The 56,346-nt window shown below is 59.9% G+C and carries 53 protein-coding genes (2 of these 53 only partly in view); 30 read left to right on the top strand and 23 right to left on the bottom strand.

Features of this window, described 5'->3' with window-relative positions; genetic code table 11:
* On the bottom strand, positions 1 to 1,565 hold the 5' portion of the coding sequence (gene paaZ, locus AB1E37_RS13715) for a phenylacetic acid degradation bifunctional protein PaaZ (protein ID WP_020802307.1). The gene continues 481 nt to the left of window position 1, outside the view; the window shows 1,565 of its 2,046 coding nt (coding positions 1-1,565); its start codon is at positions 1,563 to 1,565; its stop codon lies off the left edge, out of view.
* Positions 1,566 to 1,851: 286 nt separating this feature from the next.
* On the opposite strand from paaZ, the gene paaA reads away from it, so the two are divergent.
* From paaA to AB1E37_RS13645, 14 genes are all read left to right on the top strand, one after another.
* Positions 1,852 to 2,781 carry a 1,2-phenylacetyl-CoA epoxidase subunit PaaA gene (gene paaA, locus AB1E37_RS13710; RefSeq protein ID WP_004176377.1) on the top strand — a complete coding sequence of 310 codons (930 nt, stop codon included), beginning with the start codon at positions 1,852 to 1,854 and terminating at the stop codon, positions 2,779 to 2,781.
* 11 nt (positions 2,782 to 2,792) lie between these two features.
* Positions 2,793 to 3,080, top strand: coding sequence for a 1,2-phenylacetyl-CoA epoxidase subunit PaaB (gene paaB, locus AB1E37_RS13705; protein WP_025368181.1), 288 nt, complete (start codon positions 2,793 to 2,795; stop codon positions 3,078 to 3,080).
* 7 nt (positions 3,081 to 3,087) lie between these two features.
* Positions 3,088 to 3,843 (top strand): 1,2-phenylacetyl-CoA epoxidase subunit PaaC, encoded by a 756-nt coding sequence (gene paaC / locus AB1E37_RS13700; protein WP_004212293.1) that lies wholly within the window; start codon positions 3,088 to 3,090, stop codon positions 3,841 to 3,843.
* A gap of 11 nt (positions 3,844 to 3,854) precedes the next feature.
* Complete coding sequence (paaD, locus tag AB1E37_RS13695) at positions 3,855 to 4,352, top strand: 1,2-phenylacetyl-CoA epoxidase subunit PaaD (protein WP_029602614.1); 498 nt, start codon at positions 3,855 to 3,857, stop codon at positions 4,350 to 4,352.
* A 7-nt stretch (positions 4,353 to 4,359) separates the two neighbouring features.
* Entirely contained in the window at positions 4,360 to 5,430 is a 1,071-nt protein-coding gene (gene paaE, locus AB1E37_RS13690) for a 1,2-phenylacetyl-CoA epoxidase subunit PaaE (RefSeq protein WP_367776808.1), read from the top strand.
* Positions 5,427 to 6,194 (top strand): 2,3-dehydroadipyl-CoA hydratase PaaF, encoded by a 768-nt coding sequence (paaF, locus tag AB1E37_RS13685; RefSeq protein ID WP_004190392.1) that lies wholly within the window; start codon positions 5,427 to 5,429, stop codon positions 6,192 to 6,194. The genes paaE and paaF overlap by 4 nt, the downstream gene beginning before the upstream one ends.
* A 2-nt stretch (positions 6,195 to 6,196) precedes the next feature.
* Complete coding sequence (gene paaG / locus AB1E37_RS13680) at positions 6,197 to 6,985, top strand: 2-(1,2-epoxy-1,2-dihydrophenyl)acetyl-CoA isomerase PaaG (protein ID WP_004140117.1); 789 nt, start codon at positions 6,197 to 6,199, stop codon at positions 6,983 to 6,985.
* Entirely contained in the window at positions 6,986 to 8,410 is a 1,425-nt protein-coding gene (locus tag AB1E37_RS13675) for a 3-hydroxyacyl-CoA dehydrogenase (RefSeq protein WP_162881887.1), read from the top strand.
* Positions 8,400 to 8,822, top strand: a complete 423-nt coding sequence (paaI, locus tag AB1E37_RS13670) for a hydroxyphenylacetyl-CoA thioesterase PaaI (RefSeq protein WP_002902876.1) — start codon at positions 8,400 to 8,402, stop codon at positions 8,820 to 8,822. The genes AB1E37_RS13675 and paaI overlap by 11 nt, the downstream gene beginning before the upstream one ends.
* Positions 8,822 to 10,027, top strand: coding sequence for a 3-oxoadipyl-CoA thiolase (gene pcaF / locus AB1E37_RS13665; protein WP_016529910.1), 1,206 nt, complete (start codon positions 8,822 to 8,824; stop codon positions 10,025 to 10,027). The genes paaI and pcaF overlap by 1 nt, the downstream gene beginning before the upstream one ends.
* Positions 10,028 to 10,053: 26 nt before the next feature.
* Positions 10,054 to 11,370 (top strand): phenylacetate--CoA ligase PaaK, encoded by a 1,317-nt coding sequence (gene paaK / locus AB1E37_RS13660; protein WP_004148224.1) that lies wholly within the window; start codon positions 10,054 to 10,056, stop codon positions 11,368 to 11,370.
* Positions 11,371 to 11,481: 111 nt separating this feature from the next.
* Positions 11,482 to 12,408: a phenylacetic acid degradation operon negative regulatory protein PaaX gene (gene paaX, locus AB1E37_RS13655; protein ID WP_029505572.1), complete on the top strand. Its 927-nt coding sequence runs from the start codon at positions 11,482 to 11,484 to the stop codon at positions 12,406 to 12,408.
* A 9-nt stretch (positions 12,409 to 12,417) separates the two neighbouring features.
* Positions 12,418 to 13,014 (top strand): phenylacetic acid degradation protein PaaY, encoded by a 597-nt coding sequence (gene paaY / locus AB1E37_RS13650; RefSeq protein WP_032447524.1) that lies wholly within the window; start codon positions 12,418 to 12,420, stop codon positions 13,012 to 13,014.
* A gap of 8 nt (positions 13,015 to 13,022) precedes the next feature.
* Positions 13,023 to 13,433 (top strand): GFA family protein, encoded by a 411-nt coding sequence (locus tag AB1E37_RS13645; protein WP_087661572.1) that lies wholly within the window; start codon positions 13,023 to 13,025, stop codon positions 13,431 to 13,433.
* Between the two features lie 36 nt (positions 13,434 to 13,469).
* Here AB1E37_RS13645 and azoR read toward each other — a convergent pair whose 3' ends face one another.
* Complete coding sequence (azoR, locus tag AB1E37_RS13640; protein WP_002902889.1) at positions 13,470 to 14,075, bottom strand: FMN-dependent NADH-azoreductase; 606 nt, start codon at positions 14,073 to 14,075, stop codon at positions 13,470 to 13,472.
* A gap of 261 nt (positions 14,076 to 14,336) precedes the next feature.
* Here azoR and hrpA point away from each other — a divergent pair, with 261 nt between their 5' ends.
* Complete coding sequence (gene hrpA, locus AB1E37_RS13635) at positions 14,337 to 18,182, top strand: ATP-dependent RNA helicase HrpA (RefSeq protein ID WP_076750574.1); 3,846 nt, start codon at positions 14,337 to 14,339, stop codon at positions 18,180 to 18,182.
* A 60-nt stretch (positions 18,183 to 18,242) separates the two neighbouring features.
* Here the strand turns inward: hrpA and AB1E37_RS13630 are convergent, their stop codons facing one another.
* The 6 genes from AB1E37_RS13630 to AB1E37_RS13605 all read right to left on the bottom strand — a co-directional run bounded on the left by AB1E37_RS13630 (position 18,243) and on the right by AB1E37_RS13605 (position 24,546).
* Positions 18,243 to 18,917 (bottom strand): O-methyltransferase, encoded by a 675-nt coding sequence (locus AB1E37_RS13630; RefSeq protein ID WP_004151576.1) that lies wholly within the window; start codon positions 18,915 to 18,917, stop codon positions 18,243 to 18,245.
* The gene (locus tag AB1E37_RS13625) at positions 18,918 to 20,297 is read right to left on the bottom strand and encodes an efflux transporter outer membrane subunit (protein WP_032447526.1); all 1,380 of its coding nucleotides are present in this window, start codon (positions 20,295 to 20,297) and stop codon (positions 18,918 to 18,920) included.
* Positions 20,294 to 21,379, bottom strand: a complete 1,086-nt coding sequence (locus AB1E37_RS13620) for an HlyD family secretion protein (protein ID WP_002902965.1) — start codon at positions 21,377 to 21,379, stop codon at positions 20,294 to 20,296. Before AB1E37_RS13620 ends, AB1E37_RS13625 begins: the two co-directional genes overlap by 4 nt.
* A 28-nt stretch (positions 21,380 to 21,407) precedes the next feature.
* The gene (locus tag AB1E37_RS13615) at positions 21,408 to 23,060 is read right to left on the bottom strand and encodes an MFS transporter (RefSeq protein WP_002902967.1); all 1,653 of its coding nucleotides are present in this window, start codon (positions 23,058 to 23,060) and stop codon (positions 21,408 to 21,410) included.
* A complete protein-coding gene (locus AB1E37_RS13610) occupies positions 23,060 to 23,491 on the bottom strand; it encodes a MarR family winged helix-turn-helix transcriptional regulator (RefSeq protein ID WP_002902969.1) in 432 nt (143 codons plus the stop codon). The genes AB1E37_RS13615 and AB1E37_RS13610 overlap by 1 nt, the downstream gene beginning before the upstream one ends.
* Before the next feature lie 107 nt (positions 23,492 to 23,598).
* A complete protein-coding gene (locus AB1E37_RS13605; RefSeq protein WP_004183866.1) occupies positions 23,599 to 24,546 on the bottom strand; it encodes a LysR family transcriptional regulator in 948 nt (315 codons plus the stop codon).
* Between the two features lie 100 nt (positions 24,547 to 24,646).
* Between AB1E37_RS13605 and AB1E37_RS13600 the strand changes: the two genes are divergently transcribed.
* Positions 24,647 to 25,645, top strand: a complete 999-nt coding sequence (locus tag AB1E37_RS13600; protein WP_002902972.1) for an aldo/keto reductase — start codon at positions 24,647 to 24,649, stop codon at positions 25,643 to 25,645.
* 155 nt (positions 25,646 to 25,800) lie between these two features.
* Here the strand turns inward: AB1E37_RS13600 and AB1E37_RS13595 are convergent, their stop codons facing one another.
* On the bottom strand, positions 25,801 to 27,075 hold the full coding sequence (locus AB1E37_RS13595; RefSeq protein WP_032421294.1) for a Glu/Leu/Phe/Val dehydrogenase: 1,275 nt from the start codon (positions 27,073 to 27,075) through the stop codon (positions 25,801 to 25,803).
* 212 nt (positions 27,076 to 27,287) lie between these two features.
* Positions 27,288 to 27,434, bottom strand: a complete 147-nt coding sequence (locus AB1E37_RS13590) for a hypothetical protein (protein WP_004892379.1) — start codon at positions 27,432 to 27,434, stop codon at positions 27,288 to 27,290.
* A gap of 169 nt (positions 27,435 to 27,603) precedes the next feature.
* Here AB1E37_RS13590 and AB1E37_RS13585 point away from each other — a divergent pair, with 169 nt between their 5' ends.
* The 6 genes from AB1E37_RS13585 to AB1E37_RS13560 are packed head-to-tail and all read left to right on the top strand — an operon-like array spanning position 27,604 to position 35,115.
* Positions 27,604 to 28,809 (top strand): aspartate aminotransferase family protein, encoded by a 1,206-nt coding sequence (locus AB1E37_RS13585; protein WP_004176366.1) that lies wholly within the window; start codon positions 27,604 to 27,606, stop codon positions 28,807 to 28,809.
* Between the two features lie 18 nt (positions 28,810 to 28,827).
* The gene (gene astA / locus AB1E37_RS13580; RefSeq protein ID WP_004140076.1) at positions 28,828 to 29,850 is read left to right on the top strand and encodes an arginine N-succinyltransferase; all 1,023 of its coding nucleotides are present in this window, start codon (positions 28,828 to 28,830) and stop codon (positions 29,848 to 29,850) included.
* Positions 29,841 to 31,307, top strand: a complete 1,467-nt coding sequence (astD, locus tag AB1E37_RS13575) for a succinylglutamate-semialdehyde dehydrogenase (protein WP_032447527.1) — start codon at positions 29,841 to 29,843, stop codon at positions 31,305 to 31,307. The genes astA and astD overlap by 10 nt, the downstream gene beginning before the upstream one ends.
* Before the next feature lie 21 nt (positions 31,308 to 31,328).
* A complete protein-coding gene (gene astB / locus AB1E37_RS13570) occupies positions 31,329 to 32,669 on the top strand; it encodes an N-succinylarginine dihydrolase (protein WP_004176363.1) in 1,341 nt (446 codons plus the stop codon).
* Between the two features lie 10 nt (positions 32,670 to 32,679).
* Entirely contained in the window at positions 32,680 to 33,675 is a 996-nt protein-coding gene (gene astE / locus AB1E37_RS13565; RefSeq protein WP_004176358.1) for a succinylglutamate desuccinylase, read from the top strand.
* Between the two features lie 9 nt (positions 33,676 to 33,684).
* Entirely contained in the window at positions 33,685 to 35,115 is a 1,431-nt protein-coding gene (locus AB1E37_RS13560) for an amino acid permease (protein WP_032447528.1), read from the top strand.
* 208 nt (positions 35,116 to 35,323) lie between these two features.
* On the opposite strand, the gene AB1E37_RS13555 is transcribed toward AB1E37_RS13560, so the two are convergent.
* Positions 35,324 to 36,649, bottom strand: coding sequence for an MFS transporter (locus tag AB1E37_RS13555; RefSeq protein WP_004183871.1), 1,326 nt, complete (start codon positions 36,647 to 36,649; stop codon positions 35,324 to 35,326).
* Positions 36,650 to 37,029: 380 nt separating this feature from the next.
* Here AB1E37_RS13555 and AB1E37_RS13550 point away from each other — a divergent pair, with 380 nt between their 5' ends.
* Positions 37,030 to 37,830, top strand: a complete 801-nt coding sequence (locus tag AB1E37_RS13550; protein ID WP_020316474.1) for a YdcF family protein — start codon at positions 37,030 to 37,032, stop codon at positions 37,828 to 37,830.
* Positions 37,831 to 37,891: 61 nt separating this feature from the next.
* Here AB1E37_RS13550 and AB1E37_RS13545 read toward each other — a convergent pair whose 3' ends face one another.
* Positions 37,892 to 38,029: a hypothetical protein gene (locus tag AB1E37_RS13545; protein WP_004140057.1), complete on the bottom strand. Its 138-nt coding sequence runs from the start codon at positions 38,027 to 38,029 to the stop codon at positions 37,892 to 37,894.
* Here AB1E37_RS13545 and aldA point away from each other — a divergent pair.
* The gene (gene aldA, locus AB1E37_RS13540; RefSeq protein WP_117116800.1) at positions 38,028 to 39,467 is read left to right on the top strand and encodes an aldehyde dehydrogenase; all 1,440 of its coding nucleotides are present in this window, start codon (positions 38,028 to 38,030) and stop codon (positions 39,465 to 39,467) included. The genes AB1E37_RS13545 and aldA overlap by 2 nt on opposite strands.
* 48 nt (positions 39,468 to 39,515) lie before the next feature.
* Here aldA and gap read toward each other — a convergent pair whose 3' ends face one another.
* Entirely contained in the window at positions 39,516 to 40,514 is a 999-nt protein-coding gene (gene gap, locus AB1E37_RS13535; RefSeq protein WP_002903227.1) for a type I glyceraldehyde-3-phosphate dehydrogenase, read from the bottom strand.
* Positions 40,515 to 40,796: 282 nt separating this feature from the next.
* On the opposite strand from gap, the gene AB1E37_RS13530 reads away from it, so the two are divergent.
* The gene (locus AB1E37_RS13530) at positions 40,797 to 40,955 is read left to right on the top strand and encodes a YqaE/Pmp3 family membrane protein (RefSeq protein ID WP_002903230.1); all 159 of its coding nucleotides are present in this window, start codon (positions 40,797 to 40,799) and stop codon (positions 40,953 to 40,955) included.
* A gap of 34 nt (positions 40,956 to 40,989) precedes the next feature.
* Here the strand turns inward: AB1E37_RS13530 and AB1E37_RS13525 are convergent, their stop codons facing one another.
* From AB1E37_RS13525 to AB1E37_RS13510, 4 genes are all read right to left on the bottom strand, one after another.
* The gene (locus tag AB1E37_RS13525; RefSeq protein ID WP_004224558.1) at positions 40,990 to 41,382 is read right to left on the bottom strand and encodes a DUF1398 domain-containing protein; all 393 of its coding nucleotides are present in this window, start codon (positions 41,380 to 41,382) and stop codon (positions 40,990 to 40,992) included.
* Positions 41,383 to 41,632: 250 nt separating this feature from the next.
* Positions 41,633 to 41,866, bottom strand: coding sequence for a sulfurtransferase-like selenium metabolism protein YedF (gene yedF, locus AB1E37_RS13520; RefSeq protein WP_016947262.1), 234 nt, complete (start codon positions 41,864 to 41,866; stop codon positions 41,633 to 41,635).
* Positions 41,863 to 43,071 carry a selenium metabolism membrane protein YedE/FdhT gene (gene yedE, locus AB1E37_RS13515; RefSeq protein ID WP_016947263.1) on the bottom strand — a complete coding sequence of 403 codons (1,209 nt, stop codon included), beginning with the start codon at positions 43,069 to 43,071 and terminating at the stop codon, positions 41,863 to 41,865. Before yedE ends, yedF begins: the two co-directional genes overlap by 4 nt.
* Before the next feature lie 103 nt (positions 43,072 to 43,174).
* Complete coding sequence (locus tag AB1E37_RS13510; RefSeq protein ID WP_002903236.1) at positions 43,175 to 43,528, bottom strand: DUF1304 domain-containing protein; 354 nt, start codon at positions 43,526 to 43,528, stop codon at positions 43,175 to 43,177.
* Between the two features lie 236 nt (positions 43,529 to 43,764).
* Here AB1E37_RS13510 and AB1E37_RS13505 point away from each other — a divergent pair, with 236 nt between their 5' ends.
* Positions 43,765 to 44,244: a hypothetical protein gene (locus AB1E37_RS13505; RefSeq protein WP_004179667.1), complete on the top strand. Its 480-nt coding sequence runs from the start codon at positions 43,765 to 43,767 to the stop codon at positions 44,242 to 44,244.
* Positions 44,245 to 44,313: 69 nt separating this feature from the next.
* Here the strand turns inward: AB1E37_RS13505 and ydfZ are convergent, their stop codons facing one another.
* Positions 44,314 to 44,517, bottom strand: coding sequence for a putative selenium delivery protein YdfZ (gene ydfZ / locus AB1E37_RS13500; RefSeq protein ID WP_004151566.1), 204 nt, complete (start codon positions 44,515 to 44,517; stop codon positions 44,314 to 44,316).
* 311 nt (positions 44,518 to 44,828) lie between these two features.
* Between ydfZ and AB1E37_RS13495 the strand changes: the two genes are divergently transcribed.
* Positions 44,829 to 45,857: a CorA family divalent cation transporter gene (locus AB1E37_RS13495; protein WP_004179669.1), complete on the top strand. Its 1,029-nt coding sequence runs from the start codon at positions 44,829 to 44,831 to the stop codon at positions 45,855 to 45,857.
* A gap of 13 nt (positions 45,858 to 45,870) precedes the next feature.
* Here AB1E37_RS13495 and AB1E37_RS13490 read toward each other — a convergent pair whose 3' ends face one another.
* Both AB1E37_RS13490 and malX read right to left on the bottom strand, forming a co-directional pair.
* Positions 45,871 to 47,043 (bottom strand): MalY/PatB family protein, encoded by a 1,173-nt coding sequence (locus AB1E37_RS13490; RefSeq protein WP_004176351.1) that lies wholly within the window; start codon positions 47,041 to 47,043, stop codon positions 45,871 to 45,873.
* A 51-nt stretch (positions 47,044 to 47,094) separates the two neighbouring features.
* Entirely contained in the window at positions 47,095 to 48,687 is a 1,593-nt protein-coding gene (gene malX / locus AB1E37_RS13485; RefSeq protein ID WP_002903245.1) for a maltose/glucose-specific PTS transporter subunit IIBC, read from the bottom strand.
* A gap of 172 nt (positions 48,688 to 48,859) precedes the next feature.
* Between malX and AB1E37_RS13480 the strand changes: the two genes are divergently transcribed.
* Positions 48,860 to 49,888, top strand: coding sequence for a Mal regulon transcriptional regulator MalI (locus AB1E37_RS13480; protein ID WP_004148253.1), 1,029 nt, complete (start codon positions 48,860 to 48,862; stop codon positions 49,886 to 49,888).
* 39 nt (positions 49,889 to 49,927) lie between these two features.
* Here the strand turns inward: AB1E37_RS13480 and AB1E37_RS13475 are convergent, their stop codons facing one another.
* Together AB1E37_RS13475 and manA are read right to left on the bottom strand one after the other, a co-directional pair.
* On the bottom strand, positions 49,928 to 51,466 hold the full coding sequence (locus AB1E37_RS13475) for a YdgA family protein (protein ID WP_020324648.1): 1,539 nt from the start codon (positions 51,464 to 51,466) through the stop codon (positions 49,928 to 49,930).
* An 86-nt stretch (positions 51,467 to 51,552) separates the two neighbouring features.
* The gene (manA, locus tag AB1E37_RS13470) at positions 51,553 to 52,731 is read right to left on the bottom strand and encodes a mannose-6-phosphate isomerase (protein WP_004176341.1); all 1,179 of its coding nucleotides are present in this window, start codon (positions 52,729 to 52,731) and stop codon (positions 51,553 to 51,555) included.
* A gap of 201 nt (positions 52,732 to 52,932) precedes the next feature.
* Between manA and fumA the strand changes: the two genes are divergently transcribed.
* Both fumA and fumC read left to right on the top strand, forming a co-directional pair.
* Positions 52,933 to 54,579, top strand: a complete 1,647-nt coding sequence (gene fumA / locus AB1E37_RS13465) for a class I fumarate hydratase FumA (protein WP_002903313.1) — start codon at positions 52,933 to 52,935, stop codon at positions 54,577 to 54,579.
* Positions 54,580 to 54,918: 339 nt separating this feature from the next.
* Positions 54,919 to 56,319 (top strand): class II fumarate hydratase, encoded by a 1,401-nt coding sequence (fumC, locus tag AB1E37_RS13460; protein ID WP_002903315.1) that lies wholly within the window; start codon positions 54,919 to 54,921, stop codon positions 56,317 to 56,319.
* Here the strand turns inward: fumC and tus are convergent.
* Positions 56,309 to 56,346 carry the final stretch of a DNA replication terminus site-binding protein gene (gene tus / locus AB1E37_RS13455; RefSeq protein WP_004148259.1) on the bottom strand. The gene runs 895 nt beyond the window's last position, so the window shows 38 of its 933 coding nt (coding positions 896-933); its start codon lies off the right edge, out of view — the gene reads right to left on this strand; its stop codon occupies positions 56,309 to 56,311. The genes fumC and tus overlap by 11 nt on opposite strands.

Raw genomic sequence — 56,346 nt, 5'->3', positions numbered from 1 at the left:
TCTTCGTTCACCTGGGCGCCGCGCACCCACTGTTGACCGATGGTCGCCAGCATCGTTGGGCTGCCCTGGACCGCGGTACGCTGCATATAGTGTTTCACCGAACGCAGCCCGCCAAGCTCTTCTCCGCCGCCAGCGCGGCCGGGGCCGCCGTGCACCAGCTGCGGCAGCGGCGAACCGTGGCCGGTTGACTCGACCGAGGACGCCTCGTTCAGTATCTGAATACGGCCATGGGCGCGGGCGGCGCCGAGGATAAACTCGCGCGCCAGCTCGCCGCTGGCGGTGACCAGCGTCCCCGCCAGACTGCCGCCGCCGGCGCGCGCCAGCGTCAGCGCATGCTGGCGGTCACGATACGGCATCAGCGTCGCCACCGGACCAAAAGCTTCAATGGCGTGAACCGCTGGCGTTTCATCCGGCTGTGAGCAGTACAACAGGGTCGGCGGGAAAAATGCGCCGGCCGCGCTGAGATCCGCCTCTCCACCGAGCAGTACTTCGCAGCCAGCGGCTATCAGCTTATTGACGCTCTCCTGTACGTCCTGACGCTGTTCGCTATTAACCAGGGCCCCCATCTTAACGCCCTCCTGCGCAGGGTCACCGACGGTTACTTTATGCAGGCGGGAGATCAGTGCATCGCTAACCGCATTAATCTGAGCCAGTGGCACAATGATTCTGCGGATAGCGGTACATTTTTGCCCGGCTTTCGCCGTCATCTCGCGGACCACTTCCCGAATAAACAGCGCGAATTCCGGTTGCTCCGGAGTGACGTCTTCGCCTAACACGCAGCAGTTGAGTGAATCTGCTTCCATGGTAAAGGGAATGGATTTGGCTACCAGGTTAGGGTGCGCCCGTAGCTGCTGGCCGGTGGCGGCTGACCCGGTAAAGGTCACCACGTCCTGGCTATCGAGGTGGTCGAGCAGATCGCCCGCGCCGCCGCAAATCAGGCTGATGGCGCCCTCCGGCACCAGGCCGCTGTCGACAATCGCTTTCACCATTGCCTGGGTGAGCTGGGCGGTAGCGGTGGCCGGTTTAATGATCGCCGGCATACCGGCAAGCCACGTGGGCGCCAGTTTTTCCAGCATTCCCCAGCAGGGGAAGTTGAAGGCGTTGATATGGACGGCGACGCCTGATTTCGAGGTTAGCACATGACGCGCGGCAAAACCGCCCTGTTTGGAGAGCGGGATGAGCTCGTCTTCCGGCCACAGGATATCGTCCGGTAATTCTCGACTACCGAGCCCGGCATAGGTGAAAAGGGTACCGATACCGCCTTCAATATCCACCCAACTGTCGGCGCGAGTGGCGCCGGTTTGCGCGGAGATGGCGTAGAACTGGTCTTTCTGCTCCAGCAGGTGTTTCGCCACCGCTTTCAGCATCGCGCTGCGTTCAATAAAGGTCATCGCCTGCAGGGCTTTACCACCGCGCTCAATCGCGAAGCGGCGCGCCTGCGCCATATCCAGGCCTTCACTGGTCACCTCCCAAAGCGCCGCGCCGGTGATGGCGTGATGGATAGTACGGGCGCGGCCCCGGCCGGTCTGCCAGGCGCCGGATAAGTAGCTGGCTAACTGCTGCATCGCAAATCTCCAAATGTGTTACGTGTGATATCTATAAATAGTTCTTTTATGAATCATAAAATGCAAGCCTGTATTTAATAAATTATTAACATTGTGATCGCGACGGCGTTACGCCTTATGCTTAACTTACTGTATTAATTGTGGTTTACAAAAGGTTTTGCGGAGATTATCACAAAAAGAGCAAACAAAATTTGTGGTTTTATTTAACCAATATGTAACCTTCAATAAACAAAGTGATTCACATAAATGTTTTTGTTGTGAATATCGGAATCATAAAGGTGATGACGTGACAGAAGAACAACGCTTTGACCAGCGCATCGCGCAGGAAACGGCCATCGAACCGCAGGACTGGATGCCGGATGCCTACCGTAAAACCTTGATTCGGCAGATAGGCCAGCACGCGCACTCGGAGATCGTCGGCATGCTGCCGGAAGGCAACTGGATCACCCGCGCGCCGACGCTGCGCCGCAAAGCGATCCTGTTGGCTAAGGTACAGGATGAGGCTGGACACGGGCTGTATCTCTATAGCGCCGCGGAAACCCTTGGCTGCGCCCGGGAAGACCTGTATCAGAAGATGCTCGACGGGCAGATGAAATACTCCTCCATTTTTAACTACCCGACCCTCAGCTGGGCGGATATCGGCGTGATCGGCTGGCTGGTCGATGGCGCGGCCATCGTCAACCAGGTGGCGCTGTGCCGGACCTCCTACGGCCCCTATGCCCGGGCGATGGTCAAAATCTGCAAAGAAGAGAGCTTTCACCAGCGTCAGGGTTTTGAAGCCTGCATGGCGCTGGCGCAGGGCAATGACGCGCAGCGGCAGATGCTGCAGGACGCTATTAACCGCTTCTGGTGGCCGGCGCTGATGATGTTCGGCCCCAACGATGACAACTCGCCGAACAGCGCCCGCAGCATGGCGTGGAAAATCAAACTGCACTCCAACGACGAGCTACGTCAGCGCTTCGTCGACAATACCGTGCCGCAGGTAGAGATCCTCGGTATGACCGTCCCGGACCCGGATTTGCAGTTTGATGAAGCCAGCGGCCACTACCGCTTCGGCGAAATCGACTGGCAGGAATTTAACGAGGTGATTAGCGGCCGTGGCATTTGCAATCACGAGCGGTTGGCCGCCAAGCGTAAGGCCTGGGAAGAGGGCGAATGGGTGCGCGAAGCCGCGCTGGCCCATGCGCAAAAACAGCAGGCCCGCAGCGCGGCATGAGGAGAGACAACATGAGCAAAGTTTACTGGCCGTTATATGAAGTGTTCGTTCGCAGCAAACAGGGGTTATCCCATCGTCACGTCGGCAGTCTGCACGCTGCCGATGATCAAATGGCGCTGGAGAATGCCCGTGATGCCTACACCCGCCGCAGCGAAGGCTGCTCAATTTGGGTGGTGAAGGCCAGCGAAATCGTTGCTTCGCAGCCGGAAGATCGCGGCGAATTCTTCGACCCGGCGGAAAGCAAAGTCTACCGTCATCCGACTTTCTATATCGTGCCGGACGGCATGGAACATATGTGAGGCGGCGATGAATAACCCTAACCCCGTAGCCACCTACGCCCTGCGGCTTGGCGACAATGGTCTGGTTCTGGCCCAGCGTTTAGGCGCCTGGTGCGGACATGCTCCCGAGCTCGAGATCGATCTTGCGCTGGCCAATATCGGCCTCGACCTGCTCGGCCAGGCGCGCAATTTTTTAAGCTATGCCGCCGAGCTTAACGGCTGCGGCGACGAAGATACGCTGGCTTTTGGCCGCGATGAGCGCCAGTTCAGCAACCTGCTGCTGGTGGAGCAGCCAAACGGCAATTTTGCCGACACTATCGCCCGCCAGTTCTTTATCGACGTCTGGCATGTCGCCCTGTTCAGCCGGCTGGTGAACAGCCGCGACGCGCAGCTGGCGGCCATTGCCGCTAAAGGGCTAAAAGAGGTGCGTTACCACCAGCGCTTTAGCCGCGGCTGGCTGGAGCGTCTGGGTAACGGCACCGAATTATCAAATCGCAAAATGCAGCAGGCGGTCGACAATCTGTGGCGCTTCACCGGCGAATTGTTCCTGGCTGATGAAGTGGAGCTCAGCCTGGTTGAGCAGGGCATTGCGGTTGATCCGCGTGAACTGCAGGCCGAATGGCAAAGCGCGGTACACACGGCGCTTCTCGACTCCGGCTTACAGATCCCGCAGGAAGCGGCCTTCCGCAGCGGCGGCAAACAGGGGCTGCACAGTGAACATCTCGGCCCGCTGCTGGCGGAGATGCAGTATCTGCAGCGTTCGCATCCCGGACTGCAGTGGTAAGTGAGGTGACTATGCAATGTCTTGCCGATATCGCTCCTGCAGAGGTTCGCACCATCTGGGGATTATTAAGCGCGATCCCGGATCCGGAAGTGCCAGTACTCACCATCACCGACCTTGGTATGGTGCGCAGCGTCGCGCGCCATGGCGACGGCTGGGTGATTGGCTTTACCCCGACCTATTCGGGCTGTCCGGCGACGGAGCATCTGCTGGGGGAGATCCGCACGGTCATGAGCGAGCATGGCTTTCAGCCGGTACATATCGTCCTGCAGCTGGATCCGCCGTGGACCACCGACTGGATGAGTCAGGATGCCCGCGAGCGCCTGCGCCAGTACGGCATCAGCCCGCCCCAGGGGCACGCCTGCCATGCGGATATGCCCGCTGAGGTGAGCTGTCCGCGCTGCGGCAGCACCCATACCTCACTGATTAGCGAATTCGGTTCCACGGCCTGCAAAGCGCTCTATCGCTGCGACAGCTGCCGGGAACCTTTTGATTACTTTAAATGTATTTGAGGTTGCCATGACGACGTTCTATTCGCTTAAGGTGGCGAGAGTCGAGCCGGAAACCCGCGATGCGGTGACCATCATTTTTGCGATCCCGCAAGCCCTGCAGGCGGAATACTGTTTTCGCCCGGGCCAGCATCTGACGCTAAAAGCCCGTCTGGGCGGCGAAGAACTGCGCCGCTGTTACTCCATTTGTCACAGCCGCACGCCAGGCGAAATTAGCGTCGCGGTCAAAGCCATCGACGGCGGACGCTTCTCGCGCTACGCCCAGCACGATATCCAGCAGGGTATGGAGCTGGAGGTGATGGTGCCGCAGGGGCATTTCGGTTATCAACCGCAGGCCGAACGGCAGGGAGAATATCTGGCGATTGCCGCCGGCTCCGGGATCACGCCGATGATGGCGATCATGAGCGCGACGCTGGCGACCGAGCCGCAAAGCCGCTTTACGCTGATCTACGGCAACCGCAGCAGCCATAGCATGATGTTCCGCCAGGCGCTGGCCGATTTAAAAGACCGCTATCCGCAGCGCCTGCAGGTGATCCACCTGTTTAGCCAGGAGTCGATGGACAGCGATCTGCTACAGGGGCGCATTGACGGCGACAAACTGCGCCAGCTCGCTGACCATCTGCTGGATTTCAGCCGTTTTGACGAGGCCTTTATCTGCGGGCCGGCGGCGATGATGGACGAGGCGGAAGCGACGTTACGTGAACTTGGCGTAGCGGAGAAATCGATTCATCTCGAACGCTTTAATACCCCAGGCGGCAATGTGAAGCGGGTCGCTGGAGTGCAGGCGGAAGGGCGCACGGTGACCATCCGCCAGGACGGGCGCGATCGGCTTATCGCCCTCAGCGCCGAAGACGACAGCATCCTGGATGCCGCATTGCGTCAGGGCGCCGATCTGCCGTTCGCCTGTAAGGGCGGGGTATGCGCCACCTGTAAATGCAAAGTGCTGCGCGGTGAAGTGGCGATGGCCGCCAATTACAGCCTGGAAGCGGATGAGCTGGCGGCGGGCTACGTGCTGAGCTGCCAGTCATTGCCGACCAGCGGCGATGTGGTGGTCGACTTTGACGCGCGGGGGATGGCATGAGCGACCTGCTGATCCACCGTCATGGCCGGGTGCTTCAGTTGACGCTGAACCGCCCGCAGGCCCGCAACGCGCTGAACAATGCCTTATTAACCCAGATTGCCGAGGCGCTGGAGGCGGCGGCAGTTGATGACAGCGTCGGCGTCTGCGTTATTCGCGGTAACGCGCGTTTTTTCGCCGCCGGGGCTGACCTCAATGAAATGGCGGAAAAAGATCTTCCTGCCACCCTGGATGATATTCGCCCACGGTTATGGGGGCGAATTGATGCCTTTACTAAACCGCTCATCGCTTCGGTCAACGGCTACGCCCTCGGCGCCGGCTGCGAGCTGGCCCTGCTGTGCGACCTGATTGTCGCCGGCGACAACGCCCGCTTTGGCCTGCCGGAAATTACCCTCGGCATAATGCCGGGCGCGGGCGGCACCCAGCGGCTGATCCGCAGCGTTGGCAAGGCGCTGGCCAGCCGGATGGTGCTGAGCGGCGAGAGTATTGACGCCCGCCAGGCGCAGCAGGCCGGGCTGGTCAGTGATATCCATCCGGCGGCGTTAACCGATGAGTATGCCCTGAAACTGGCAACCACCATTGCCCGCCATTCGCCGCTGGCGCTACGGGCGGCAAAACAGTCGCTACGCCTGGCGCAGGAAGTCAGCCTGCAGGCCGGTCTACAACAGGAGCGCCAGCTGTTTAGCCTGCTGAGCGCCACCGAGGACCGCCGCGAAGGCATCGACGCCTTCTTACAAAAACGTACCCCGGAATTTAAAGGACGCTAATCGTGGAAGCTTTCATTCTCAGCGCAGTGGAACAGGGCGTCATGACCATTACCCTCAATCGCCCGGACCGCCTCAACAGTTTTAACGATCTGATGCATCACCAGCTGGCGGAATGTCTGAAGCAGGCCGAGCGCGATGATGGCGTGCGCTGCCTGCTGATCACCGGCGCCGGCCGCGGTTTTTGCGCCGGCCAGGATTTGAACGACCGCAATGTCGACCCCAGCGGCCCGCCGCCGGATCTCGGCATGTCGGTAGAACGCTTTTACAACCCGTTAGTGCGCCGTCTGGCGGCGCTGCCGAAACCGGTCATCTGCGCGGTTAACGGCGTGGCCGCCGGCGCGGGCGCTACCCTGGCGCTGGGTTGCGATATCGTGCTGGCCGCGCGTTCGGCCAAATTTGTGATGGCGTTCAGCAAGCTCGGCCTGGTGCCGGACTGCGGCGGCAGCTGGTTCCTGCCGCGGGTGGCCGGCCGTGCGCGCGCGATGGGGCTGGCGCTGCTGGGCGACAGCCTCAGCGCGGAACAGGCCGCGCAGTGGGGGATTATCTGGCAACTGGTGGACGATTCAGAACTGGCGGATACCAGTCTGCAACTGGCGCGCCATCTGGCGGCGCAACCGACGTTTGGTCTTGGGCTGATTAAAAAGGCGCTGCTGGCTTCTGAAACCAACAGTCTCGACGCGCAGCTGGACCTGGAGCGCGATTATCAGCGTCTGGCCGGGCGCAGCGATGATTACCGCGAAGGGGTCAGCGCGTTTCTGGCCAAACGGCCACCACAGTTCAGCGGGAAATAGATGATGACGACATCCTTAGTCAACGTGGCGGTGATCGGCAGCGGCACCATGGGGGCCGGCATCGCCGAAGTGGCTGCCGCCGCGGGGCATCCGGTGCGTATTTTTGATATTAACCCTAAGGCTGTAGACCTGGCGATAGAGGGTATCGCCGGGCGTCTGGCGTCACGCGTTGCGCGGGGCAAACTGGCGTCAGAGCAGGCCGACGCGCTGCTGGCGCGCCTGCATCCGGCCCACGATTTAGCCGCGCTTGCCGACGCGGATTTAGTAATTGAAGCGGCCTCTGAACGGCTGGAGGTCAAAACGGCGCTGTTCACGCAGCTGGCGGAGATCTGCGCGCCGTCAACGCTGTTGACCAGTAATACCTCGTCTATTTCGATTACCGCTATCGCCGCCGGGGTCAAAAACCCGGAGCGGGTGGCCGGACTGCACTTTTTTAATCCGGCGCCGGTGATGAAGCTGGTCGAGGTGGTGAGTGGTCTTGCGACCTCCACAGAAGTGGTGGAGCAGCTGTGCCAGTGCGTAAGCGGCTGGGGGAAACAGCCGGTGCGCTGCCGCTCAACGCCCGGTTTTATCGTTAACCGCGTAGCGCGTCCGTTCTACGCTGAGGCCTGGCGGGCGCTGGAAGAGCAGGTCGCCGCCCCGGAGGTTATCGATGCCGCTTTGCGTGACGGCGGCGGTTTTCCTATGGGACCGCTGGCGCTGACGGACCTGATTGGCCAGGACGTCAACTTCGCAGTGACCTGTTCGGTGTTTAACGCCTTCTGGCAGGACCGCCGCTACCTGCCATCGCTCCTCCAGCAAGAGCTGGCGCTGGCCGGGCGGCTAGGTAAAAAGAGCGGCCACGGCGTCTATCGCTGGCCCGCTGAGACACTGCCGGACGCGGCGCTGCCGCCGGTAATGATGGGTGCTGAATCCGTTACCGTCAGAAGTGACAATGTCACTGAACTAGACGATGTCTTGCTGCTGGAGACTGAAGGCGAGACCGCCCTGGCGCTAAGCGTTAAGCATCACCGCCCGGTGGTGGTGTATGACCTGTGCGCCAGCGATACGGTGGTGCTGGCTGCAGCGGCAACCAACGCGCCTGCGGCCACTGATAAGGCCGTGCATTACTTCCAGCAGCAGGGCAAGAAAGTGCTGCGTATTGCCGATTATCCCGGCCTGCTGGTGTGGCGCACGGTGGCGATGCTGATTAACGAAGCGCTGGATGCGGTGCAAAAAGGCGTCGCCAGCCCGCAGGATGTCGATACCGCGATGCGCCTTGGCGTCAACTATCCGCATGGCCCGCTGGCATGGGGAGAACGCCTTGGCTGGCGGCGGGTGCTGCAACTGCTGGAGAACTTGCAACACCATTATGGCGAGGAGCGCTATCGCCCCTGTTCCCTGTTGCGCCAGAAGACGCTGATGGAGAAGCACCATGAGCAATGATCCGTGGCGCAACGCGCGCGTGATGTACGAAAAAGATACCTGCGCCAGAAAGATGGGGATCGAACTTATCGAAATGGACGACGGTTTTGCGCAGATGAGCATGACCGTCTCGGCGGACATGCTTAACGGCCATCAAACCTGTCACGGTGGTCAGCTATTTACGCTTGCCGATACCGCTTTCGCCTACGCCTGTAACAGCCAGGGGCTGGCGGCGGTGGCCTCGGCGGCAAGCATTGATTTTCTTCGTCCGGCGTTTGCCGGCGACCGGCTGGTCGCCACCGCCAGAGTCAAACAGCAGGGCAAGCTGACCGGCGTCTACGACATCGAAATTGTTAATCAACAGCAAAAGATTGTGGCCCTGTTCCGCGGCAAATCGCACCGCATCGGCGGCACAATCACGGGAGACGTGTAATGCGCGACGCCTTTATTTGTGACGGGATCCGTACGCCGATTGGCCGCTACGGCGGCGCGCTGGCCAGTGTGCGCGCCGACGACCTGGCGGCGATCCCGCTGCGTGAGCTCCTGAGTCGTAATCCCGGGCTCGACCCGGCAGCAATTGATGATGTGATTTTCGGCTGTGCGAATCAGGCCGGGGAAGATAACCGCAACGTGGCGCACATGGCGACGTTGTTGGCCGGTTACCCGCATACCGTGCCGGGCACCACGATTAACCGCCTGTGCGGATCGGGTCTGGATGCCATCGGCTTTGCCGCCAGGGCGATCAAAGCCGGCGATGCCGATCTGCTGATTGCCGGCGGCGTGGAATCGATGTCGCGTGCGCCTTTCGTGATGGGAAAAGCCAGCGCGCCGTACCAGCGTCAGGCGGAACTCTTTGATACCACGATTGGCTGGCGTTTTGTGAACCCGCTCATGGCGCAACACTTCGGAACTGACAGCATGCCGGAAACGGCCGAGAATGTAGCTGAATTGTTAAATATCAGCCGAGCCGATCAGGACGCTTTCGCCTGGCGCAGCCAGCAGCGCGCGGCGCAGGCCCAGCGCGACGGCATTCTGGCGCAGGAGATTGTGCCGGTGCAGATTGTCGGCCGGAAAGGGGCGGTTAGCGACGTGCGCGAGGACGAGCATCCGCGCCCGGAAACCACGCTTGAGCAGCTGGCGAAACTGAAAGCGCCGTTCCGCCAGGGCGGCGTCATTACTGCGGGCAATGCTTCCGGCGTCAACGATGGCGCCGCGGCGCTGATCATCGCCAGCGAACAGCAGGCCGCTATCCAGGGGCTCACGCCGCGGGCGCGTATCGTGGCGATGGCGACGGCGGGTGTCGAACCGCGCCTGATGGGACTGGGGCCGGTACCGGCGGTGCGTAAAGTGCTGGAGCGGGCGGGACTCAATATTAACGATATGGATCTGATTGAGCTGAATGAGGCCTTCGCCGCCCAGGCGCTGGGGGGGCTCAGACAGCTCGGCGTGCCGGACGATGCGGCGCACGTGAATCCCAACGGCGGCGCCATCGCGTTAGGCCATCCGCTGGGCATGAGCGGCGCGCGGTTAGCGCTGAGCGCCAGCCTTGAGCTGCAACGCCGGGGCGGGCGCTATGCGCTGTGTACGATGTGTATTGGCGTGGGTCAGGGCATTGCCATGATCCTCGAGCGAGTGTGAGCTAATTTACCTGCGAGTACCCTACAATGATAACTACTACAAAATTAGATCCGATTGAAACCGCATCGCGTGACGAACTGCAGGCCCTGCAAACCCAGCGCCTGAAATGGACGCTGAAGCATGCGTACGAAAATGTGCCGATGTATCGCCGCAAGTTCGACGCCGCCGGCGTGCACCCTGACGACTTTCGGGAATTAAACGATCTGCAAAAATTCCCCTGTACCACCAAACAGGATCTGCGCGACAACTATCCCTTCGATACCTTCGCGGTGCCGATGGAGCAGGTGGTGCGCATTCACGCCTCTTCCGGCACCACCGGCAAACCGACGGTGGTGGGATATACGCAAAACGATATTGATAACTGGGCCAATATTGTCGCCCGTTCGCTGCGCGCGGCCGGTGGTTCAGCAAAAGATAAAATTCACGTCGCCTACGGCTACGGCCTGTTTACCGGCGGCCTTGGCGCGCACTACGGCGCGGAACGTTTGGGCGCGACGGTGATCCCGATGTCCGGCGGACAGACCGAAAAACAGGCGCAGCTGATCCGCGATTTCCAGCCGGATATGATCATGGTGACGCCGTCCTACTGTCTGAATCTGATTGAAGAGCTGGAGCGCCAGATGGGCGGCGATGCCCGCGGCTGTTCATTGCGGGTCGGCGTCTTTGGCGCTGAGCCGTGGACGCTGGCGATGCGCGCGGAAATCGAGCGCCGGCTGGGGATCACCGCCCTGGATATTTACGGTTTGTCGGAAGTCATGGGACCGGGCGTAGCGATGGAGTGTCTGGAAACCGTTGACGGCCCGACTATCTGGGAAGACCACTTCTTCCCGGAAATCGTCAACCCGGACGACGGTACGCCGCTGGAAGATGGCGAGCATGGTGAGCTGCTGTTTACCACCCTGACCAAAGAAGCGCTGCCGGTGATCCGCTATCGTACCCGCGATCTGACGCGCCTGCTGCCGGGAACCGCGCGGACCATGCGCCGCATGGACCGCATCAGCGGACGCAGCGACGATATGCTGATTATCCGCGGGGTTAACGTCTTCCCCTCGCAGCTGGAAGAGGAGATCCTCAAGTTTGAACACCTGGCGCCGCACTATCAGTTAGAGGTCAATCGCCGCGGTCATCTGGATTCGCTGGCGGTGCGCGTTGAGCTGAAAGAGAGCGGGCTGGCGCTGAGTCATGAACAACGCTGCCAGATTTGCCATCAGTTGCGTCACCGCATTAAGTCGATGGTCGGGATCTCCACCGATATTACTATCGTCAACTGCGGCAGCATTCCGCGCTCGGAAGGGAAAGCCTGTCGGGTATTCGACCTGCGAAAAGCGGTGGTTAGCGGTTAATCCTCTCTCCGGCTGCGCGGCAGGCACCCGGCTGAAGCGTTTGCGCCGTCAGCCGGGGAGTTTCCTGTGCTATGATTCATAAAGGAAAAATATAACAACAGAATGAATCAGATGAGTAAACTCGACGCCTTTATTCAACAAGCGGTGACGGCGATGCCCATCAGCGGCACGTCATTAATTGCCTCGCTGTATGGCGACGCTTTATTACAACGCGGTGGGGAAGTGTGGCTGGGCAGCGTCGCGGCGCTGCTGGAAGGATTAGGCTTCGGCGAGCGCTTCGTACGCACCGCGCTGTTTCGCCTCAATAAAGAAGAGTGGCTTGATGTTGTCCGCATCGGCCGGCGCAGCTTCTATCGCCTGAGTGATAAAGGGTTGCGCCTGACCCGGCGCGCGGAGCATAAAATTTATCGCGCCAGTGCCCCGGAATGGGACGGTACCTGGCTGCTGCTGCTTTCGGAAGGCCTGGAGAAAAATGTGCTCGCCGACGTTAAAAAGCAGCTGCTGTGGCAGGGGTTTGGCGCGCTGGCGCCGAGCCTGCTGGCCTCGCCGTCGCAAAAGCTGGCCGATGTTCAGTCTCTGCTCCACGAAGCGGGCGTCGCCGAAAACGTCATCTGTTTTGAAGCCCATTCGCCGCTGGCGCTCTCCAGAGCGGCCCTGCGCAGCCGGGTGGAGGAGTGCTGGCATCTCACCGAACAAAATGAGATGTACGAGGCGTTTATCGCCTTGTTCCGACCTCTACTGCCGCTGCTGCGCGATTGCGACCCGTCAGAGTTGACGCCGGATCGCTGTTTCCAGATCCAACTGCTCCTTATCCATTTCTATCGCCGGGTGGTGCTCAAAGACCCGCTGCTGCCGGAAGAGCTCCTGCCGGCGCATTGGGCAGGGCAAACCGCCCGCCAGCTGTGTATCAATATTTATCAACGCGTGAGTCCCGGCGCGCTAACGTTCGTCAGCGAGAAAGGTGAGAGCTCGGTGGGCGAGCTCCCGGCGCCGGGTCCGCTCTATTATCAGCGCTTTGGCGGTTTGCCGGGCGCATAAGGAGGTTGCATGCCGATATATCAGATTGATGGACTGACGCCGGTGGTGCCGGAGGAGAGTTACGTTCACCCGACCGCGGTGTTGATTGGCGACGTGATCCTCGGCAAAGGGGTCTATGTTGGGCCCAACGCCAGCCTGCGCGGCGACTTCGGGCGCATCGTGGTCAAAGACGGCGCCAATATTCAGGATAACTGCGTGATGCATGGCTTCCCCGGCCAGGATACGGTGGTGGAAGAGGAGGGCCATATCGGCCACGGCGCTATTCTGCACGGCTGCGTGATTGGCCGCAACGCGCTGGTGGGCATGAGCGCGGTGATTATCGACGGGGCGGTCATTGGCGAAAACAGCATTGTCGGCGCTTCGGCCTTTGTCAAAGCCAACGCCGAGATGCCCGCCAACCATCTGATTATCGGCAGCCCGGCAAAAGCGATTCGCACCCTGAGCGAACAGGAGCTGGCGTGGAAAAAACAAGGTACCCGTGAATACCAGGCGCTGGTGGAACGCTGTAAGCAGACGCTGCACCAGGTGGAGCCATTACGGGCAGTCGAAGCAGGGCGTAAGCGGCTGGCGTTTGATGAAAACCTGCGGCCAAAAGCCGCAACCTGAGGGGTAAAATTATGGCAGAGAAATTATCCGCGCACTGTCACTGCGGTGCGGTGGCGTTTACCGTGGAGCTCAGCGACGGCTTCAACACCGTTCGGCGCTGTAACTGCTCATATTGTCGCATGCGTGGGGCGGTCGCGGTCTTTTCGCCGCGTTCAGGAATAGAGGTGGTACGCGGAGGGGATAAGCTCACAGAGTATCGCTTTAATACAGGGGAAGCCGTGCACTTTTTCTGCTCGGTATGCGGGATCTACACCTTTCATCAACGGCGATCAAACCCGCAGCAGTATGGGGTGAATGTAGCCTGCATTGACGGCGTTTCGCCTTTCGATTTCCCTTGCGTGGAGGTCAACGACGGCGTGAATCATCCAAAGGATGGCGGCGGAGGCGTGGTGGGGTATTTACGCTACGAGAAAAAGTAAAACTCTCCTCCCGCAGGAAGCGAGAGGAGTGAAATATTAGGCTGCAACCACGCTGTCGATGGCCGCTTTCGCGTCAGACTGCGCTTTGGCCGCGACTTCCGGGCCGTAAGCGATACCTTCGGCGAACACAAAGTTCACGTCGGTGATGCCGATGAAGCCGAGGAAGGTGGACAGGTATGGGGTGACCAGGTCGGTCGGAGTATCTTTATGGATACCGCCGCGGCTGGTAACGACGACCGCGCGTTTACCGGTTACCAGACCTTCCGGCCCTTTCTCGGTGTAGCGGAAGGTGACGCCGGCGCGAGCCACCAGGTCGAAATAGTTTTTCAGCTGCGTCGGGATGTTGAAGTTGTACATCGGCGCAGCGATAACAATCACATCATTGCCTTTCAGTTCGGCGATCAGCTCGTCGGAAAGGGCCAGCGCTTCCTGCTGACGCGGAGTCAGCGGCGCGTCGCTCGGACGCAGGGCGCCAACCAGTTCGCCATCCAGAACCGGGATCGGATTGGCGGCCAGGTCACGCACGGTGATCTCATCGCCAGGGTGTTTTTCCTGCCATTGTTCAACAAAATAGTCGGAAAGCTGACCAGATTGTGAGTACCCTGCCAGAATACTGGATTTCAGAACTAATACTTTGCTCATGGGTGTTTCCTTTTTTTAATGTGATTGACGGGTCAATGCCCTGGTGCTTGTTGACACTGTATTCACAATCGCGCCACAGAGATAGCGCAATATATCGAATCCTATGTTCAGATTTTTTGAACAAGGCACGAATGACACAGATGTGGTACTCTAAGGCAATACTTCAAAAGAGATTTTCCCGGCAGAGCTCTGCCCGATAACGCTATGACAGAACAACAAAAAATCACCTTCCCCCAGCTTTATCAACAGCTCGACGGCCTGATGCTGCGCGACAAAACGCGCTTTGCCCGCCGTCTACACGGCGTGAAGAAGGTTAAAAATCCTGAATCGCAACAGGCCATTCTGCAGGAGATGGCGCTGGAGATAAGCCAGGCAGCCGGTAAAGTCCTGCTGCGCGAAGCGGCGCGTCCGGCCATCACCTATCCGGAAAACCTGCCGGTTAGCCAGAAAAAACAAGAGATTCTCGAGGCGGTGCGCGACCACCAGGTGGTGATCGTCGCCGGGGAGACCGGTTCGGGTAAAACCACCCAGCTGCCCAAAATCTGCATGGAGCTGGGGCGCGGGCTGAAAGGACTCATCGGCCATACCCAGCCGCGTCGCCTGGCGGCGCGGACCGTCGCCAATCGTATTGCCGAAGAGCTGCAGAGCGAGCCGGGCGGCTGCATCGGCTATAAAGTCCGCTTCAGCGACCACGTCAGCGAAAACACCATGGTTAAGCTGATGACCGACGGTATCCTGCTGGCGGAGATCCAGCAGGATCGTCTGTTGATGCAGTACGACACCATCATTATCGATGAGGCGCACGAGCGCAGCCTGAATATTGACTTTCTGCTCGGCTATCTGAAAGAGCTCCTGCCGCGCCGCCCGGACCTGAAAATCATCATTACCTCGGCGACCATCGACCCGGAACGTTTCTCAAAGCATTTCAATAATGCGCCGATTATCGAAGTCTCCGGGCGGACTTACCCGGTGGAAGTGCGCTATCGGCCGATAGTGGAAGAGGCGGACGATACCGAGCGCGATCAGTTACAGGCGATCTTTGATGCGGTTGACGAACTGGGGCGCGAAGGGCCCGGCGATATTCTGATCTTTATGAGCGGTGAGCGGGAAATTCGCGATACCGCCGATGCGCTGAATAAGCTGGATCTGCGCCATACCGAAGTGCTGCCGCTGTACGCCCGCCTGTCCAACAGCGAGCAGAACCGCGTCTTCCAGCCGCACAGCGGGCGGCGCATCGTGCTGGCGACCAACGTGGCGGAAACCTCGCTGACCGTGCCGGGCATTAAGTACGTTATCGATCCCGGTACTGCGCGTATCAGCCGTTACAGCTACCGCACCAAGGTGCAGCGCCTGCCGATCGAGCCGGTTTCCCAGGCGTCCGCCAACCAGCGTAAGGGCCGCTGCGGCCGCGTTTCGGAAGGGATCTGTATTCGTCTTTATTCAGAAGACGATTTCCTGTCGCGCCCGGAATTTACCGACCCGGAGATTCTGCGCACCAACCTGGCGTCGGTCATCCTGCAGATGACCGCCCTGGGCTTAGGCGATATCGCCGCCTTCCCGTTTGTCGAAGCGCCGGATAAGCGCAATATCCAGGACGGCGTACGCCTGCTGGAAGAGCTGGGCGCCATCACCACCGATGCGCAGGCAACGGCTTATAAGCTAACCCCGCTGGGCCGCCAGCTCAGCCAGCTACCGGTGGATCCGCGTCTGGCGCGGATGGTGCTGGAGGCGCAGAAGCACGGCTGCGTGCGGGAAGCGATGATCATCACCTCCGCGCTGTCGATCCAGGACCCGCGCGAGCGGCCGATGGACAAACAGCAGGCCTCTGACGAAAAACATCGCCGCTTCCACGATAAAGAGTCTGATTTCCTCGCCTTCGTCAATCTGTGGAACTACCTCGGCGAGCAGCAGAAGGCGCTGTCGTCGAATCAGTTCCGCCGCCAGTGCCGGGTCGATTTTCTTAACTATCTGCGCGTGCGCGAGTGGCAGGACATCTACACCCAGCTGCGCCAGGTGGTGAAAGAGCTTGGCCTGCCGATCAACAGTGAGCCGGCGGAATATCGCGAGATCCATACTGCGTTGCTGACCGGTCTGCTGTCGCACATCGGCATGAAGGATGCCGATAAACAGGAGTTTACCGGCGCCCGTAACGCCCGCTTCTCCATTTTCCCGGGTTCCGGCCTGTTTAAAAAGCCGCCGAAGTGGACGATGGTTGCGGAGCTGGTCGAGACCAGCCGCCTGTGGGGGCGTATTGCCGCCCGCATTGAGCCGGAGTGGGTGGAGCCGGTAGCGCAGCACCTGATCAAGCGCTCATACAGTGAGCCGCACTGGGAGCGGTCGCAGGGCGCGGTAATGGCGACGGAAAAGGTTACCGTTTACGGCCTGCCGATCGTCGCCGCGCGTAAGGTCAACTACAGCCAGATTGATCCGGCGCTGTGTCGTGAGCTATTTATCCGCCACGCGCTGGTAGAGGGCGACTGGCAGACGCGGCACGCCTTCTTCCGCGAAAACCTGAAGCTGCGGGCGGAAATCGAAGAGCTGGAGCATAAGTCGCGCCGTCGCGACATCCTGGTTGATGACGAGACGATGTTCGAGTTTTACGACCAGCGCATTAGCCACGATGTCATCTCCGCTCGCCACTTTGATAAGTGGTGGAAGCAGGCCAGCCGCGAAACGCCAGACTTGCTCAATTTTGAAAAGAGCATGCTGATTAAAGAGGGGGCGGAGCAGGTCAGTAAACTGGACTACCCGAACTTCTGGCATCAGGGCAACCTCAAGCTGCGGCTTAGCTACCAGTTTGAACCTGGCGCCGACGCCGATGGCGTGACGGTGCATATTCCGCTGCCGCTGCTCAACCAGGTAGAGGAGGCCGGATTTGAATGGCAGATCCCTGGTCTGCGTCGCGAGCTCATTATCGCGCTGATAAAATCGCTGCCGAAGCCGGTACGGCGCAATTTCGTCCCGGCTCCCAACTATGCGGAAGCGTTTCTTGGCCGGGCGACGCCGCTTGAGCTGCCGCTGCTCGATTCGCTGGAGCGCGAGCTGCGTAAGATGACCGGCGTGACCATCGACCGCGAAGCCTGGCAGTGGGATCAGGTGCCCGATCACCTGAAAATCACTTTCCGGGTGGTGGATGATAAAAACAAGAAGCTGCAGGAAGGGCGCTCGCTGCAGGCGTTGAAAGACGCCCTGAAGGGCAAAGTGCAGGAGACGCTGTCGGCGGTCGCTGATGACGGTATTGAGCAGAGCGGGCTGCATATCTGGAGCTTTGGCACCCTGGCGGAAAGTTATGAACAGAAGCGCGGTAACTATAAGGTGAAAGCCTGGCCGGCGCTGGTGGACGAGCGCGACAGCGTGGCCATCAAGCTGTTTGATAATCCACAGGAACAGCAGCAGGCCATGTGGCGCGGTCTGCGTCGCCTGCTGCTGCTCAACATCCCGTCGCCGATTAAGTATCTGCACGAGAAATTACCGAATAAAGCCAAGCTTGGGCTCTACTTTAACCCGTACGGCAAAGTGCTGGATCTGATTGACGATTGCATCTCCTGCGGCGTTGATAAGCTTATCGACGAGGCGGGCGGTCCGGTGTGGACGGAAGAGGGCTTTAGTCAGCTGCACGATAAAGTGCGAGCCGAGCTCAACGACACGGTGGTGGAGATCGCTAAACAGGTCGAGCAGATCCTCACCGCGGTGTTCAATATCAACAAACGGCTGAAAGGCCGGGTGGATATGACCATGGCGCTGGGGCTGTCGGATATCAAAGCGCAGATGGCGGGTCTGGTGTATCGCGGCTTTGTCACCGGCAACGGTTTCCGCCGTCTTGGCGATACGCTGCGCTATCTGCAGGCGATTGAAAAGCGTCTGGAGAAGATGGCTATCGATCCGCACCGCGATCGGGCGCAGATGCTTAAGGTGGAGAGCGTGCAGCAGGCGTGGCAGCAGTGGCTGAATAAGCTACCGCCGAACCGCCGTGAGGACGACGATGTCCGGGAGATCCGCTGGATGATCGAGGAGCTGCGGGTCAGCTTCTTCGCCCAGCAGCTGGGCACCCCGTATCCTATCTCGGACAAGCGAGTGTTGCAGGCGATGGAGCAAATTACCCCATAGCCTGGCTGGTTGTCCCCGGTGGCGCTGCGCTTACCGGGGCTACTGGTCAGGCGTCCACGCTTAAGCGTTTACCCACGCCAGAGTAAAGCCGTCCCAGCCTTTAGTGCCCACGGTTTGCAGCGCCGTTGCCGTCAACCGTGGCTCGGCGCCCATCATCTCAATGAACTGACGCACGCCCTGAACGCGCTCGTCGGCGCTCTGTGGGTTGACCACTTCGCCGTCGCGTACCACGTTATCGCCAATAATTAAGGTTCCTGGGCGGGAATAACGTAGCGCCCAGCGCAGATAATGGGGATTATTCGGCTTATCGGCATCGATGAAGATCAGGTCGAAAGCGGGACATTCGCCAAGCGACTCCAGGGACTGTAGCGCGGGTCCCTCCCGTAGCGTGACCCGCTGGTCAACGCCCGCCAGCTGCAGATTCTCCCGCGCCACCTGGGCATGATGCGCGTCGGCCTCCAGGGTGAGGAGTTGGCCGTCTGCAGGAAGCTCGCGCGCCATCCAGATGGTGCTATAGCCGCCGAGGGTGCCGATCTCCAGTATCCGCTTAGCCTGGGTTAGCCGTACCAGCAGGGCGAGAAACTGACCCTGATTGGCGGCGACATCGTGTGCCGGGAGCCCGGCACGATGGTTGTTTTCCAGTACCCGATCGAGCACAGGATCGCCGGGAATTAAGGCCTTAATCAAATAATTGTCTACTGCCGACCACTGTTGTTGCATATGACGCTTCCCCATTTAGCTCCCTGATGAGTCAGACCAGCCGCCTCCCAGCGCCCGGTACAGATCGATCTGCGCCAGCAGCAGGTTGTTCTTCACCTGCACCACGCTAAGCTGGGTGGAGAACAGCGTTCGCTGGGCATCAAGCACATCCAGATAAGAAGAGTAGCCGTTACGGTAGCGGTTTTGTGCAATACGTAAGGTTTCCTGGGCAACGGTCTCTTGTTCCTGAAGCTCGGTTAACTGTTCGCCATAGCGACTGATGGCGTCCAGGCTGTCATTGACCTCTTTGAACGCGCTGCGCACCGTTTTCTCATAGCTATAGAGCGCCTGGTTGCGCTGGGCCATGGAGACGTCCACCTGGGCATTTAACGCCTGGCGGTTTAGCAGCGGCGCCAGAATACTGCCGCCAAGACTCCACAGCCGCAGCGGGTTGTCCAGCAGATCCGGCAGCGTCCGGTCCTGCAGGCTGCCGGTAGCGGTCAGGTTAATAGAGGGCAGCAGCTGCGCCTGCGACGAGGCCAGCGTGGCGTCGGCGGCCACCAGCTGGCGCTCGGCCTGAGCGATGTCCGGACGGCGGTTGAGCAAGGTGGACGGCAGCTGCGACGGCAGACGCAGCGGGGTAAGCTGGGCGAACTCGCCGCGTTTTACCGCGCCAGGGTTATCGCCGAGCAGCACGCTGAGCGCATTTTCCTGCTGCGCAATCTGGTGCTGTAGCGGCGGGATCTGCGCCCGCGTTGACCGCAGCTCCGAATCCGCCTGCATCAGCTCAAGGCGTGAAGTATACCCGGTTTCAAACTGACGTTTGGCCAGGCGCCACGCGTCTTCCCTTGATGTTAGCGTCTGCTGGGTCACCCGCAGCTGCTCATCCAGCGACAGCAGCGTGACGTAGCCAACGGCCACCGAGCTGGCGACGCTCAAATTGGCGGCGGCGGCGACGGCTTTCTGCGCCTCAAGGCTGGCCCCGGCGGCGTTGGCCGCGCTGCGGTTCGCTCCCCAGATATCGACATCATAGCTGGCGGTCAGGCCGCCCTTATACAGTGTGCTGTGGATCGGCAGGCCGGTGGCGGCGGACTGCGTCCGGGCGCGGGTGCCGGTGAGGCTGGCGTCCAGTGACGGAAACAGGCTGCTGTCGGCGGCGTAAGCGCGCGCCTGATACTCATTCACTCGCTCGCGGGCGATCAGCACATCGCTGTTATAGCGCAGCGCCTGGTCGACATACTGATTGAGGGTACTGTCATGAAAATTGCGCCACCACACGCCCTCCACCGGGCTGGCCGGGCCAACGTCGGCCCGCCAGGCGGCAGGAATAGTCAGGGTCGGCTGCGCGCGCTGCACATCGGCGGATTGACAGCCGACCAGCGCCAGAACGATAGCAAGGGCGACCGGGCGGATCATGGTTGTTTCTCCGCACGGGTATCAATAGTCACCTGCACCGACATCCCTGGCCGCAGACGTTCGCTGTTGTTTTGCCCGTCGTTGACCGTAATACGCACCGGGATGCGCTGGGCGATCTTGACGAAATTGCCGGTGGCGTTGTCCGGAGAGATGGCGCTGAACTCCACCCCGGTCGCCGGGGAGATACTCTGCACCTTGCCGTGGAAGGTCTCGCCGTTGAGCGCGTCTACGGTGAAGGTGACCGGCTGGCCAACGCGTACTTCGGCCAACTGGGTCTCTTTGAGGTTGGCAATCACCCAGTGCTGCGGCGGAACCAGCGAGGTCAGATGGGTTCCGGCGCTGACATAGGCGCCAAGACGCACCGAGATCTGCCCCAGCTGGCCGCCGGTGGGGGCGATAATCTGGGTATTCTGCAGGTCGATCTGCGCCAGCTCAAGCGCCGCTTTGGCGCTGGCCACGTCGGCCTCCAGCGAATCGCGATTGACGATGGTCGATTCACGGTCCTGGCGCGACATCTCCAGCGCCGCTTTCGCCTGCTCAATATCCGCCGCCCCTTGCGCCGCGCTGGCCCGCGCCGAATCACGTTCGCGGATCGACAGCGAACCGTCGGCGGTTAACTGCTGGATGCGTTTTAAATCGGCCTGGATTTTCAGATTCTGCGCGCGGGCGTTTTGCAGCGCGGCTTCATTCTTGGCGATCGTCGCCTCGGCGCTTTTGCGCTGTTGCAGGTTATTGCGCAGCGCGGCCTCTTTCATCGCCAGGGTAGCCTGGGCCTGATGCACCCGCTGTTTATAGATGCGATCGTCTATCTGGAACAGCACCTCGCCCGGCTGGACAATCGCGAAATCTTTGACGTTGACGGCGGTGATATAGCCGTTGACCTGCGGGCTAATAAAGGTGGTCTGCCCGCGCACATAGGCGTTGTCGGTAAACTGGCTATGGCGAGTGAACGGCGGCAGTTGCCAGGCGTAGAGGATCACCAGCACGCCGACGAGGCCTATCGCCGCGGCGGTAAAAATGGAAACCACGCGAATATTATTCCGGGTGTTGGCCTGTTGTTTGGCCGCATCCTGCTGACTCATAACGACTCCAGAGATGAAATGATGATAATTATTTGCTGCCGGTAGCGCGTTGCAACGCGATACGGGCAGTCAGTCGTAAGCGAATTAAGCGCCAGAAAACCCACACTAGTGTCCCGGCGGAGATCGCCGCCGTCAGCAGATAGGTATCATTCCAGGCGAGAATATTGGCCTGCAGCGTCGCGGCGTTTTGCAGCAGGGTGGTGGCCTGAACGTTGAGCAGCGTACTGTCGCCAATCTGGCTCTGATACATCTGGCTGTACTGCTGCAGCCGCTCGACGATCAGCGGGTTCAGGGTGGTTATCTGGTCCGCCAGCTGGCTGGAGTGGAATTTCTCACGCCAGGTCTGGAAGGTGCCGAGGATCGCCGAGCCGAGCAGCCCGCCAATGTTCTGGCTCATGCCGAACAGCACCGAGAAGCTGACCAGGTTGCGCGGGTCGGCAAACACGCCGCCAATCCCGGCGAGCATCGCCGGGGCCAGAAAGAAGGCGCTGCCGAAGCCGAGTAAAAACTGGCTGAACATTAATTGTTCCGGACGGGTGAGGGCGTTGGACTGGCTGTCGAGCAGCGAGGCTATCATGATCAGCGCCAGCGCGGTGGCGGTCGGCCAGTAGAGCTTCTGCGGGTTGAGCGTCAGACAGCTGGCAATGATCCCGCACAGAATACCGGCGAAAATCGACCACGCGAGGTTAGTCATCTGTTCGTTTTGCAGGCCAACGTACTGCAGCCAGCCGATGACCCCGGTGTTCTGCTCCGCCAGCACGATGCGGATCAACAGCATAATCAGGCCCAGACGCACGATGCTGCCGCTGGAGAGCCATTTGGTATTGAGCAGGGGGTTGCTGCGGTTATGCTCGAAGGTAATCGCAGCGACGATCAGTATTACCGCCGCCGCCAGCGCCCAGCCGATCCACGGCGCTTCAAACCACCACTCGAGCCGCCCCAGCGACAGCACGGCGCACACCAGCGCCATGCCGGGCGCCAGCAGAAAGAAGGTAATGAAATCCTTTTTTTCGAACACTTTTTTACGATCGCTTGGCGGCAGTTTTAGCGCGATGACGCAGGCCAGCGACACCAGCGCCAGGCCCAGTTCAAAGAAGTAGAGACCGCGCCATTCATCGGTCTGCAGCAGTTCGGTGGAAAAGAGGCGCGCCAGGGGAATGGCCAGCGACGAGCCGGTGATGCCGATAGTCAGCCCTTTCAGGCGATGCCGAGCAGGCCAGGCCTGTACCTGGTAGTAGATCCCCAGCGAGCTGAGCGCCGCGGCCACCATGCCATGGGCGGCGCGAACCATCATCGCTGAGCTGAGATCGTTGACGAAGAGGTGGAAAAAGGTGACCAGCACATAGAGCACCAGAAAGCCTTCGGTGAAAGCGCGCAGGCCAAACTGCTGGCGGAATTTCACCAGCAGCAGGTTGATGGAGACGTTGGTCATCACGTATACCGCCGGCAGCCAGGCGATTTCTGTCGACCAGGCGGCGAAGGTACCCTGCAGCAGCTGCAGGTTGGCGGTGACCACTGCGTTGCCCAGCGCGCCGGTGAGACATACCAGCAGACCGACCACGCCGTAGGCAAGGCGTTTCGCCGGACTGTGCAGCGGCGTCGACGGCGAACCGAGCAGAGCCGGTTTTTCATGCGGCGCCCAGTCATGCGGGGCGTAGGGGTTATCCTGGCGACGGGGCATTATTTCTTCTCTACTTCGCGCAACAGCTTTTCCAGCACCCGCTGGGTTTGCTCCTGCTCCTGTGGGGTAATCGCCGTCAGGATCTCTTCGCGCAGATCGTCAGCCACCGTTTTGACCTGTTCATAGAGGGCCTTCCCTTTGTCGGTGACCACCAGCAGTCGCTTACGTTTGTCGCTGGCGGTGGTGATGCGCTCAACCAGTCCGAGGGCGACCAGACGATGGATCAACGGCACAATGGTCGGGCTCTCCACCCCCAGCTCCTGCGCCAGTTCGCTTTGCGACAGCGGCTGCTGGTGGCGGGCGATGGACGCTACCGCCACCCAGCTGGCCTGGCTGAGACCGAGATTTTTCAGCCGACGATTGACCGCCAGCCGCCAGTGGTGCGCGGTGAGGTATAAAAGATGAGAGAAGGTAAGCTGTCGATTGTCCATAGGTCGTCTGTCAATATCGTTAGAGCTCTAACGATTTTATGCCGGATAACCGCCGGAGTTCAAGATGAAAGATAGAAATTGGTTAACGGTATGTACGTTAATTGTAGTTAATCTTCCGGCCGCGATCCGTGTCGTGCGGTCTGCTGACCGAGGATATTTTTATTCTGCGCCATCACCCAGGCGATAAAGGCCCGCAGGGGGGCGGGAATATGTTTCCGGCTTGGGTAGTAGACGCAGAAATGGTCGGCAGGATAGCGGTAGCCGGGTAACAAATGGACCAGGCTGCCCGCGCTCAGCTGCTGCGTCACCAGCGACTGATAGACAAAGGCGATGCCTAATCCGCTCTCCGCGGCCTGGATCATTGCGCTATCGGCATCGACGACCAGATCGCCTTTAACCGCGACCTCGCTAAGCTCGCCGCTGGGGCCAATAAACTCCCAGCGGTACTTCTCACCACCAGGAAAACAGCGGTTAATGCAGCGGAAATTAACTAATGACTGCGGGGTGTCGGGCTCTCCGGCTTCGCGTATATAGTCCGGGCTGGCCACCGGGATCAGCGATAGTTTCTCGCCAAAGGGGATGGCAATCATCTCTTTGGGCACATCCTGCGAATAGCGAATGCCGGCGTCAAAACCGGACTCGATAATATTGACTTTCCGATCGGTGGCATACAGTTCGAGCGTCACATTGGGACAGGCGTTTTTAAAGGCGATAAAATAGTCTTGAAAAAACAGGTCAATAACAATGCGCGGTAAATTAACTTTCACCACGCCTTCCGGAGTCAGACGGTGATAATTCAGACTGTCCACCACCCGGCGATAATCATTGACCACCGGCGTTATATTATTAAGAAATTCCTCACCCACTGCGGTTAATGACAAACTGCGCGTTGAGCGATTTAGCAGGCGCACGCCTAACTTTTCTTCCAGATGATTAATAGCGACGGTAAGGGCCGGTGGGGAAAGGTTTAACGCTTTAGCGGCCTGACGAAAACTGCCATGTTTCACTATGAGTATTAATATTTCTATTTGTTGCAGATCGGGCAAGGTTTTCATTGTTAATTTCCAGCTAACACCGCGTTCGGAATAGATTAATTGTTATCAATATGAAAGGGAAGTATATATTTAATGCCATTCAGCAATTAAGGAAAATAAGATGAAAACACGTTATCTTGGAAAAGAGAAGTTTCAGGTTTCCGCATTAGGTCTCGGATGTATGGGGATGAGTTTTGCCTATGGCGGCGCTGAAACGTCGCAGGCGATAAATACGATCCATGCCGCCATGGACATGGGCGTGACCTTCCTGGATACCGCCGAAGTATATGGTCCTTTCGATAATGAAGTTCTGGTCGGAAAAGCGATTAAAGGTTTTCGCGATAAGGTGCAGATTGCCACCAAATTTGGATTTCGTATTTTGCCGACCGGCCAGGGTCTGGAGCGGATGGCCGGCGTTGACAGCCGTCCGGCACATATTCGCGAATCAGTGGAAGGGTCGCTGAAGCGACTGAATGTCGAGACCATCGATCTGCTCTATCAGCACCGCGTCGATCCCGCGGTACCGGTGGAAGAGGTGGTAGGCACTATGGCCGATCTGGTTAAAGAGGGTAAAATTCGCCATATCGGTCTGTCGGAAGTATCTGCTCAGACGCTGCGCCGGGCCTGCAAGGTACATCCGATCGCTGCCGTGCAGACGGAATATTCGCTATGGAGCCGCGAGCCGGAGGCCGGTATTCTCCACACCTGCCGCGAGCTGGGGGTCGGCTTTGTGCCATACAGCCCGCTTGGCCGCGGCTTCCTGACGGGGACAATTACCGATCCCGGCGTTTTGGCAGCGGATGATTTCCGCCGCCATCTGCCGCGCTTCCAGGCCGAAACCATGCGCAAAAACCAGCTGCTGCTTGAGCGCCTGCAGCAGGTGGCCACCCGCTATGACGCGACCCTTGCGCAGATTGCCCTTGCCTGGGTGATGAGCAAAGGCGAGGATATCGTGCCTATCCCGGGGGCGAGGAAAATTGCTCACCTGCGCGACAATGCCGGCGCCGCGAATATTACCCTCGCGGCGGAGGACATCCTCACCATCGAACATATTTTCACTGCCGACAACGTCACTGGCTTACGCTATACCCAGGGCGACTTTGATTTAATCGAAAAATAATCCCCTACGGGCAGCGGATGGTTATCACTTGCGTGACGTTGTCACCTTTGCCGAACAACTCCTCGTCTGATAGCGCACATTCTCGGCGGTTAACGGCGCGGCAAAGAAAAAAAGGGGCGGCGCAAGGCCACCCCTGATGCGGTTGCTGATGGGGATCAGCCCGGGTAGATGCCGCGGTCTTTACGCGCCATCAGGATGCGCTCGCAGGCCACGATATAGGCGGCGGTGCGCAGCGTACACTCTTTCTCGGCGGCTTTATCCCAGACGTGCACGATAGCGTCGGTCATAATGCGGTCCATTTTGGCGTTGATCTCCTCTTCGCTCCAGAAGAAGCTGGCCATGTCCTGTACCCACTCAAAGTAGCTGACGGTCACCCCGCCGGCGTTGCAGATAACGTCCGGCACCACGATCACGCCGCGCTCGGCCAGCACGTCGTCCGCTTCCGGATAGGTTGGGCCGTTGGCCCCTTCCAGCACCAGTTTGCAGGTCAGCTTCTCCGCGCGCTCGCGGGTGATTTGCCCTTCCAGCGCCGCCGGGATCAGGATGTCCATCGGGGTGGTCCAGAAGGCGTCTTTATCGATCTCCTGGGCGCCCGGGAAACCGGCAATCTGCTTTTTCTCCGCCTGCCAGGCGGTGAGGGCGGTCATATCGATTCCGCCTTCGTTATACAGGGTCGCGGTATGATCCTGAATAACCACGATACGAGCGCCGACGCCGGCGAACAGGCGGGCCGCTTCGCTACCGACGTTACCAAAGCCCTGCAGCGCCACTTTGGCGCCTTCAATTTCGATACCGGCGCGACGGGCAACTTCCCGGCCGGTGACAAACACGCCGCGTCCGGTGGCTTTTTCACGACCGAGGGAGCCGCCGAGGTGGATCGGTTTGCCGGTGACCACGCCGGTGATGGTGGTGCCATGGTTCATGGAGTAGGTGTCCATCATCCATGCCATCACTTTGCCATTGGTGCCGACGTCCGGCGCCGGAATATCTTTCTGCGGCCCGATAATAATGCCGATTTCGCTGGTGTAGCGGCGGGTCAGACGCTCCAGTTCACCTTCCGACAAGGAGAAGGGGTCGACGCGGATGCCGCCTTTGGCCCCGCCGTAAGGAATATTGACCGCGGCGCACTTAATGGTCATCCAGGCAGAAAGTGCCATGACTTCGTTAAGATCGACATCCGGATGGTAGCGAACACCACCTTTACCCGGTCCGCGCGACAGATTGTGCTGAACGCGATAGCCCTCGAAGTGGCGGATGGTGCCGTCGTCCATTTGCACAGGAATGTCGACGATCAGCGCGCGCTTCGGATGGCGCAGGGTTTCCACCCAGTAGGCAAGATCGCCGAGATAAGGCGCGACGCGGTCGATCTGGCGCAGGTAGGTGGTCCATGGAGATGTACTACTTTCAGATGCGTAAGATAACTTTTCCATAAGAGTCCTGTTTCTCAGTGTTATTTATGTCGTGTAAAACCGTGGAATAGCTACAGCAGTAAACTCTGTGCAATGAATGGTATCACCAATTTTATAAAGCGGTATTTGACGGCAATTCCGATTTTTAAATTTTTGTTAGATTTTTTATTTTTTAAGTGAATAACTACGCACGTCAACCACCCGCAAGCTGTGCATTTTAATTCACTTTTTATTCACTTAAGTGCATAAGAAAATATTTTTTCTATGTTTTTCATTATCTTGATGATCTTCAAAAAGTGAATAAATTGCTTTTTTCCGTATTGACAATCTTGTTGTTCACAGGCCAGCATTAGCCCACACAACAACATGGCATTAACCATGAATTAACAATTACCCGTAAAAAGAATAGGGCTTTATTTTTCTGTGGTGAATATTTTTACCATCGCAGCGGGCGCGCTCGTGCCCAAAATAAGCCGAGGGGCAGGGTTAATGTCGATTGTCCAACGCGACGGGAGCGTTTTCCGTCGTCTTACGTTCCGGAGATAAATTATGTCAGGCAGTATGACTCGCGAAGATTTTGACGCTTACCTGGTTCCCTGTTTTGCCCCCGCGCCGTTTATTCCGGTCAGAGCGGCGGGCTCCCGCGTCTGGGACCAGCAGGGGAAAGAGTATATCGATATGGCGGGCGGCATCGCAGTGAACGCCCTGGGCCATGCTCACCCGGCGCTGGCTCAGGCCCTGCAGGATCAACTGGCGAAACTGTGGCATATCGGCAATGGCTATACCAACGAGCCGGTGCTGCAGCTGGCAAAAACCCTCGTGCAGTCGACCTTTGCCGACAAGGTGTTTTTCTGCAACTCCGGCGCCGAAGCCAACGAGGCGGCCCTTAAGCTGGCGCGGAAATATGCCCACGATAAGTTTGGCGGTGAAAAAAGCGAAATCATCGCCTTCAACCACGCCTTCCACGGCCGCACGCTGTTCACCGTCTCCGTTGGCGGCCAGCCGAAATATTCCAGCGATTATGCTCCGCTGCCGCAGGGCATTACCCATCTGCCCTATAACGATATCGAGGCGGTCACCGCGGCGATCTCCTCGCGCACCTGCGCGGTGATCGTCGAGCCGATTATCGGCGAAGGCGGGGTGATCCCGGCGGACCCGGCGTTCCTGCAGGCGCTGCGTACCCTCTGCGATCGCCATCATGCCACCCTGATATTCGATGAGGTGCAGACCGGCGCCGGGCGTACCGGCCATCTCTACGCCTACCAGCATTACAACGTCGTCCCGGACATTCTCACCAGCGCCAAAGGGCTGGGGGGCGGCTTCCCGATCGGCGCGATGCTGGCGAAAGAGGCCTGGGCGCAGGTCTTCCAGCCAGGCACCCATGGCACCACCTTCGGCGGCAACCCGCTGGCGGCAACCGTCGCTAACGCCGTGCTGGCCCATCTCGATGCGCCGCTGCTGGCGGGCGTTGGCGAGCGCCATGCGCTGATCGTTGACCAGTTGAATGCGATCTCTGCCCGATACGATGCGTTCAGCGCCGTGCGCGGCACCGGTCTGCTGATCGGCGCTGAGCTGGCGGGGCCGCTGCGCGGCAAGGCCAAAACGTTGACTAACCTGGCGGCGGAAGAGGGGCTGATCGCCCTGATTGCCGGCCCGGACGTGCTGCGCTTCGCGCCGGCGCTCAATATCCCGCTGGCGGATATTGCGGAAGCCTTCGTGCGCCTTGATCGCGCCGTTGCCCGCTTAACCCGCTAACCGGGAGGACGGCCTGTGATGCTATTTCGTCCCGTACGGGAAAACGATCTCGACGACATCGTCCGCCTCGCCGCGCGGGCGGGGGTCGGCATGACCTCTTTACCGCATGACGTCGGGCGCCTGGCGGCCCGGATCCGGCGCAGTATCGAGACCTTCGCCGGCGAACTGCCGCGCAGCCAGCAGGGTTTCCTGTTTGTGCTGGAGGACACCGCGCTGGCGCGGGTGGTGGGGGTGAGCGCCATTGAGGTCGCAGTGGGCCTGGACGAGCCGTTTTACAATTTTCGCATTCAGAAAACGGTGCGCGCCTCGAAAGCGCTGGGAGTCTATAAGCCCCAGGAGCTGCTTAATCTCAGCTATGACCACACCGGGCACAGCGAACTGTGTACGCTGTTTCTCGACCCGGCGTATCAGCGCAACCGCAATGGTCTGCTGCTCTCCAAGGCGCGCTTTTTATTTATCGCCGCCTTTCGCGAGTGGTTCTCCCCGCACCTGTTTGCCGAACTGCGCGGCTGCAGCGATGAGCAGGGACAGTCGCCGTTCTGGGATGCGCTGGGCCATCATTTCTTCGACATCCCGTTCGCCGATGCCGACCGGCTGACCGGCACCGGCATGAAAACCTTTATTGCCGAACTGATGCCGGCGTACCCGATCTATATCTCACTGCTGCCGGAAGCGGCCCGCGGGGTCATCGGTCAGGTGCATCCCAATACCGCCCCGGCGCGGGCGATCCTCGAGAAAGAGGGTTTCAGCTGGCGCGGCTCGGTGGATATTTTCGATGCCGGTCCGGTGCTGGAGGCGGACACCGATCAGATCCGCGCCGTGCGCGATAGCCAGCGCCTGCCTGTCCGGCAGCTGATGGGCGACCTGCCGGCGCCGACCCTCGTCGCCAACGGTCAATTCGACAACTTTCGGGCGCTGCTGGTGGCCCACGAAGAGCAGGTCTCGCTTGACAGCGCCGCGCTGGACGCGCTGCAGGTCAGTGAAACCGACCGCGTTTATACGGTAACCCTGAATCCAGAGGACAACAGATCATGGCGGTAAAAGCACAGTTTATAGCCGGGCAGTGGCTGCCAGGCAGCGGCGCAACGATGAGCAAACTGGCCCCGGCGGATCAGTCGCTGCTGTGGCAGGCGGCCAGCGCGGGGGCTGACGACGTCCAGGCGGCCTGCGCCGCGGCGCGCGCGGCGTTTTATCCCTGGTCGCACCGGCCGCTGGCCGAGCGTATTGACGTCGTACAGCGTTTTGCCGCGCTGCTGGAGACGCATAAAGAGGCGCTGGCGACCCTGATTTCCCGCGAGACCAGCAAGCCGCTGTGGGAGACCCGCACCGAAGTGCAGGCGATGATCGGCAAGGCCGCGATCTCCATCGAGGCCTATCACCAGCGGACGGGCTTTCATGAGTCGACGCTGCCGGACGGTAAAGCGCTGCTGCGCCACAAACCGCACGGCGTGATGGCGGTCTTTGGCCCCTACAACTTCCCGGGCCACCTGCCCAACGGACATATCATTCCGGCGCTGATCGCCGGGAACACCATTGTGTTTAAACCCAGCGAGCTGACGCCGGCTACCGCTGAAATGACGGTCCAGCTGTGGCAGCAGGCGGGCATCCCCGACGGGGCGATCAACCTGCTGCAGGGCGGAAAAGCCACCGGCCAGGCGCTGCTGGAAAATCGTGATATCGACGGCGTGCTGTTCACCGGCAGCGCGGCGGCCGGTTTCCACTTCCATCGCTACTTCGGCGGCCAGCCGGAGAAGATGCTGGCCCTCGAGATGGGCGGCAACAACGCACTGATCGTCGCCGACGTGGCCGATATCGATGCGGCGCTGCATGTGATTATCCAGTCGGCGTTTATCTCTGCCGGGCAGCGCTGCACCTGCGCGCGCCGGCTGCTCGTGCCGCGCGGCGAGCAGGGGGATGCGCTGCTGCAGCGGCTGGTAGAGGCCAGCGCGCAGATCCGCGCCGGCAAGTGGGATGATCAGCCGGCGCCGTTTATGGGCGGGGTGATCTCTCTCGACGCTGCGCAGAACATGCTGGCGGCGCAGCAAAAACTGGAGGGGCTCGGCGGCAAGGTGCTGCTGCGCATGCGCCAGCCTGACCCGCGCTCCACGGTGCTGACCCCGGGGATCGTCGACGTCACCGGTATTGAGGTGCCGGATGAAGAGTACTTTGGCCCGCTGCTGACGATTATCCGTTACGACGGCTTCCCGGAGGCGATTCGCCTCGCCAATCAGACCCGCTATGGCCTGGCCGTCGGGCTGATCTCCAGCGATGCGGCGCAGTTTGATCAGCTGGCGGACGAGGCGCGAGCCGGGATCGTCAACTGGAACAAGCCGCTGACCGGCGCATCGAGTAAAGCGCCGTTTGGCGGGGTGGGCGCCTCCGGCAACCATCGCGCGGCAGCGTGGTACGCCGCCGACTACTGTGCCTGGCCGATGGCCTCTCTGGTCAGCGATACGCTGACGCTTCCGGCGACGGTATCGCCGGGCCTGCCATTCTGATAACGGATCCTGTGAGGACATATGTCTGGTTTTGAAGCAAACTTTGATGGCCTGGTCGGCCCGACGCACCACTACGCCGGACTCTCCGTCGGCAATGAAGCCTCGCAAAATAACCGCGATGGTCTCTCTAACCCTAAAAAGGCGGCGCTGCAGGGGCTGTATAAAATGAAAGCCCTGGCCGATCGCGGCTTCGTGCAGGGCATTCTGCCGCCGCAGCCGCGGCCGAATCTGCGTCTGCTGCGTGAAGTGGGTTTCCAGGGCAGCGATGAGCAGGTTATCCGGCAGGCGGCCCACGCGGCGCCGCAGCTGCTCTCCGCCTTCAGCTCCGCCTCGTCGATGTGGACCGCCAACGCGGCGACCGTCTCACCGTCGGCGGACAGCGCCGATGGCAAAGTCCATTTCACCGTCGCCAACCTGAACAATAAGCTGCACCGTATGCAGGAGGCGCCCACCACCTCGGCGATCCTGGGCGCCACGTTCGCCGATCCGCGCTACTTTGCCCACCATGCGGCGCTGCCGCAGCATGGCGACCTCGGCGATGAAGGGGCGGCCAACCATAACCGCTTCTGCCGGGAATATGACCGGCAGGGGGTGCAGTTTTTCGTCTATGGTCGACGCGCCAGCGGCGGTATCGCCCCGGTGAAGTATCCGGCGCGGCAGACCCTCGAGGCCAGTGAGGCGGTGGCCCGCCTGCATCAGCTGGATCCGCGCTACACGGTGTTTGCCCAGCAGGCGCCACAGGCTATCGATCGCGGCGTGTTTCATAACGACGTCATCGCGGTCAGCAATCGCCATGTGCTGTTTCACCATCAGCAGGCGTTTGTCGATCAGGCGACAGTGCTGGTCACGCTGCGGGCTAAAAGCGACAGTCTGGATATCCCGTTCACCAGCGTGGAAGTGCCGGACGAGCGGGTTTCGCTCGACGACGCCGTGGCCTCTTACCTGTTCAACAGCCAGCTGCTGAGCAAACCAGACGGCAAGATGCTGATCGTGGTGCCGGAGGAGTGCCGCCAGCGGGAAAACGTCTGGCGCTATCTCAGCGATCTCGCCGCCGATAGCGCATCGCCGATCGATGAAGTGGCGGTCTTTGACCTGCGGGAAAGCATGCGCAACGGCGGCGGCCCGGCCTGTCTGCGGCTGCGGGTGGTGCTCAATGAGGCGGAGCGCCAGGCGGTCAACGCCCATAGCCTGATGAACGACGAACGTTATCAGCAGCTGACGGCATGGGTGGAAAAACACTATCGCGACCGGCTGCATGCCCGCGATCTGGCGGACCCGCAGCTGCTGCGCGAGGTTTATCAGGCGCTGGATGAGCTGACGCAGATCCTGCGCCTGGGCGCGGTCTATGATTTTCAGCGTTAAGGAGCGGCAGATGGAGCACCTGGTTAACGATTTACTGCACTGCCGCCTGCAGGCGTGGACCTTTCCGGCGGGCATCGAGGCCCGCTGGCTGGGCGAGGGCATTTTACAGCTGCTGCCGACGGCGCCGTGGCGCCAGGCGACGATCCTCTCCGCCGGCGTGCATGGCAATGAGACCGCGCCGATTGAACTGCTGCTGCAGCTAACCCACGATCTGAGCCAGGGGCGGCAGCCGCTCACGCAGGCGCTGCTGATCGTCTTTGGTAATCTGCCGGCGATCCGCGCCGCGCGCCGCTATCTGCATAACGACCTGAATCGCCTGTTCGGCGGCCGCCATCTGGCGGTCACCCCGGGAAATGAGTCGCGGCGGGCTTTTGCGCTGGAGCAGGCGGTGCAGGCTTTTTATCGCGCCGCCGATGCGGCGGGGCCGGTCAACCGTGGTCATCTCGATATGCACACCGCCATTCGCGGATCGCTGTATCGCCAGTTTGCGCTGCTCCCGGCCCACGCCGGGGATTTTTCGCCCGATTTCTATCAGCTGCTGCAGGCCAGCGGGATGGACGCCGTCGTGCGCCATACCGAAGCGGGCGGCACCTTCACCCATTTCACCTGCGAAAAGTTCGCCGCGCAAAGCGCCACCCTGGAGCTGGGGAAAGTGATGCCGTTCGGCGCCAACGATCTCAGCCTGTTCGCCGCCGCCGACGCGGCGATCCGGGCCTGGATCGCTGACGCGCCGCTGCCGCCGCGCGACAAAGCGCCGGTGGACTACTTCCTGGTCGAGGAGAGCATCATCAAGCGCGAGGGGGAATTTACGCTTAATCTCGCGGCAGACGTTGAAAACTTCACCGCGCTCCCGGCAGGGTATGAGATCGCCCGCCAGGCAGAGAAACGTTGGGTGGTGCAGGCCCGGGCCCCCTATATCCTCTTTCCCAACGCCGGGGTCGCCACCGGCCAGCGCGCCGGGCTGTTGCTCCGCGCCGCTGCCCTTCGTCTCCCGCAACCAGCCTGAGGAAACACCATGACTGAACATCAACATCAGGCGTCACCTGCCGCCGGAGGTGAAGGCGCGTCACAGCTTAAGCGCGGGCTCAGCGCCCGCCATATCCAGATGATTGCCCTCGGGGGCGCCATCGGCACCGGGCTGTTTATGGGGGCGGGGCGCAACATCGCCGTCGCCGGCACCTCGATCCTGGTTATCTATGTGCTGGTCGGGTTCTTTACCTATATGGTGATGCGGGCGATGGGGGAGCTGCTGCTCACCCGCCATGACTACCGCTCGTTTGCCGACTTTGTCGGCGAGTATCTCGGGCCGCAGGCCAGCTTTTACCTCGGCTGGACCTACTGGCTAAGCTGGGTGGTGACCTGTATCGCCGACGTGGTGGTCTGCGGGAGCTATATGCAGTACTGGTTCCCGGAACTGTCGGCGTGGATGCCGGCCCTCAGCATGCTGGCGATTCTGTTCCTGCTTAACCTGCTGTCGGTGAAAATGTTTGGCGAGGCGGAGTTCTGGTTCGCCCTGATCAAGGTGATCACCATTATCGCCCTGATCGGCACCGGCGGCTGGATGATTGCCACCGGCTGGACCTCCCCGGACGGCGTGACGGCCTCCCTCAGCCATCTCACCAACCCGACGGCCTTTATGCCCCACGGCATCACCGGCTTTTTCGCCGGCTTCCAGATAGCGATCTTCTCCTTTACCGGCATTGAGCTGCTGGGCACCATGACGGCGGAGACCCGCGATCCGCAGCGCATTTTGCCCAAGGCGATCAATGCTCTGCCGCTGCGGATTATCATCTTCTATCTGCTGTCGATGGTGGTGATCATCGCTGTCGCCTCGTGGCCGGGGGTGTCGGCGGAGACCAGCCCCTTCGTGACGCTGTTCGCCAAGGCCGGGCTGCCTGCCGCCGCGGCGGTGATTAACTTTGTGGCGCTGACCTCGGCGATGTCCTCGGCCAACAGCGGGGTCTTCTCCAGCACCCGCATGCTGTACGGCCTGTCGGTGGAGAAGCATGCGCACTGGCAGTTTCGTATCCTGTCGCGCAGTACCCGCATTCCGGTGCGCAGCCTGCTGTTCTCCTGCTTCTGCATGCTGATCGGCACGCTGTTGCTGTTTCTGGTGCCGAACGTGATGACCCTGTTCACCATCGTCTCGACCCTGGCGGCGATTATGGTGGTGTTCAGCTGGGGGATGATCCTCGTGGCCTATCTGGTTTACCGCCGTCAGCGTCCGGACCTGCACGCCGGGTCGATCTTTAAGATGCCCGCCGGGGTAGTGATGAGCTGGGTGAGCCTGCTGTTCTTCGCGTTCGCTATCTTCATCATGATCTTTGACCCGGACACGCTGCTGGCGCTGTTGGCTTCTCCGCTGTGGTTTATCGCGCTGTGGGGCTTCTGGAAGCTGAAGCAGCGGCGCGAGGGGCTGCTTCAGCTGGACAACCAGAGCGCCTGACACCCGCCGGCCCTGGCGGCCGGCTAAGCAGGGGGGAAGACTTGACGCCTGTTTCGGCCCGGTGGCGGCTGGCGCCTTACCAGGCCTACATGCTTACCGGACCTGGGATAAGCGGTTTCCCCCGCGGCGCGATCTCCCCCCAGGCCCGCGCAAGCGCAGCGCCACCGGGCGGGATAGTCGGCGCCGTAGTAGCCCTGGCGGGCGGCGGTCAGGCGCTTTCCGCCCGGGAGGGGGCCGTGCCCAGCGCGGACTTCATCCGGCTGGCGCAGAATATCGCCAGCAGCGAAATCGCCACCGTAATGCCCAGATAAACGGCCACCGGCCGCCAGTCACCGTCATATTTCGCCAGCAGACCGGTGGCGATAAGCGGCGCGGTGCCCCCGGCCAGCGCGGCGCCCAGCTGGTAGCCGAGGGTGATCCCGGTATAGCGCACATTGGCGCTGAAAATCTCAGAGCACAGGGTGCCGAGCACCGCGGTTACCGGCGCCCACAGGATGCCGAAGGCAACGATCGTCGCCAGCATGATGCCCCAGCCGGTACCGGTGTCGAGCAGCAGGAACCACGGGACGATAAACAGCCCCAGCAGCACCACGCTCAGGGTGTACATCTTTTGCCGACCCACCTTGTCTGACAGCAGCCCCATCAGCGGGATCATCACGGTGGCCACCAGCGCGCCCAGGGTCACGGATTCCAGCGCCTGCGACTTCTGATAGCTCAGGGTGGTGGTGGCGTAGCTGACTACAAAGGTGGAGAAGATATAGAAGGGGGCGGTCTCCACCACTTTCAGGCCGGCGGCGATCAGCACTTCCCGCCAGTGGTGCTTGAGCGTATCGCGCAGCGGGGCCTTCGCCACCTGGCCGGATTTTTTCACCTGCTTAAAGGCGGGCGTTTCGTCGATATCTTTGCGGATCCACAGGCCGAGAAAAACGAGGACGGAGCTGAGCAGGAACGGTATGCGCCAGCCCCAGGCGAGAAACTGCGCCTCATCGAACAGCGTCATCAGCGAGACGATAAATGTTGCCATCAACATGCCGATGGTCACCCCGGCCTGGGGAATGCTGCCGAAAAAGCCTTTCCGCTTTTCCGGCGCGTATTCATAGGCCAGCAGCAGCGCGCCGCCCCATTCGCCGCCAATACCCATGCCCTGAATAATGCGCAGAGTAATCAGCAGGGCCGGCGCCCAGAGGCCCACCATCTCGTAGGTGGGCAGCAGGCCGATCGCCACCGTGGCGCTCCCCATCAGCGACAGGGTCAGCACCAGCGTCTTCTTGCGGCCGATGCGATCGCCGATATGGGCGAAAATCACGCCGCCGATGGGGCGGATAAAAAACGTCAGCGAGAAGGAGAGCCAGGAGAGGATCAGGCCGATAACCGGGTCGACCATCGGAAAGAAGATTTTGTTGAACACCAGCGCGGCGGCGGTGCCATAGAGAAAATAATCGAACCATTCGATGGCGCTGCCTGTCAGGCTCGCGATCAGTACCTTCTTGTTTTTCTGCAGAATGGATGCAGTGTTGTCTTGTGGATTGCTCATTACGAAACGTTCTCCCGCCACGGTAGATAGGTCAGGTGTCACTCTGTACGAGCAGGGTGCAACCTGATGTGAAAAGGTTGTGTAATTGTTAAGCAACTTAGGGTTGAAGGTTACAATTGGCAAGTTTATGGCTGGCAAACTGGGCATTATGGCGCGCTTAGAACTGGTATAACCGCGACGCTATTTTTTATTTTCCACCTGATTTTGCTGTTTTTTGTTATTTTCATAGTGAGTTGTTCAGGTGCAACCCGCCTGTTTTTAGATGTTTCTTGTTATTTCAAAATGGTTACAAATCGACGCCGCTATGCCTCCCGGCAGGCGGCGTTTATGATAGCGAAAGCATCCTCTCCGCTCGGCTGAGAGAGGATTAAGGAGACAGAATGGCAGAACAATTTCCTCCGCTGTCGGCAGCGACGCTGGCGGCGGCTAACCAGGTCGGCGCCTGGCTGGCGCAGGACGATCTGGCGACGCTGCCCGCGCTGCCGCAGGTGGACGTGGTAGTGCTGGCCGGCAACGCCGTGATCCCAACCATCGACGCCGCCTGCCGTCTGGCGGCGGCGCAGGCGGTCCCGCTGCTGATCAGCGGCGGCGTGGGACATTCTACGGGCTATCTCTACGAGGCGGTGCGCCAGGATCCCCGTTACCGTACGTTGCCGGTGGATGGCCGCCCGGAAGCGCATGTTCTGGCCGACATTGCTCATGACTACTGGCACATCCCCCATTCGCGGCTGGTGGTGGAGGACCAGTCAACCAACTGCGGTGAGAACGCCCGTTTTACCCGGACCACGCTGGAGAGCCGGGGGCTCGCCCATCGTCGCGGGATCGTCATTCAGGACCCGACTATGCAGCGGCGAACCATGGCTACCTTCGCCCGCGTCTGGCAGGGGGCGACGACGCCGCCGCAGTGGTTGAGCTTTCCCGGCTGCTCGCCGGTGCTGGAGCAGACCGATGGCCAACTGGGGTTCGCGGGCGGCGGAGCGGGGCTCTGGCCGGTCACCCGCTACCTGGGGCTGCTGCTGGGCGAGCTGCCGCGCCTGCAGGATACCCCTGAAGGGTACGGTCCGCGGGGAAAAGACTTCATCAGCCATGTCACCTTCCCGCCGGAGATCCTCGACGCCTGGCGACAGCTGCGGGAGGACGCCCAGCTTGCCGGGGCGCTGCAGGCCCGCACCCTCGGCTGAAAAATGCCCGTTTACGGCAGATTCGTCGCAAACGGGCAATTTGTGTTATTAAAATGTAACCTCAAGCGGGCATTTTTGGCCCGTTTTTATGAATCAGCTCACAGAACTGCGTCAATGTGCTGCCGAACAGCGGCTTATCCGCCCGATATTTAACAAAAAAATCACCTGTTAAATACAAATGCACCACAGGAGCAGCCATGACAGCACCCGTTCAACACCCGATGTATATTGATGGCCAGTTCGTTTCCGGTCGCGGCGACGGCTGGATCGACGTGCTTAACCCGGCGACCGAAGCGCTGCTGTCGCGGATCCCGGACGGGACTGCCGAAGAGGCGCGGCTGGCGATTGACGCCGCCGAGCGCGCCCAGCCCGGCTGGGAAGCGCTGCCGGCCATTGAGCGTGCGGGCTGGCTGCGCAAAATTGCCGCCGGTATCCGCCAGCGTGCCGACGAGATCGCCGGGCTGATTGTCGCTGAAGGCGGCAAGATCCAGCAGCTGGCGGCGGTGGAGGTTGCGTTCACCGCTGACTATCTCGACTATATGGCCGAATGGGCGCGCCGTTACGAAGGCGAGATCGTGCAGAGCGATCGCCCGGGAGAGAATATCCTCGTCTTTAAACGCGCGCTGGGGGTGACCACCGGGATCCTGCCGTGGAACTTCCCGTTCTTTCTTATCGCCCGCAAGCTGGCGCCGGCCCTGATCACCGGGAATACCATCGTCATTAAGCCCAGCGAATTTACGCCCAATAATGCCATCGCCTTTGCCGAGATCGTCCATCAGGTTGGGTTGCCGAAAGGGGTCTTTAACCTGGTGCTTGGCCGCGGAGAAACCGTTGGTCAGGAGCTGGCCGGCAATCCGAAGGTGGCGATGGTTAGCATGACCGGTAGCGTGGCGGCGGGAGAGAAAATTATGGCCGCTGCGGCGAAAAATATCACCAAAGTGTGCCTCGAGCTCGGCGGCAAAGCGCCTGCCATTGTAATGGACGATGCGGATCTGGAGCTGGCGGTGAAAGCGGTAGTGGACTCGCGGGTGATTAACACCGGGCAGGTGTGTAACTGCGTCGAGCGGGTCTATGTTCAGCAGGGAATATACGACCGCTTCGTCAACCGCCTCGGTGAGGCGATGAAGGCCGTCCAGTTTGGCGACCCGGCGACGCGGGATGACATCGCGATGGGGCCGCTGATCAACGCGGCGGCGCGGGACCAGGTGGTGGGCAAAGTGGCGAAGGCAGTGGCGCAGGGGGCGCGGGTGGCGCTGGGCGGTCAGCCGCTGGAGGGCAAAGGCTATTTTTATCCGCCGACCCTGCTGCTGGATGTACGTCAGGAGATGGACATTGTCCATGAGGAAACCTTCGGTCCGGTGCTGCCGGTGGTGGCCTTTTCGACCCTCGATGAGGCGCTGGCGATGGCCAATGACAGCGATTATGGCCTGACCTCCTCAATCTATACCCGCGATCTGAACGTGGCGATGAAAGCGATTAAGGGACTGAAGTTTGGCGAAACCTATATCAACCGTGAGAACTTTGAGGCGATGCAGGGGTTCCACGCCGGCTGGCGTAAGTCGGGGATCGGCGGCGCAGATGGCCGCCACGGCCTGAATGAGTACCTGCAGACCCAGGTGGTCTATCTGCAGGCCTGAGGCACTCCACACAGAACCGGCGGACAGCGCAGGCTGTCCGCCGTTCACTTAGCGGGCAAATTTCTCCAGCACGCGGATCAGTTGGGTGACAAAGCCGTATTCGTTATCGTACCAGGCGACGGTTTTCACCAGCTGTACGCCGCCGGCCTCCACAATCTCCAGCTGGGTAGCATCGTAGATCGAACCGAAATGGCTGCCGATGATATCGGAAGAGACGATCTCCTCTTCGGTGTAACCAAAGGATTCGTTACCCTCGGCCGCCTGCCTCATCGCCTGATTGACCTCATCCGCAGTCACCTTTTTCTCCAGCACCGATACCAGCTCCGTCACTGAGCCGGTTTTGGTCGGTACGCGCTGGGCATGGCCTTTCAGCTTACCGCTCAGGGCAGGGATCACCAGGCCAATGGCTTTTGCCGCGCCGGTAGTGTGCGGGATAACGTTTTCCGCCGCCGCCCTGGAGGCGCGCAGATCTTTTCCGCGCGGCCCGTCCACCAGAGACTGGGTGCCGGTATAGGCGTGGATGGTGGTCATGGTGCCTACGGTGATGCCGAAGGCATCCTGCAGAACTTTGGCCATCGGCGCCAGGCAGTTGGTGGTGCAGGAGGCCACGGAGATGATGGTGTCATCCGGGGTCAGGGTGTCATCGTTGACGTTGTAGACGATGGTTTTCATCTCGCCGGCGGGGGCGGAAATCAGCACTTTGCGCGCGCCGGCCTGGAGATGGGCTTGCGATTTCTCGGCCGAGGTGTAGAACCCGGTACACTCCACAATCACCTCGGCGCCTGCCGCCTGCCATGGAATATGCTGCGCCTCTTTTTCGGCATACACCGTAATGGTTTTGCCGTTGACGATCAGCGCATCTTCGGTAAAGTCGACGCTCCACGGGAAGGGGCCGTAGTTTGAATCATGCTTCAACAGGTAGGCCAGCACCTTTGGCGAAGTGAGGTCGTTGATAGCCACCACTTCCAGGCTGCTGTCGACTTCTAATAAACGACGTAACACCAGACGTCCGATACGACCAAATCCATTAATCCCAAGTTTACTCATGGATATTCTCCGGTTGGTAAAACGACTCGATGTGATGAAACTCCTCCAGGCTTAGCCCTGTCCCCCTGATTGGTCAACTGACAATCTGTGCGCTTTGCCAGGGCCTGCGGGCCGGAGAGGGGAAAAGTGAATGTTTTCCCGGTCTTTTTTGCCCGTGACGGCAGGGAATGATTTTTGTTACCAGAGATGAGGGGGCTGCCTGCTGGCGAAACGACGAAAAGCGTCTATGCTTAACTATTGAATAGCTTAGTAAAAAATTGACGTTAGACGAAGGGAGAGGTTATGGGATTCTGGAGAATCGTTTTCACTATCATTCTGCCGCCGCTGGGTGTGCTGCTGGGAAAAGGCTTCGGCTGGGCGTTTATTCTCAATATCATTTTGACCCTGCTGGGCTATATTCCTGGCCTGATCCACGCCTTTTGGGTGCAGACCCGCGATTAAAGGCTGACCCTCGCCGCCTCCCCCTGAGACCTGTTCAGGGGGGCATCAGGCACTCTTTATATAACAGCGTATTATCCTTCGACCAGTAGTGCCGGGTCTCCTCTTCCAGATCGACGATCCACTTAAATACCCCGGCGCTGGCAAGATCCCGGCAGTACTGTTCAAAGTTAATGGCCCGGGCAAAGTGGCGGATAACGGCGGCCCTGGTCAGACAATGGCTGGCCTCAGCGCGAACGCGCAGCAGCCCGCGGGCGCTTTTTACCGAGACTACCTCGTCGTTTGCCATTACGAAATTCATATTGCCGGTGGAAACAAAATAGATGTAGTAGGAGACCTGATGCCGACGCAGTTCATTGGCGAAGGTGGCATAGTCGGCGTCAGAACGCGCTTGCTCAAAAAAATGACCCAGCCTGACCAGCAGTTCCATTTCGATCCTTATCGTGTCGCTGTGTGCGGCTTTGGCCGATAGCGGCAGAAACCATTCACTAAATAACTTATTCGCATTTTAATAATATAGGCGCGTTATATTAATGGTTATTGCGTAACTGGAACACGGTTTCAAGTGTTACAATCTATTGCAATCGTTTGGCTACCTGGTCAGCGATGCGTAAGCGAACGGCGAGGCGGGAACGAGGAGACAAGCGCCGGCGGGGAAGGCCGCCGGCGGGAAAACGGCGCTACTTCTGAATCAAATAGCGAATGGTTGGGCCATCCTGCTGAATATCCAGCACCGTATAGCCATGATTTTTGGCATCGAGCGGAATGTTATTGATTGACTGCGGACAGTCGCTGACCACTTCGAGGATCTCGCCTTTTTTCAGGGAGGGCATTGCCTCCAGGGTGGCAACCGCCGGATAGGGGCAGGGCTCGCCGACCATATCCAGGCGATAATCAGGGATGATGTTTTTCATGCGCTCTCCTTCACGGTCCGGATCGCCGCCTGGCGGCGGAAAAAATGTCTCTCCCAGGCGATCACCAGCAGCAGGGCGATCAGCAGCAGTAGATAGGTGGCCAGTAGTCCGCCAAAGGGACCGAAGGCGTTCAGCAGGTTGACTTTCTGCCAGTGGGTGGCGAGCGGGGCGGCGATATCGTCCCAGCACCAGGCGAGCAGCGTTGAGCCGATGACGTTGCCCAGCCCAACCCACCAGTAGTGAACCTGGCCCTCCACCGCCCGGTACATCCAGCCGGTCTCACAGCCGCCGGCCAGCACGATGCCAAAGCCAAATAGTAGCCCGCCAATCGCCGCATTAGGACCGGCCCACATAATTTTCGGCGCCATCCCCAATTGCACATAGCTGAAGATACCGATGGCGCTCGCCGCCATGCCGAAGATAATCGCCTTCGCCATCACCGTCCGGCCGGTGATCCACATATCGCGAAAGGCGGAGGTAAAGCAGATCTGCGCGCGCTCGATAAGCAGACCAAAGCCAATACCGAACAGCATCGCCAGGCCGAGCGCCGGGTGGTCTGCGGCGGTGAGCAGGCCCCAGCCGATCATGGCGAAAAAGACCACCATCCCCAGGCGGAAACGGCGGCGCGCCTGCTGCGGTTTTTGGGTTAACGGCGAGGCGGTGGACACCTTTTGTATTTTTACCGGGATGCGAAAAAGGGGCAGCAGCGTGAAGCGGGCGCCAAACCAGGAGCCGATGGCGGTGGCGATGGCAAACAGCCAGGCGTGCAGGGAGAACTGCGGAATGCCGGTGAAGAAGGCCGCCAGGTTGCAGCCCATCGCCAGCCGTGCGCCGAACCCGGCGATGATGCCGCCCGCCACGGCCTGCGCAATGCGGATCCGGCTGCGTGGCAGGCGCAGTTTGACGTTATTCGCCCACAGCGCGGCGGCCAGGCAGCCGCCGAACATGCCGATGATCATCCTGCCATCGATGCGGGTCAGCGGCGACCCTTCGAGATGTATCAGCTGGTAATAGCCCCACTGTTCGCTGTGGACGCCCAGCAGCTGCAGCAGCTGACCACCCCAGCGGGTGAATTCGCCGGTCACCGCCCAGAAGGTGCCGGTGATGCCAAAATAGTAGGTAGAGAGAATGCCCGCGGCAATGACCGCCGGGACAGGAGACCAGAACCGGATAAGCCAGGCCTGTTTGAAGGATTGCCATGTCATAAAAATGCCTCTGAACTCAGAAGGTATTAACGGTCGATGACCGACCAAAGGGGGCAAATAGTACCCGCCTTAGCGCCTGCTTTCTCTGTTTTGGATCAAGGCCCTACGCTTGCGTCAGCACGGCAACCAGCGCCAGCAGCGCGGGCAGCGCCTGAATATAGAGAATTTTGCGGCTGGCGGTCAGCGCGCCGAAAATCCCGGCGGCCAGCACGCAGGCCAGGAAAAAGATAACCACCTGCACCCCCGGCGCCCCCAGCCACAGCCCCCATGCCAGGCCGGCGGCCAGAAAGCCGTTATACAAGCCCTGGTTGGCCGCCAGCACCCGGGTCTGCCGGGCGAAATCGGCGCTGAGGTTAAAGGCCCGGCGCCCGGCGGGGGCTTCCCAGAGAAACATCTCCAGCACCAGGATGGCGAGATGAATAATAGCGACCAGCGCAACGAGGAGAGTGGCTAACACAGCGGTCCTTAACGATTAGAGAAATGTTTCTCCAGTATAACCGCAGGTGCTCACCAGGCGAGAGGGCGACTGCTATAGTGCAGATAGCGTCATATTTTCCCGCCGCGAAGAGCGTCGGTTTATCTGATTGCCCTTTGGTTTAGCTAAGCGGTGCTAGCATGCCGGGTTCTTTTTACGGGTATGGCATAGGTTACTGAATGGTAAATAAATTATGGATTTTGTTATCAGCGCTACTAATGGTTGCCATGCCGTCGGCGCAGGCCGGGGAATTAAACCTCTATTCGATGAATACCGGTTCCTATGTCTATCATATGACGGGTAACCACGGACAATATAACGAACATTTCAATAACAACTTTTTCTCGGTGGAGCGCAAGTTTTCTCAGGATTCAAAATACAGCGTGCTGGTCGGAACGATGAAAAACAGCTTTGACGATCGTTGCCTGACCCTCGGCGTGCGCCGCGACTGGCTGAAAAACGATACCGGCTGGGTACTGAAAGGGGTGTATGCCTATACCGGGGAATTTTTCTTTGATGCCTTCAGCCACTGTGGGGATTCCGGCACCTACCGCACCGCCAAAAAAATCACCGGCATCGGTTTTTCGCCCTACCTCTATCATGGCCTGCAATATAATTTCACCGATTATTTCGGTGTGGAAGGCGGCATTATTGTGCCGGCGATCTTTGTGATGAGTGTTCAGTGGAGCTTTCGCTAGACGCTTTATTTCCCGGGAAAAGAGCAGGCCACCACAGGTGGCCTGATACTAACGACCTGGCGGCAGGAATTAATGGAAGCCGAGACGGATCAGATCCAACGGGCAGAAGCGGCCCTCGCAGCCGTCGATTTCAACGCAGTCCGCCCGGCGCAGCTGCTCAGCGGTTTTCCCCTCGCCATGGATAGCTTTAATCACGCCCGTCGTCCCGTTACCGGCGATCATTACCATGCTGCCGGTAGCAATAGCGTTACGATTACGGTCATAGGTTTTCATGGTCTCCTCCTCAATAAACCTGGGTGAAAGCAATGATTAAGCGCGCAAATTAATACCGCTTTCTGCCTAAAAAAGTTTTGAGGATAATCAAATTTATTTTAATAACCGCCTGAGCATAAAGGCAAGAAGACCTTCTGTTCGCCTCCATCGCATCGCCTGCGCGGCGAGGGGATGAAGCGTGATACTGGCCGTCATATGTCAGCCAGGTTACTGTTTTATGACCAGATTATTAACCTTGCCAGCCCGCGGAAAATAGCGAAAGATGACAATATTCGGGCATCAACGGTGCCAGTGCCTGTCCTGAGGGAGCCATGAGTCAAGACGTCACCGCGAAGATGTTAAAGCCCGATTTTGATAGTGAAGTTTCCGGCCTGGTGCATGGCTATTTGTTTCATGAACAGCGCCCCCCGCAGCCGATCGCCTCTGGCGAGGTATGCGCCCGCTATCAGGCGCTCGCCGATGACAAGGCGTTTATCTGGTTACACCTGAATCTTAATCATGCCACCGCCGAGAAATGGTTAACCAGCCACTTTCCGGTGGCCGATTTTTTCTTCGAGGAGATCCGCAGCGGCTCGCACACCACCCGCATTGAGCGACAGGGGGAAAATCTGTTCGCTGTGCTTAACGATGTGCTGTTTCGTCCGCAGGATACCAGCGCGGAAACCGCCACGCTGTGGCTCTACTGTAGCCCCAGGCTGGTGGTGACGGCGCGCTTCAAACCGTTGCGGTTTATCGAATGGATGCTGCCGCGCTTGCAGACGCTCAGGGTGAACACGTCTACTGAGCTGCTGGCCTTTCTGCTGGAGGAGCAGGAGGAGGTGCTGGAGCAGGTCGTCCGCCAGGCCAGCCGCCATGTTGACCTTATTGAAGAGCGTCTTCTGAGCAATCACGTGCAGCGCAACCGGGCCGATCTGGCGCGGCTACGGCGGATGCTTTTACGCTTCCAGCGGCTGCTGGCGCCGGAGCCGGCGGCGATGTTCCGGCTGCTTAACCGGCCGCCGGCGTGGATGGATCGCGCGGTGGTGCAGGCGTTTCGTCAGTTCACCGAAGAGTTTAGCGTGGTGCTTAACGATCTGTCGGGCCTGATCGAGCGCATCAGTCTGCTGCAGGAGGAGATTGGCGCCCGCCAGCTGGAGCAGAGCAATCGCACCCTCTATACCCTGACGGTGATCACCGTCCTCGCGCTGCCGATTAACATCGTCGCCGGTTTCTTCGGCATGAACGTCGGTGGGATCCCGCTGGCAAGCAACCACCACGGGTTTATCCTGCTGGTGGTGATTGTCGCTGTCTTTACCCTCGGCGCCGGTTACCTGGCGTTTCGCCGGCGCGATGACCTGTAGATTGCGCGTCGAATCAGCTGAGGCTGCGCAGGGCGGCAATCAGTCCTTCGACACCGCGTTCCAGCTTCTCGCGCGGGCAGCCGACGTTGAGTCGCAGAAAGCCGTTGCCCTCAGGACCATAGGTATAACCCGGCATAATCGCCACCTTCTGTTCGGCGATCAGCGCCTGCTGTAGCGCGCGATCGTCAACGTTGAGCGGGCGCAGGTCGATCCATGCCAGGTAGGTGGCCTCCGGCGGCTGCCAGCAGAGCGCGGGGAAGGCGTTGTTGAGCGTGTCGGCGACATAGCGCATATTCGCCTGCAGGTAGTCGCGCAGGGCATCGAGCCAGGGAGCCCCGTCGCGGTAGGCGGCGATATGGGCGACCAGCGCCGGCACGGAAGGGGAAGAGAGCCCGTCGCGACCCTTTAGCGCCTGCAGGTAGCTGTCGCGCTCGTTCTCTTCGGGGATAAAGCCGTAGGCCCCGGTAAAGGCCGGAATATTGAAGCTCTTCGAACCGGAGGTGAACAGCGCCCATGGTCCCTGAGCGACCTCGCTCCACGGGATATGGCGGTGTTCGCCCCAGGTCATGTCCATATGAATTTCGTCGCTAATCACCCTGACGCCATGTTTTTGACACAGGGCCGCCATGGTCTCCAGCTCCTCGCGACGCCAGACTTTCCCCGTTGGGTTGTGCGGGCTGCACAGCAGCAGCAGGGTATTCTTTGGCTCTGCCAGCGCCGCCTCCAGGCGGTCCATATCGCAGCGCCACCGATTATCCTTCAGGATCAATGGCACCGGGGCAATCCGCCGCCGGTTAGCGGTGATGGTGTTATAGAACGCATCGTAGGCAGGGGTGTGGACCACGACGCCGTCGCCTTCTTTCGACCACTGGCGGATGGTTTCCGCCACCATGTAGATAACAGACGGTCCGTAGACCACAGATTGCGGATCGATGTCGCTGTTAAAGCGGCTGGCGTACCAGTGGACAATCGCCCCGAGAAACGCCTCGTTGCGCCAGCGGCTGTAGCCGAACACCCCGTGGGCCAGCCGCTGGCTGACGGCGTCGAGAATACAGGGCGCGGTGGCGAAATCCATATCGGAAATAGTGAACGGCAGCAGATCGGCGGCGCCAAACCGGTCGGCGACATAGTCCCATTGCGTGCACCAGGTGCCGTGGCGATCGATAGGGGTGGCAAAATCAAACATTGGAGCTTCCTTAGCGAGCGCCCCCTCCGTAGCGGAGGGGGACTAGTGGGATCAGGCCTGCACGGTATTCATCAGCGTGGCCATCTCATCTTTTACCGACTGTACCTGCGGGCCAATAACCACCTGCAGATTATGCTGGTTGAGCTGTACCACCCCGATGGCGCGATGGGCTTTCAGCGCGGCGGCGTCCACTTTGCTCATATCGTGCACCGACAGGCGCAGACGGGTAATGCAGTTATCCAGCGAAACAATGTTCTCTGCGCCGCCGAGCGCCGCCAGAATCGCCGGTACGTTATACCCGGATTTGCCGATGGTACCGGCGACGGCTTTCTCCACGCTGGCGGCAGTGTCGATGTCGCGGCCCGGCGTTTTCAGATTGAAGCGGGTGATGGCGAAGCGGAAGATGGCATAGTAGACCGCGAACCAGATAGCCGCCACCACCGGCACCAGATACCACTTGGTCGCCAGGCCATGCAGAATGCCAAACACCACGAAGTCGATGATATTGCCGTCGGTGTTGCCGATGGTTACCCCGAGCACCGCCATGATGGTAAAGCCGAGACCGGTCAGCAGCGCGTGGATGACATACAGGACCGGCGCGACAAACAAGAACAAGAACTCCAGCGGCTCGGTGGTGCCGCCGACCACGCAGGCGATGACCCCGGAGATCAGCAGACCTTTAATTTTATGTCGGTTTTCCGGACGGGCGCAGTGGTACATCGCCAGCGCGGCTCCCGGCAGGCCGCCGAGGAATGCCGGCATTTTACCCTGCGACAGGAAACGGGTGGCGCTTTCGGCGAAGCCGTGGGTCGTCGGACAGCTCAGCTGCGCCTGGAAGATGGTCAGCGCGCCGCTGACGCTGTGGCCGCAGACGTCGAGGGTGCCGCCAGCTTCGGTAAAGCGGATCAGCGCCACCAGAATATGGTGCAGGCCAAACGGCAGCAGCAGTCGCTCGCCGGTGCCAAAGATCATAGGCCCAAAATCCCCGGCGCTGTTGATCATCTTCCCGAGGGCGTTGATCCCCATAGCGAAGACTGGCCACACCAGCGGGATCGCCAGCCCAACCAGCCCCAGCACCACGGTGGTGACGATCGGCACGAAGCGGGTGCCGCCGAAGAAGGCCAGGGCGTCCGGCAGGCGAATGTTATGGAAGCGTTCATGCAGCAGCCAGACGATAATCCCGGCGATCACCGCCCCGAGGATCCCGGTATCGATTGACGGAATGCCGATAATGTTCTGGATATTGTTGGCCTTCAGGATCGCGGCGTCGGTGGTGGGCAGAATACCCTTCGCGGTCAGCCAGAAGTTGACCGCCAGGTTCATGACCGCGTAGCCAACGAAGCCGGCGAAGGCGGCGACGCCTTTGTTCTCTCGCGCCAGACCCAGCGGGATGGCGATACAAAACATGACCGGCAGGAAGCTGAAGGCAAAGGAGCCGACCTTGCTCATCCAGATAAAGATGGCCTGCAGCAGCGGCATATCCAGCCACGGCAGCAGAGTCAAAACATCGTGACTGCTTAGCGAGCTGCCGATCCCCAGCATGATCCCGCAAAACGAGAGCAACGCTACGGGCAGCATGAAGGTTTTTCCCAGCTGCTGGAAAAATTCCCATAAGGTGATTTTTGGTGCTGTTTTCGCCGTCATAGCACGGTTCCTGATTCATAAGTGGTCGGGAGAACTAACGCCACGGCAAGATAAAACGTTTTACCACTTTTTAGTGCGATAAAAATCACATATTCAAGCGATAATAAGGTTTATAAAGATCGCACAATGATAAAACGATTTATCGACAGGCAAGGGAGTCAGCCAGCAGGTTATGGCAATCGCAAAAAAGATCACCATCAATGATGTGGCGCTGGCTGCCGGCGTCTCCGTGAGTACCGTTTCACTGGTACTGAGCGGCAAAGGGCGCATCTCCAGCGCCACCGGCGAGCGGGTTAATCAGGCTATCGAACAGCTGGGATTTGTGCGCAACCGTCAGGCGGCCTCGCTGCGCGGTGGGCAGAGCGGGGTGATTGGCCTTATCGTCAGCGACCTGTCAAAACCGTTTTATGCTGAATTAACCGCCGGCCTCACCGATGCCCTGGAGAGGCAGGGGAAAATGGTATTTCTCACCCAGGGAGGCCGCAGCGGCGAGAAGATGGCCCAGCGGTTTGATACGCTGGCGGCGCAGGGGGTGGACGGGGTGATTATCGCCGGGGCGATCGACCGCGGGAGCGAGCTGCGCGAGCGTGCGGCGGAGGCGGGGGTGCCGCTGGTGTTTGCTTCCCGCGCCAGCTATCTTGACGATGTCGACCTGATCCGCCCGGACAACATGCAGGCGGCGCAGCTGGTGACGGAGCATCTTATCCGCCGCGGCCATCAGCGGATCGCCTGGCTCGGCGGGCAGAGTGCTTCGCTGACGCGCGCCGAGCGGGTCGGCGGCTATTGCGCCACCTTGCTGAAATACGGCCTGCCGTTTCACAGCGAATGGGTGCTGGAGTGCGAGTCCAGCCAGAAGCAGGCGGCGGAGGCGATGACCGGCCTGCTGCGCCAGAATCCGACCATCACCGCGGTGCTGTGCTACAACAACGTGGTAGCCACCGGCGCGTGGTTCGGTCTGTTACGGGCTGGAAGACAGAGCGGGGAAGATGGCGTCGAGAGCTACTTTGAGCAGCGGGTGGCGCTGGCGGCGTTTGCCGACGTGCCGGAGGCCGCCCTCGACGACCTGCCTCTCACCTGGGTGACCACCCCGGCGCGGGAGATGGGGAAAAGCCTGGCGGATTCGATGCTGCGGCGGCTGGAAGAGGGGACTGGCGAGACGCGAAACCAGATTATGCCCCCGCGGCTGGTGACGCGAAAATGAGGGAGACGGCGCGCGCTGGCCGTCTCCTGTACCGATAAGTTACGGCTGCGGGGCGGCGTCATCCTGCTGCGGCTGGCCTTCCTGCGGCGCGCTGTCCGGCAGCGAAGGCGCTTCCAGACCAAACATCGCGGCAAAATCTTGCAGCGGCATTTTCTGTCCGTTCAGCGTCACCTGGCCGTTCGCGTACTGCAGACTGCTGCTGATGGCGTTATCTTCCATGGTGGTAATGCGGAACATCTGGCCCATCGCCGCCAGGCCTTTGACCTGCTGATCGGCAAGCTTGGCGGCATCGGCCGGCTGATAGCCTTCCAGACCGGCGATCTTAGTCATAAACTCCGTCGCCATATCCACCGGGATCTCCACTTTGCCGTCCAGGGACTGCACCACGCGATCCAGGCTGTCCGCCAGGGTCTGCGGCGGAGCGGTCACCTGGGCCGGATCTTTCAGCAGAACCGAGAGGTTGAGGGTGCTTTCGCCTTTGGCATTGCGCCAGCTCAGCGGAGAGATGGTCACCGACGGGTTGCCTTTGAGCAGGATCGGCAGCGCATTGAACAGCGTTTCGGTGAGGGCCTGCTGATACAGCTCCGGATTCTGCGCCAGCTCCGGTTTCGCCAGCAGCGCCTGAGACTGCGCGCTGTACTGCTGACTGAACTGGTGCCACGCCTGACCGTCGACGTTATCCACTTTCAGCGTGAGTTTGCCGCTGCCCATATCCTGCCCCTGCAGCTTGAGGCTGTTGACGGTGTAGTTCACCTGGCTGTTCACGCCTTTGCCGTCCTGGGTCAGCGTCGAGCCGCCGTCCAGCGCCATGCCGTCGATCAGCGCCAGCTCTTTGCCTTCGACGCTGATGGCCAGTTTATCGAGGGTCATTTTTTGCTGGCCGATACGTTCGTTGAAGCTGGCCAGCTCGGTGGCGCCGTCGGTGGTCAGGTTGACGAAGCGCAGCTGTACCTTCTGGTTATATTCGTTGAGCGCATCGATCTGCCCGCTGCCGGCCTGGCCCTTCAGGCTGATGTTTTTGCCGTCGCGGTCGGCGTCGAGCTGGAACTGACCGCCGCTGAAGGTGACTTTCTCATCGCCTTTAGCGTAGTCGAGGGCGTTAAGGACGATAGCCGACTGGCTGTCGCCGCTGTAGGCAATGCGCGTATCGACGGTAAAGGGGGTGTCGCCTTTGGCTATCTCGAACAGCGCCTGGCTGGCGTCGTTTTTCACCAGCGTGGTGTGGACGGAAGCCATTGCCGGCGCCAGATTAAAGGCTTTTAACGAGGCCAGCGGGAAGGGGCCATGATCGACCACTTCGTCAAGCACCACGCTCTGCCCGGCGGCCAGCCAGCCGTTAGCCTGACCGGCGATCGGCTTCACCACCAGCTGCAGATGGCTGCTGAACAGCCCGCGCTGGTAGTCCTGATAGCTCAGCTCCAGACCTGACTCCGGCGCGCTGCTGCGCAGCTGGGCGTTTGCCTGCTGCACCATATCGGCGATCCGGCCTTCCAGCTGTTTACCAGTGAACCAGGCGCCGCCTGTCCATACCACGCCCAGCGCCACGATGACTCCTGCTGCGACCAGCGATTTTTTCATAGCATTTATCCATAAATGAAGCCAGGCGGAGAGACCGCCTGGCTGAGTTATCACCAACAGTAAGCGCGACCTTAAGGGTCAGTCGCTTACTGGAGCTTATTGAAAACGCGCGCCACGCGGCCGCGGCCGCTGATCTGCACCGGCGATTCACTGGCGGCCACGAATGCCGACTCGCCCGGCTTGAGGGTCAGGCTCTGGTCGCCTTTGCGCAGTACGGCTTCACCGTCGACGCAGAACACGATCGCCGCGCTTGCCTGGGCCAGATCGCTGGCCTCGGCGGAGAGGTCATGCAGGGAGAAGGCAAAATCTTCCACCGGGATCGGGAAGTCGAGTTCCGCGCCGTGACGCTGCGGCTGGGTCAACAGCTCACCCGCCGGTTTAGCCTCGAACTTGACGTTAGCAACCAGCTCAGGAATATCAATGTATTTCGGCGTCAGGCCGGCGCGCAGTACGTTATCCGAGTTGGCCATCACCTCCAGCGCCACCCCCTGCAGATAGGCGTGCGGCGTTTCAGCAAACAGGAACATCGCTTCGCCTGGGTTCAGCTTCACCACGTTCAGCAGCAGCGGGGAGAAGAGGCCGCTGTCGTCCGGATAGAATTCCGCGATCAGGCGGATAGTCTGCCACGGTTCGCCTTGTTCACGGGCCAGTACGTCGCGCAGCACCTGCAGCGCCTTGGCCTTTTCCTCACCCTGCATATTTAGCAGGCTGGCAAACAGCTGGCTCAGGTGAGTCGCGTCCGGCTGCTGCAGGAAGGCGCCGATTGCCGGATGCGCGCTAGCCACCGGCTGCAGCAGGGTGACAATCTCGCTGAACTCGCGAAATGCATTCATCGCCAGGAACGGCGTCAGGGCAAAAACCAGCTCCGGTTTGTGGTTCGGATCTTTGTAGTTACGCTCGGCGGCGGAGAGCGGGATACCGGCGGCGTTCTCGCGGGCGAAACCTTCTTCCGAGGCCTGCTTGTTGGGATGCACCTGAATTGAGAGCGGCTGAGCGGCGCACAGTACCTTAAACAGGAACGGCAGTTCACCAAAGCGGGCGGCAACCTTGTCGCCGAGCAGAGCGGCTTTATCCGCGTCAATCACCTCGCGCAGCGAACGCGGCTGGCCGTCGGCCGCCAGGATCTGCGAGCTGCTCTTCGGATGCGCCCCCATCCACAGCTCTGCCATCGGCAGATTGTCCGGGTTGGCGATGCCATACAGTTCAGTTAAGGCGGTGTGGCTTCCCCATGCATAGTTCTGCACGGCGTTAATCAGCTTTTGCATTCTCAATCCCTGTTTCAAACAAAGTAAATTTTATCGCCCTATTAAACCAGCAAACGGTGGAGAAGCAACTGCTGAAAGAAAAAGTCGTCCTTGTCTCAGTTTTTGTTAAAAAATTGTGTAAGATTGTTCGACTCGCTTTTCTACAGGCACATGGAGTCCCTGCCTGAAACATAATCAGCCAAAGCAGTAAGTGAGAGTACAATGTCGAATAAACCGTTTGTTTACCAGGATCCTTTTCCGCTCAAAAAGGATGACACCGAGTATTATCTCCTCAGCAGTGATTACGTCTCCGTCGCCGAATTCGCCGGCCAGGAAGTGCTAAAAGTTGACCCTCAGGCGCTGACCCTTCTGGCGCAGCATGCTTTCCACGACGCCTCCTTTATGCTTCGCCCTGCGCATCAGCAGCAGGTGGCGGATATCCTTAACGATCCGGAAGCCAGCGAAAACGATAAATACGTCGCGCTGCAGTTCCTGCGCAACTCGGATATCGCCGCCAAAGGTATTCTGCCCACCTGCCAGGACACCGGCACCGCGATCATCATGGGTAAAAAAGGCCAGCGCGTGTGGACCGGCGGCGGCGATGAAGCCGCCCTGGCGCAGGGGGTGTATAACACCTATATCCAGGACAACCTGCGCTACTCGCAGAACGCGCCGCTGGATATGTATAAAGAGGTTAACACTGGCACCAACCTGCCGGCGCAGATCGATCTCTATGCTACCGATGGCGATGAGTACAAATTCCTCTGCATCGCCAAGGGCGGCGGCTCGGCGAACAAAACCTATCTGTACCAGGAAACCAAAGCGCTGATCACCCCGGCGAAGCTGAAAAATTACCTCGTCGAGAAGATGCGCACCCTCGGTACTGCCGCCTGTCCACCGTACCATATCGCCTTCGTGATCGGCGGTACCTCGGCGGAAGCGACGCTGAAGACCGTGAAGCTGGCGTCCACCAAATACTACGATGGCCTGCCGACCGAAGGTAACGAGCACGGCCAGGCGTTCCGCGACGTGCAACTGGAGCAGGAGCTGCTGCTGGAGGCGCAGAACCTTGGTCTCGGCGCGCAGTTCGGCGGCAAATACTTTGCCCACGATATCCGCGTGATCCGTCTGCCGCGTCACGGCGCTTCCTGCCCGGTAGGGATGGGGGTTTCCTGTTCCGCCGACCGCAACATCAAAGCCAAGATTAACCGCGACGGCATCTGGATCGAGAAGCTGGAGAGCAACCCGGGGAAATATATCCCTGAGCATCTGCGCCAGGCCGGGGAAGGCGAAGCGGTGAAGGTAAATCTTAACCAGCCGATGAGCGAGATCCTGGCGCAGCTGTCACAGTATCCGGTGTCCACCCGCCTGTCGCTGAGCGGGACTATCATCGTCGCCCGCGATATCGCCCACGCTAAGCTGAAGGAGCTTATCGACAACGGCGAGGCGCTGCCGCAGTACGTCAAAGATCACCCGATCTACTACGCAGGTCCGGCCAAGACGCCGGACGGTTACGCCTCCGGCTCTTTGGGGCCGACCACCGCAGGCCGCATGGACTCTTACGTTGATCTGCTGCAGTCCCATGGGGCGAGCAAGATCATGCTGGCGAAAGGCAACCGCAGCCAGCAGGTCACCGACGCCTGCCACAAACACGGCGGCTTCTACCTCGGCAGCATCGGCGGCCCAGCGGCAGTGCTGGCCCAGCAGAGCATCAAGAGCCTCGAGTGCGTGGCCTATCCGGAGCTGGGTATGGAGGCTATCTGGAAAATTGAAGTGGAGGATTTCCCGGCCTTTATCCTCGTTGATGATAAAGGCAATGACTTCTTCCAGCAGATCCAGACCTCGCAGTGCGCCCGCTGCGTGAAGTAACCCAGGCCGCCCTTCGGGGCGGCGCTGGTCGATGACAAACCTGTTTTCGTTAGGGTGAGCGCCTTTCTGCCGGGCGGCGGCTTTCGCCTTACCCGGCCTACGAAAAACAGCAATATCAATAAGTTATGCAGTTCTCTATAGGCCCGCGCAAGCGCAGCGCCGCCGGGAAATCCCGACGATTGCATTTTGTCAGCGGTCTGGGCTGCCCCTCGGGGCGGCTTTTTTTATGTCGCTTCGCGGCACGAACCACCAAAACAACTTATCAATCTGGCCAATACTTAGTCTTTTAAGCAGGTGAGCTTTGTCGCTATGACGCACTTTTCATCCAAGGAGAAAGTAATGACAACGCATCGCAGTGAAAAAGACTCGATGGGCGCCATCGAGGTCCCGGCCGATAAACTCTGGGGCGCCCAGACCCAGCGCTCGCTGGAGCATTTCCGCATCTCGACCGAAAAAATGCCCGGGGAGCTGATATACGCCCTGGCGCTGACCAAGCGGGCGGCGGCGAAGGTTAACCAGGATCTCGGACTGTTGACGGCGGAGAAAGCCGGGGCGATCGTCGCCGCCGCTGACGAAGTGCTGGCCGGAAAGCACGCGCAGGAGTTCCCCCTGGCTATCTGGCAGACCGGCTCCGGCACCCAAAGCAATATGAATATGAACGAGGTGCTGGCCAACCGCGCCAGTGAACTGCTCGGCGGAGAACGGGGGATGGCGCGAAAAATTCATCCCAATGACGATGTGAATAAGAGCCAAAGCTCAAATGATGTATTCCCCACCGCCATGCACGTCGCGGCGCTGATTGCCCTGCGGGAAAAAGTGATCCCGTCGCTGCAGGCGCTGCGGGCGACGCTCAATGAAAAAGCGGTGGCCTTCAGGGATATCGTCAAGATCGGCCGCACCCATCTGCAGGACGCCACGCCGCTCACCTTAGGCCAGGAGATCTCCGGCTGGGTGGCGATGCTGGACCATAGCCTGAAGCACATTGAAGCCAGTCAGCCGCATCTTGCCGAGCTGGCGCTGGGCGGGACGGCGGTAGGAACCGGGCTGAATACCCATCCGGAATATGCCGTACGGGTGGCGGCCGAGCTGGCGTCACTCAGCGGACAGCCATTTGTCACCGCGCCGAACAAATTCGAAGCGCTGGCCACTGTGGATGCCCTGGTCCATGCCCACGGCGCGCTGAAAGGCCTGGCGGCCTCGCTGATGAAAATCGCTAACGATGTCCGCTGGCTGGCCTCCGGCCCCCGCTGCGGCATTGGTGAAATCGCCATCCCGGAAAACGAGCCAGGGTCATCGATTATGCCGGGCAAGGTTAACCCAACCCAGTGCGAAGCTCTGACCATGGTCTGCTGCCAGGTGATGGGCAACGACGTGGCAGTGAATATCGGCGGTGCTTCCGGCAACTTTGAGCTTAACGTCTATCGCCCGATGGTCATCCACAACTTCCTGCAGTCGGTACGTCTGCTGGCGGACGGTATGGCGAGCTTTAACGAGCACTGTGCGGTGGGTATTGAACCGAATCGCGAGCGGATCAGTCAGTTGCTCAATGAGTCGCTGATGCTGGTTACTGCGCTGAATACCCATATCGGCTACGACAAGGCGGCGGAAATCGCTAAAAAAGCGCACCATGAGGGGCTGACTCTCAAAGCCTCGGCGCTGGCGCTGGGCTACCTGACGGAAGCCGAATTCGACAGCTGGGTGCGCCCGGAAGAGATGGTCGGCAGCCTGGCTATTCGCTAGCCAGCCAGAGGTGCAGGCGCGGGATAA

This window comes from Klebsiella sp. Shm-1 (assembly GCF_040804525.1).
In the GTDB taxonomy this organism is placed as follows: Bacteria; Pseudomonadota; Gammaproteobacteria; order Enterobacterales; family Enterobacteriaceae; genus Klebsiella; species Klebsiella pneumoniae.
The sequence above is the reverse complement of the archived record's forward strand: the minus strand, read 5'-3'. Positions and strand labels throughout refer to the sequence as shown.

Excerpts from the sequence above, each read along its gene's own strand:
- paaB (WP_025368181.1), top strand. The coding sequence starts at position 2,793 with ATGAGCAAAGTTTACTGGCCGTTATATGAAGTGTTCGTTCGCAGCAAA.
- paaC (WP_004212293.1), top strand. The coding sequence starts at position 3,088 with ATGAATAACCCTAACCCCGTAGCCACCTACGCCCTGCGGCTTGGCGAC.
- paaD (WP_029602614.1), top strand. The coding sequence starts at position 3,855 with ATGCAATGTCTTGCCGATATCGCTCCTGCAGAGGTTCGCACCATCTGG.
- paaE (WP_367776808.1), top strand. The coding sequence starts at position 4,360 with ATGACGACGTTCTATTCGCTTAAGGTGGCGAGAGTCGAGCCGGAAACC.
- paaF (WP_004190392.1), top strand. The coding sequence starts at position 5,427 with ATGAGCGACCTGCTGATCCACCGTCATGGCCGGGTGCTTCAGTTGACG.
- AB1E37_RS13675 (WP_162881887.1), top strand. The coding sequence starts at position 6,986 with ATGATGACGACATCCTTAGTCAACGTGGCGGTGATCGGCAGCGGCACC.
- paaI (WP_002902876.1), top strand. The coding sequence starts at position 8,400 with ATGAGCAATGATCCGTGGCGCAACGCGCGCGTGATGTACGAAAAAGAT.
- pcaF (WP_016529910.1), top strand. The coding sequence starts at position 8,822 with ATGCGCGACGCCTTTATTTGTGACGGGATCCGTACGCCGATTGGCCGC.
- paaK (WP_004148224.1), top strand. The coding sequence starts at position 10,054 with ATGATAACTACTACAAAATTAGATCCGATTGAAACCGCATCGCGTGAC.
- paaX (WP_029505572.1), top strand. The coding sequence starts at position 11,482 with ATGAGTAAACTCGACGCCTTTATTCAACAAGCGGTGACGGCGATGCCC.
- paaY (WP_032447524.1), top strand. The coding sequence starts at position 12,418 with ATGCCGATATATCAGATTGATGGACTGACGCCGGTGGTGCCGGAGGAG.
- azoR (WP_002902889.1), bottom strand. The coding sequence starts at position 14,075 with ATGAGCAAAGTATTAGTTCTGAAATCCAGTATTCTGGCAGGGTACTCA.
- hrpA (WP_076750574.1), top strand. The coding sequence starts at position 14,337 with ATGCTGCGCGACAAAACGCGCTTTGCCCGCCGTCTACACGGCGTGAAG.
- AB1E37_RS13630 (WP_004151576.1), bottom strand. The coding sequence starts at position 18,917 with ATGGGGAAGCGTCATATGCAACAACAGTGGTCGGCAGTAGACAATTAT.
- AB1E37_RS13625 (WP_032447526.1), bottom strand. The coding sequence starts at position 20,297 with ATGATCCGCCCGGTCGCCCTTGCTATCGTTCTGGCGCTGGTCGGCTGT.
- AB1E37_RS13620 (WP_002902965.1), bottom strand. The coding sequence starts at position 21,379 with ATGAGTCAGCAGGATGCGGCCAAACAACAGGCCAACACCCGGAATAAT.
- AB1E37_RS13615 (WP_002902967.1), bottom strand. The coding sequence starts at position 23,060 with ATGCCCCGTCGCCAGGATAACCCCTACGCCCCGCATGACTGGGCGCCG.
- AB1E37_RS13610 (WP_002902969.1), bottom strand. The coding sequence starts at position 23,491 with ATGGACAATCGACAGCTTACCTTCTCTCATCTTTTATACCTCACCGCG.
- AB1E37_RS13605 (WP_004183866.1), bottom strand. The coding sequence starts at position 24,546 with ATGAAAACCTTGCCCGATCTGCAACAAATAGAAATATTAATACTCATA.
- AB1E37_RS13600 (WP_002902972.1), top strand. The coding sequence starts at position 24,647 with ATGAAAACACGTTATCTTGGAAAAGAGAAGTTTCAGGTTTCCGCATTA.
- AB1E37_RS13595 (WP_032421294.1), bottom strand. The coding sequence starts at position 27,075 with ATGGAAAAGTTATCTTACGCATCTGAAAGTAGTACATCTCCATGGACC.
- AB1E37_RS13590 (WP_004892379.1), bottom strand. The coding sequence starts at position 27,434 with ATGGTTAATGCCATGTTGTTGTGTGGGCTAATGCTGGCCTGTGAACAA.
- AB1E37_RS13585 (WP_004176366.1), top strand. The coding sequence starts at position 27,604 with ATGTCAGGCAGTATGACTCGCGAAGATTTTGACGCTTACCTGGTTCCC.
- astA (WP_004140076.1), top strand. The coding sequence starts at position 28,828 with ATGCTATTTCGTCCCGTACGGGAAAACGATCTCGACGACATCGTCCGC.
- astD (WP_032447527.1), top strand. The coding sequence starts at position 29,841 with ATGGCGGTAAAAGCACAGTTTATAGCCGGGCAGTGGCTGCCAGGCAGC.
- astB (WP_004176363.1), top strand. The coding sequence starts at position 31,329 with ATGTCTGGTTTTGAAGCAAACTTTGATGGCCTGGTCGGCCCGACGCAC.
- astE (WP_004176358.1), top strand. The coding sequence starts at position 32,680 with ATGGAGCACCTGGTTAACGATTTACTGCACTGCCGCCTGCAGGCGTGG.
- AB1E37_RS13560 (WP_032447528.1), top strand. The coding sequence starts at position 33,685 with ATGACTGAACATCAACATCAGGCGTCACCTGCCGCCGGAGGTGAAGGC.
- AB1E37_RS13555 (WP_004183871.1), bottom strand. The coding sequence starts at position 36,649 with ATGAGCAATCCACAAGACAACACTGCATCCATTCTGCAGAAAAACAAG.
- AB1E37_RS13550 (WP_020316474.1), top strand. The coding sequence starts at position 37,030 with ATGGCAGAACAATTTCCTCCGCTGTCGGCAGCGACGCTGGCGGCGGCT.
- aldA (WP_117116800.1), top strand. The coding sequence starts at position 38,028 with ATGACAGCACCCGTTCAACACCCGATGTATATTGATGGCCAGTTCGTT.
- AB1E37_RS13545 (WP_004140057.1), bottom strand. The coding sequence starts at position 38,029 with ATGGCTGCTCCTGTGGTGCATTTGTATTTAACAGGTGATTTTTTTGTT.
- gap (WP_002903227.1), bottom strand. The coding sequence starts at position 40,514 with ATGAGTAAACTTGGGATTAATGGATTTGGTCGTATCGGACGTCTGGTG.
- AB1E37_RS13530 (WP_002903230.1), top strand. The coding sequence starts at position 40,797 with ATGGGATTCTGGAGAATCGTTTTCACTATCATTCTGCCGCCGCTGGGT.
- AB1E37_RS13525 (WP_004224558.1), bottom strand. The coding sequence starts at position 41,382 with ATGGAACTGCTGGTCAGGCTGGGTCATTTTTTTGAGCAAGCGCGTTCT.
- yedF (WP_016947262.1), bottom strand. The coding sequence starts at position 41,866 with ATGAAAAACATCATCCCTGATTATCGCCTGGATATGGTCGGCGAGCCC.
- yedE (WP_016947263.1), bottom strand. The coding sequence starts at position 43,071 with ATGACATGGCAATCCTTCAAACAGGCCTGGCTTATCCGGTTCTGGTCT.
- AB1E37_RS13505 (WP_004179667.1), top strand. The coding sequence starts at position 43,765 with ATGGTTGCCATGCCGTCGGCGCAGGCCGGGGAATTAAACCTCTATTCG.
- ydfZ (WP_004151566.1), bottom strand. The coding sequence starts at position 44,517 with ATGAAAACCTATGACCGTAATCGTAACGCTATTGCTACCGGCAGCATG.
- AB1E37_RS13495 (WP_004179669.1), top strand. The coding sequence starts at position 44,829 with ATGAGTCAAGACGTCACCGCGAAGATGTTAAAGCCCGATTTTGATAGT.
- AB1E37_RS13490 (WP_004176351.1), bottom strand. The coding sequence starts at position 47,043 with ATGTTTGATTTTGCCACCCCTATCGATCGCCACGGCACCTGGTGCACG.
- malX (WP_002903245.1), bottom strand. The coding sequence starts at position 48,687 with ATGACGGCGAAAACAGCACCAAAAATCACCTTATGGGAATTTTTCCAG.
- AB1E37_RS13480 (WP_004148253.1), top strand. The coding sequence starts at position 48,860 with ATGGCAATCGCAAAAAAGATCACCATCAATGATGTGGCGCTGGCTGCC.
- AB1E37_RS13475 (WP_020324648.1), bottom strand. The coding sequence starts at position 51,466 with ATGAAAAAATCGCTGGTCGCAGCAGGAGTCATCGTGGCGCTGGGCGTG.
- manA (WP_004176341.1), bottom strand. The coding sequence starts at position 52,731 with ATGCAAAAGCTGATTAACGCCGTGCAGAACTATGCATGGGGAAGCCAC.
- fumA (WP_002903313.1), top strand. The coding sequence starts at position 52,933 with ATGTCGAATAAACCGTTTGTTTACCAGGATCCTTTTCCGCTCAAAAAG.
- fumC (WP_002903315.1), top strand. The coding sequence starts at position 54,919 with ATGACAACGCATCGCAGTGAAAAAGACTCGATGGGCGCCATCGAGGTC.